At 69.7% G+C, this 57,671-nt stretch carries 49 protein-coding genes, 10 pseudogenes and 1 CRISPR repeat array (1 of these 60 running past the window's edge); of the genes and pseudogenes, 32 read left to right on the plus strand and 27 right to left on the minus strand.

The annotated features are described in order from the left end of the window. Positions 1-152, minus strand: a pseudogene (locus ACH4U8_RS43860) (IS5/IS1182 family transposase); the annotation flags it as partial. A 1,030-nt stretch (positions 153-1,182) separates the two neighbouring features. On the opposite strand from ACH4U8_RS43860, the gene ACH4U8_RS43865 reads away from it, so the two are divergent. Further along, complete coding sequence (locus tag ACH4U8_RS43865) at positions 1,183-1,515, plus strand: hypothetical protein (protein WP_395784111.1); 333 nt, start codon at positions 1,183-1,185, stop codon at positions 1,513-1,515. Between the two features lie 616 nt (positions 1,516-2,131). Next, positions 2,132-3,721, plus strand: a complete 1,590-nt coding sequence (locus tag ACH4U8_RS43870; RefSeq protein WP_395784113.1) for a competence protein CoiA family protein — start codon at positions 2,132-2,134, stop codon at positions 3,719-3,721. A gap of 342 nt (positions 3,722-4,063) precedes the next feature. Here ACH4U8_RS43870 and ACH4U8_RS43875 read toward each other — a convergent pair whose 3' ends face one another. Then, positions 4,064-4,348, minus strand: coding sequence for an integrase core domain-containing protein (locus ACH4U8_RS43875; RefSeq protein WP_395784115.1), 285 nt, complete (start codon positions 4,346-4,348; stop codon positions 4,064-4,066). Between the two features lie 485 nt (positions 4,349-4,833). Here ACH4U8_RS43875 and ltrA point away from each other — a divergent pair, with 485 nt between their 5' ends. Next, positions 4,834-6,111, plus strand: coding sequence for a group II intron reverse transcriptase/maturase (ltrA, locus tag ACH4U8_RS43880; protein ID WP_395784117.1), 1,278 nt, complete (start codon positions 4,834-4,836; stop codon positions 6,109-6,111). Between the two features lie 62 nt (positions 6,112-6,173). Here the strand turns inward: ltrA and ACH4U8_RS43885 are convergent. Continuing rightward, positions 6,174-7,156, minus strand: a pseudogene (locus tag ACH4U8_RS43885) (IS3 family transposase); the annotation flags it as partial. A 124-nt stretch (positions 7,157-7,280) separates the two neighbouring features. Here ACH4U8_RS43885 and ACH4U8_RS43890 point away from each other — a divergent pair. Beyond that, a complete protein-coding gene (locus tag ACH4U8_RS43890) occupies positions 7,281-8,393 on the plus strand; it encodes an IS630 family transposase (protein ID WP_395784227.1) in 1,113 nt (370 codons plus the stop codon). A 494-nt stretch (positions 8,394-8,887) separates the two neighbouring features. Here the strand turns inward: ACH4U8_RS43890 and ACH4U8_RS43895 are convergent, their stop codons facing one another. Beyond that, complete coding sequence (locus tag ACH4U8_RS43895) at positions 8,888-9,508, minus strand: RICIN domain-containing protein (RefSeq protein ID WP_395784119.1); 621 nt, start codon at positions 9,506-9,508, stop codon at positions 8,888-8,890. A gap of 245 nt (positions 9,509-9,753) precedes the next feature. Here ACH4U8_RS43895 and ACH4U8_RS43900 point away from each other — a divergent pair, with 245 nt between their 5' ends. From ACH4U8_RS43900 to ACH4U8_RS43925, 6 genes are all read left to right on the plus strand, one after another. After that, positions 9,754-10,281, plus strand: coding sequence for a transposase (locus ACH4U8_RS43900; RefSeq protein WP_395784121.1), 528 nt, complete (start codon positions 9,754-9,756; stop codon positions 10,279-10,281). Continuing rightward, positions 10,278-10,901, plus strand: coding sequence for a transposase (locus tag ACH4U8_RS43905; protein WP_395784123.1), 624 nt, complete (start codon positions 10,278-10,280; stop codon positions 10,899-10,901). The genes ACH4U8_RS43900 and ACH4U8_RS43905 overlap by 4 nt, the downstream gene beginning before the upstream one ends. A 45-nt stretch (positions 10,902-10,946) precedes the next feature. After that, positions 10,947-11,330, plus strand: coding sequence for a transposase (locus ACH4U8_RS43910; protein WP_395784125.1), 384 nt, complete (start codon positions 10,947-10,949; stop codon positions 11,328-11,330). 23 nt (positions 11,331-11,353) lie between these two features. Then, entirely contained in the window at positions 11,354-11,500 is a 147-nt protein-coding gene (locus ACH4U8_RS43915) for a hypothetical protein (protein ID WP_395784127.1), read from the plus strand. Positions 11,501-11,508: 8 nt separating this feature from the next. Further along, positions 11,509-12,210 (plus strand): IS3 family transposase, encoded by a 702-nt coding sequence (locus ACH4U8_RS43920; RefSeq protein WP_395784229.1) that lies wholly within the window; start codon positions 11,509-11,511, stop codon positions 12,208-12,210. Positions 12,211-12,371: 161 nt separating this feature from the next. Continuing rightward, a complete protein-coding gene (locus tag ACH4U8_RS43925; RefSeq protein ID WP_395784129.1) occupies positions 12,372-13,352 on the plus strand; it encodes a CehA/McbA family metallohydrolase in 981 nt (326 codons plus the stop codon). A gap of 9 nt (positions 13,353-13,361) precedes the next feature. Here the strand turns inward: ACH4U8_RS43925 and ACH4U8_RS43930 are convergent. Continuing rightward, a pseudogene (locus ACH4U8_RS43930) lies at positions 13,362-13,872 on the minus strand (IS5 family transposase); the annotation flags it as partial. A gap of 586 nt (positions 13,873-14,458) precedes the next feature. After that, a CRISPR array of direct repeats spans positions 14,459-14,975; the repeat unit is 29 nt; unit sequence GTCGGCCCCGCGCGAGCGGGGATGGTCCC. A gap of 159 nt (positions 14,976-15,134) precedes the next feature. Between ACH4U8_RS43930 and ACH4U8_RS43935 the strand changes: the two are divergent. The 3 genes from ACH4U8_RS43935 to ACH4U8_RS43945 all read left to right on the plus strand — a co-directional run bounded on the left by ACH4U8_RS43935 (position 15,135) and on the right by ACH4U8_RS43945 (position 17,395). After that, positions 15,135-15,362 (plus strand): hypothetical protein, encoded by a 228-nt coding sequence (locus ACH4U8_RS43935; protein ID WP_395784131.1) that lies wholly within the window; start codon positions 15,135-15,137, stop codon positions 15,360-15,362. Positions 15,363-15,622: 260 nt separating this feature from the next. Further along, positions 15,623-16,024, plus strand: coding sequence for a hypothetical protein (locus ACH4U8_RS43940; protein ID WP_395784133.1), 402 nt, complete (start codon positions 15,623-15,625; stop codon positions 16,022-16,024). 306 nt (positions 16,025-16,330) lie between these two features. After that, positions 16,331-17,395: an IS110 family transposase gene (locus tag ACH4U8_RS43945; RefSeq protein WP_395784135.1), complete on the plus strand. Its 1,065-nt coding sequence runs from the start codon at positions 16,331-16,333 to the stop codon at positions 17,393-17,395. A 155-nt stretch (positions 17,396-17,550) separates the two neighbouring features. Here the strand turns inward: ACH4U8_RS43945 and ACH4U8_RS43950 are convergent, their stop codons facing one another. Then, complete coding sequence (locus tag ACH4U8_RS43950) at positions 17,551-18,048, minus strand: hypothetical protein (RefSeq protein WP_395784137.1); 498 nt, start codon at positions 18,046-18,048, stop codon at positions 17,551-17,553. Between the two features lie 359 nt (positions 18,049-18,407). On the opposite strand from ACH4U8_RS43950, the pseudogene ACH4U8_RS43955 reads away from it, so the two are divergent. The 3 genes and pseudogenes from ACH4U8_RS43955 to ACH4U8_RS43965 form a co-directional block, all read left to right on the plus strand. Next, positions 18,408-18,950, plus strand: a pseudogene (locus tag ACH4U8_RS43955) (pentapeptide repeat-containing protein); the annotation flags it as partial. Between the two features lie 446 nt (positions 18,951-19,396). After that, positions 19,397-20,089, plus strand: coding sequence for a hypothetical protein (locus tag ACH4U8_RS43960; RefSeq protein ID WP_395784237.1), 693 nt, complete (start codon positions 19,397-19,399; stop codon positions 20,087-20,089). A gap of 112 nt (positions 20,090-20,201) precedes the next feature. Further along, complete coding sequence (locus ACH4U8_RS43965; protein ID WP_395784139.1) at positions 20,202-20,915, plus strand: hypothetical protein; 714 nt, start codon at positions 20,202-20,204, stop codon at positions 20,913-20,915. A gap of 241 nt (positions 20,916-21,156) precedes the next feature. Here the strand turns inward: ACH4U8_RS43965 and ACH4U8_RS43970 are convergent, their stop codons facing one another. Next, positions 21,157-23,937, minus strand: coding sequence for a transcriptional regulator (locus ACH4U8_RS43970; RefSeq protein WP_395784141.1), 2,781 nt, complete (start codon positions 23,935-23,937; stop codon positions 21,157-21,159). Between the two features lie 320 nt (positions 23,938-24,257). On the opposite strand from ACH4U8_RS43970, the gene ACH4U8_RS43975 reads away from it, so the two are divergent. The 3 genes from ACH4U8_RS43975 (at position 24,258) to ACH4U8_RS43985 (ending at position 25,612) form a co-directional block, all read left to right on the plus strand. After that, positions 24,258-24,431, plus strand: coding sequence for a hypothetical protein (locus ACH4U8_RS43975; RefSeq protein ID WP_395784143.1), 174 nt, complete (start codon positions 24,258-24,260; stop codon positions 24,429-24,431). A gap of 502 nt (positions 24,432-24,933) precedes the next feature. Next, the gene (locus ACH4U8_RS43980) at positions 24,934-25,227 is read left to right on the plus strand and encodes a hypothetical protein (RefSeq protein ID WP_395784145.1); all 294 of its coding nucleotides are present in this window, start codon (positions 24,934-24,936) and stop codon (positions 25,225-25,227) included. A gap of 25 nt (positions 25,228-25,252) precedes the next feature. Beyond that, a complete protein-coding gene (locus tag ACH4U8_RS43985; protein ID WP_395784147.1) occupies positions 25,253-25,612 on the plus strand; it encodes a hypothetical protein in 360 nt (119 codons plus the stop codon). A 2-nt stretch (positions 25,613-25,614) separates the two neighbouring features. On the opposite strand, the gene ACH4U8_RS43990 is transcribed toward ACH4U8_RS43985, so the two are convergent. From ACH4U8_RS43990 to ACH4U8_RS44000, 3 genes and pseudogenes are all read right to left on the minus strand, one after another. After that, the gene (locus ACH4U8_RS43990; RefSeq protein ID WP_395784149.1) at positions 25,615-27,504 is read right to left on the minus strand and encodes a pentapeptide repeat-containing protein; all 1,890 of its coding nucleotides are present in this window, start codon (positions 27,502-27,504) and stop codon (positions 25,615-25,617) included. A gap of 284 nt (positions 27,505-27,788) precedes the next feature. Beyond that, positions 27,789-28,337 (minus strand): annotated as a pseudogene (locus ACH4U8_RS43995) (pentapeptide repeat-containing protein); the annotation flags it as partial. A 759-nt stretch (positions 28,338-29,096) separates the two neighbouring features. Beyond that, positions 29,097-29,276: pseudogene (locus ACH4U8_RS44000) on the minus strand (helicase associated domain-containing protein); the annotation flags it as partial. A 321-nt stretch (positions 29,277-29,597) separates the two neighbouring features. Here ACH4U8_RS44000 and ACH4U8_RS44005 point away from each other — a divergent pair. The 3 genes from ACH4U8_RS44005 (at position 29,598) to ACH4U8_RS44015 (ending at position 32,430) form a co-directional block, all read left to right on the plus strand. Continuing rightward, entirely contained in the window at positions 29,598-29,906 is a 309-nt protein-coding gene (locus tag ACH4U8_RS44005) for a hypothetical protein (RefSeq protein WP_395784151.1), read from the plus strand. Positions 29,907-30,242: 336 nt separating this feature from the next. Beyond that, the gene (locus ACH4U8_RS44010; protein ID WP_395784153.1) at positions 30,243-32,102 is read left to right on the plus strand and encodes an NACHT domain-containing protein; all 1,860 of its coding nucleotides are present in this window, start codon (positions 30,243-30,245) and stop codon (positions 32,100-32,102) included. Further along, entirely contained in the window at positions 32,020-32,430 is a 411-nt protein-coding gene (locus ACH4U8_RS44015; RefSeq protein WP_395784155.1) for a HEAT repeat domain-containing protein, read from the plus strand. The genes ACH4U8_RS44010 and ACH4U8_RS44015 overlap by 83 nt, the downstream gene beginning before the upstream one ends. Positions 32,431-32,701: 271 nt before the next feature. On the opposite strand, the gene ACH4U8_RS44020 is transcribed toward ACH4U8_RS44015, so the two are convergent. Then, positions 32,702-33,193, minus strand: coding sequence for a helicase associated domain-containing protein (locus tag ACH4U8_RS44020; protein WP_395784157.1), 492 nt, complete (start codon positions 33,191-33,193; stop codon positions 32,702-32,704). 99 nt (positions 33,194-33,292) lie between these two features. Here ACH4U8_RS44020 and ACH4U8_RS44025 point away from each other — a divergent pair, with 99 nt between their 5' ends. After that, positions 33,293-33,472, plus strand: a complete 180-nt coding sequence (locus ACH4U8_RS44025) for a hypothetical protein (RefSeq protein WP_395784159.1) — start codon at positions 33,293-33,295, stop codon at positions 33,470-33,472. Positions 33,473-33,537: 65 nt separating this feature from the next. On the opposite strand, the gene ACH4U8_RS44030 is transcribed toward ACH4U8_RS44025, so the two are convergent. Then, entirely contained in the window at positions 33,538-36,429 is a 2,892-nt protein-coding gene (locus ACH4U8_RS44030) for a tetratricopeptide repeat protein (RefSeq protein ID WP_395784161.1), read from the minus strand. Between the two features lie 188 nt (positions 36,430-36,617). Here ACH4U8_RS44030 and ACH4U8_RS44035 point away from each other — a divergent pair, with 188 nt between their 5' ends. Continuing rightward, positions 36,618-36,776 (plus strand): hypothetical protein, encoded by a 159-nt coding sequence (locus ACH4U8_RS44035; protein WP_395784163.1) that lies wholly within the window; start codon positions 36,618-36,620, stop codon positions 36,774-36,776. A 338-nt stretch (positions 36,777-37,114) separates the two neighbouring features. Here the strand turns inward: ACH4U8_RS44035 and ACH4U8_RS44040 are convergent, their stop codons facing one another. The 4 genes from ACH4U8_RS44040 to ACH4U8_RS44055 all read right to left on the minus strand — a co-directional run bounded on the left by ACH4U8_RS44040 (position 37,115) and on the right by ACH4U8_RS44055 (position 39,794). Beyond that, positions 37,115-38,266 (minus strand): pentapeptide repeat-containing protein, encoded by a 1,152-nt coding sequence (locus ACH4U8_RS44040; RefSeq protein ID WP_395784165.1) that lies wholly within the window; start codon positions 38,264-38,266, stop codon positions 37,115-37,117. Positions 38,267-38,608: 342 nt separating this feature from the next. Then, the gene (locus ACH4U8_RS44045; RefSeq protein WP_395784167.1) at positions 38,609-38,737 is read right to left on the minus strand and encodes a helicase associated domain-containing protein; all 129 of its coding nucleotides are present in this window, start codon (positions 38,735-38,737) and stop codon (positions 38,609-38,611) included. A gap of 194 nt (positions 38,738-38,931) precedes the next feature. Next, entirely contained in the window at positions 38,932-39,246 is a 315-nt protein-coding gene (locus ACH4U8_RS44050) for a hypothetical protein (RefSeq protein WP_395784169.1), read from the minus strand. A 341-nt stretch (positions 39,247-39,587) separates the two neighbouring features. Further along, positions 39,588-39,794, minus strand: coding sequence for a hypothetical protein (locus ACH4U8_RS44055; protein WP_395784171.1), 207 nt, complete (start codon positions 39,792-39,794; stop codon positions 39,588-39,590). A 599-nt stretch (positions 39,795-40,393) separates the two neighbouring features. Here ACH4U8_RS44055 and ACH4U8_RS44060 point away from each other — a divergent pair. Together ACH4U8_RS44060 and ACH4U8_RS44065 are read left to right on the plus strand one after the other, a co-directional pair. Next, positions 40,394-41,314, plus strand: a complete 921-nt coding sequence (locus ACH4U8_RS44060) for a pentalenene synthase (RefSeq protein WP_395784173.1) — start codon at positions 40,394-40,396, stop codon at positions 41,312-41,314. Between the two features lie 827 nt (positions 41,315-42,141). After that, the gene (locus ACH4U8_RS44065) at positions 42,142-43,641 is read left to right on the plus strand and encodes a glycosyltransferase (protein WP_395784175.1); all 1,500 of its coding nucleotides are present in this window, start codon (positions 42,142-42,144) and stop codon (positions 43,639-43,641) included. Between the two features lie 212 nt (positions 43,642-43,853). On the opposite strand, the gene ACH4U8_RS44070 is transcribed toward ACH4U8_RS44065, so the two are convergent. From ACH4U8_RS44070 to ACH4U8_RS44095, 6 genes are all read right to left on the minus strand, one after another. Then, positions 43,854-45,062 (minus strand): SGNH/GDSL hydrolase family protein, encoded by a 1,209-nt coding sequence (locus tag ACH4U8_RS44070; RefSeq protein WP_395784177.1) that lies wholly within the window; start codon positions 45,060-45,062, stop codon positions 43,854-43,856. A gap of 53 nt (positions 45,063-45,115) precedes the next feature. Further along, positions 45,116-45,538 (minus strand): hypothetical protein, encoded by a 423-nt coding sequence (locus ACH4U8_RS44075; RefSeq protein ID WP_395784179.1) that lies wholly within the window; start codon positions 45,536-45,538, stop codon positions 45,116-45,118. A gap of 179 nt (positions 45,539-45,717) precedes the next feature. Beyond that, a complete protein-coding gene (locus ACH4U8_RS44080; protein ID WP_395784181.1) occupies positions 45,718-47,103 on the minus strand; it encodes a hypothetical protein in 1,386 nt (461 codons plus the stop codon). Positions 47,104-47,356: 253 nt separating this feature from the next. After that, positions 47,357-47,605, minus strand: coding sequence for a hypothetical protein (locus ACH4U8_RS44085; RefSeq protein WP_395784183.1), 249 nt, complete (start codon positions 47,603-47,605; stop codon positions 47,357-47,359). A gap of 778 nt (positions 47,606-48,383) precedes the next feature. After that, on the minus strand, positions 48,384-48,650 hold the full coding sequence (locus tag ACH4U8_RS44090; RefSeq protein WP_395784185.1) for a hypothetical protein: 267 nt from the start codon (positions 48,648-48,650) through the stop codon (positions 48,384-48,386). A gap of 370 nt (positions 48,651-49,020) precedes the next feature. Further along, positions 49,021-49,509, minus strand: a complete 489-nt coding sequence (locus tag ACH4U8_RS44095) for an RICIN domain-containing protein (protein ID WP_395784187.1) — start codon at positions 49,507-49,509, stop codon at positions 49,021-49,023. A gap of 784 nt (positions 49,510-50,293) precedes the next feature. On the opposite strand from ACH4U8_RS44095, the gene ACH4U8_RS44100 reads away from it, so the two are divergent. Both ACH4U8_RS44100 and ACH4U8_RS44105 read left to right on the plus strand, forming a co-directional pair. Beyond that, the gene (locus ACH4U8_RS44100) at positions 50,294-50,455 is read left to right on the plus strand and encodes a hypothetical protein (protein ID WP_395784189.1); all 162 of its coding nucleotides are present in this window, start codon (positions 50,294-50,296) and stop codon (positions 50,453-50,455) included. Between the two features lie 45 nt (positions 50,456-50,500). Further along, positions 50,501-50,902 (plus strand): replication-relaxation family protein, encoded by a 402-nt coding sequence (locus ACH4U8_RS44105; RefSeq protein WP_395784191.1) that lies wholly within the window; start codon positions 50,501-50,503, stop codon positions 50,900-50,902. A gap of 175 nt (positions 50,903-51,077) precedes the next feature. Here the strand turns inward: ACH4U8_RS44105 and ACH4U8_RS44110 are convergent. The 4 genes and pseudogenes from ACH4U8_RS44110 to ACH4U8_RS44125 all read right to left on the minus strand — a co-directional run. Beyond that, positions 51,078-51,929 (minus strand): annotated as a pseudogene (locus tag ACH4U8_RS44110) (transposase); the annotation flags it as partial. 101 nt (positions 51,930-52,030) lie between these two features. Continuing rightward, positions 52,031-52,204: pseudogene (locus tag ACH4U8_RS44115) on the minus strand (transposase); the annotation flags it as partial. Then, positions 52,201-52,368 (minus strand): transposase, encoded by a 168-nt coding sequence (locus ACH4U8_RS44120; RefSeq protein ID WP_395784231.1) that lies wholly within the window; start codon positions 52,366-52,368, stop codon positions 52,201-52,203. The gene ACH4U8_RS44120 and the pseudogene ACH4U8_RS44115, both read right to left, overlap by 4 nt. A gap of 222 nt (positions 52,369-52,590) precedes the next feature. Then, complete coding sequence (locus tag ACH4U8_RS44125; protein ID WP_395784193.1) at positions 52,591-52,857, minus strand: hypothetical protein; 267 nt, start codon at positions 52,855-52,857, stop codon at positions 52,591-52,593. Positions 52,858-53,110: 253 nt separating this feature from the next. Between ACH4U8_RS44125 and ACH4U8_RS44130 the strand changes: the two genes are divergently transcribed. From ACH4U8_RS44130 to ACH4U8_RS44140, 3 genes are read left to right on the plus strand one after another with little or no spacing between them, the layout of a single operon-like run. After that, positions 53,111-53,323, plus strand: coding sequence for a hypothetical protein (locus ACH4U8_RS44130; RefSeq protein WP_395784195.1), 213 nt, complete (start codon positions 53,111-53,113; stop codon positions 53,321-53,323). Then, on the plus strand, positions 53,323-54,285 hold the full coding sequence (locus ACH4U8_RS44135; protein ID WP_395784197.1) for a hypothetical protein: 963 nt from the start codon (positions 53,323-53,325) through the stop codon (positions 54,283-54,285). The genes ACH4U8_RS44130 and ACH4U8_RS44135 overlap by 1 nt, the downstream gene beginning before the upstream one ends. A gap of 2 nt (positions 54,286-54,287) precedes the next feature. Then, entirely contained in the window at positions 54,288-55,097 is an 810-nt protein-coding gene (locus ACH4U8_RS44140) for a hypothetical protein (RefSeq protein WP_395784199.1), read from the plus strand. Between the two features lie 90 nt (positions 55,098-55,187). Here the strand turns inward: ACH4U8_RS44140 and ACH4U8_RS44145 are convergent. Next, positions 55,188-56,320, minus strand: a pseudogene (locus ACH4U8_RS44145) (IS256 family transposase). A 328-nt stretch (positions 56,321-56,648) separates the two neighbouring features. On the opposite strand from ACH4U8_RS44145, the pseudogene ACH4U8_RS44150 reads away from it, so the two are divergent. Continuing rightward, positions 56,649-57,671, plus strand: a pseudogene (locus ACH4U8_RS44150) (ISL3 family transposase); it runs 482 nt beyond the window's last position.

The raw sequence follows: 57,671 nt of genomic DNA on the forward strand, positions 1-57,671 counted from the left end.
GACGTCGCCACGAACACGATCCCGGCCAACACCTCACGATCCCCGAACCGCCGCCGGCCACCACCCTGCGGCCGGGTCGGCTTCGACGGCACCACGCGCTCGAACAACTCCCACAACTCGTCCGGCACCAGCCGCTCCACAAGCGTCGTCACACACGCCAGAATAGCGAACACGCCAAATGAAACGACTTCTTAGTGCATCCAGATTCAGGGTCTCGACGATGTCCATCGTGATCCCGCTTGCGTCTTCATGGACGTGACCGCGTGCCACGCGCCAACCCCGGCGGGACAGCTGACCGACTGGGTCGTGTGCGGGGATGCACTCTGCGACCAGGACCCGGATATCGCGGTCAAGCTCGACCGCGATCGCCGGGTTCAGTTCTGTCTGGATGGTCCTGAGCAGGGGTATCAGGGGGCGGTAGGCGATCGGTAGACGGGCCGAGAGGGGGGCGGTGTCTCCCGGCATCCGCAGCAGACCGATGGGGAAGTTTGTGAAAACGGTCAGCTGTGAAGCACGCTCGATGATTCGCATCAACGTGTCGCTCCATAGAGGCTTGGCAGACTCGTCGAGTCGGTCAAGTAGACGTCTGACAGTTGCTCCACTCTGCGTGCCAGCGAAGTGCCGTTCCAGTTCGGCGAGAACGGTGAAAGCCTCCGGAGGGACCGCTGGAAGGACAAAGCCAACACCGCCACGTGCGATGGCGTGATGGGTTGTGACGAATTCGATTGCGGCCCGCTCGATGAATGGATCGGATCGCCGGTGCATCGTCGGTGACCACGTGTGTTCCGACTCGAGGGGCGACAGCAACTGAGGGCGGGCGCGCAGCGCACTGTCGTACGCGATACGGGCGTAGGCAGGGGCAACTCCCGGTAGCGCCAGCGCCACCGGGACGCGGTTCCTCACGTGCTCCTCCCTGATTACTTGGGGTAGCTTTCGCTCGGCGTCCTGATACTCCGTTCCTTCGCGCGCAAGTCGCGCAATAGCGGCCAGAACCGCATGCTCATGAAATGTCCGCGCGACGAGGTTGTCCCGATCCTCCAAGGTTTCGATCGGTGCTTCAGTCGCGTCCCAGTTCATCTGCCGAGCAAGCCATCGACGAGGCAAATCTGTGGACGCCGTATCCAGCCGGTGCGTCAGCTTCGGTTCGCGCCCCAGGTACTCGACGCTGGGCACGAAGTGCTGATGAATCTGCCGCCAGTGCCTAGCGAGACCACGGTTCGGCATCTGGGAATAGCGCACGGGCGGGAGGACGAATCCCAGAGCTTCCGCGCGCTGGCCTGCCTCCACCGCAATGTCGTCAGCACACGCTACAAGTATCGGCTCCCTGCCGGCGATGAACCCCGCACAGTGCTCATGGTCGAAGAATTCAATGGGGATCAGCAGGATGTGGTGCTCAAGGTGGAGCAGTTGGCTCAACTTCAGCGATTTGGCAGAGACGTCAGCCAACTCGGAAAGCGTGTTGGGCAGGTGCATGCAGTACCACAGGCCCGGCAGAGCGGCGGCTGCCGCGTGTGACAGCGCATGCGGTACGGAGGTCGCGGCATCCACTTGCAGTTGCTGATACGCGAACGGAGAGTAGGGTACGCCGCCGAGGTTCTCGCCCTCCTTGAACACCACCGCGTACAGCGGAAAAGGCGGGGGCTCAAGCCCAGCCGCTGACATCCCATTCGGGTTCACTGGCAAGCTCCAATCCACAAGTTCCAGCTGCAGTTGCGGGGCGAACTGGAAATGGGGCGTCGGGTACACAGCGACCGCGCCACCCGCGATCCAGACCAGATGCACAACGACGTCCCAGCCGCATGAGGCGTTGCGATCCCGTCCGTCGCAAGGTGCCCGACTTCAGTCTTTCCTTGAATCCACGAACCGCCGGCCCAGGGACACGGGAGCGACGCTACCGACTCGCTCGCCAAAATACGCGAATCCCCCTGACGACGAGAGAGGTTCGGGCCGGACGACGGCTTGCGGCGACGACACGCACGATGTCGGTGACGGAGGCGATGATGGGGGCAAGGACCGCTGGCGCGTAAGGCGTGGCATCGGATCGCCACCGGTGCGCGGTGACGGCCCGACACCCGGTTCGACGGTGCGGGGGATCACGGTGGCGTTCACGGCGGTTCACCGGGAGTGGGGCGTGCTGGACGCGACCCTGCCCGACCTGGGGTGCGGGCGGCGCTGGGAAGAGGTTCATGTCGCGCGGCCCCGGGCGCCGTTGACGTGCCCGGCGTGCGCGCACGGCTCCCACGCCAAGATCTCCCCACGCGGCCTGCGGTTCTTCGCACACGACCCCGGTGCCCCGTGCTGCCGACTCGCGGAGGAGTCCCTCGAACACCATCTCCTGAAACTGGAGTTGCTCACCGCGGTCCGCGACGCGGGCTGGTTCGCCCGCCTGGAGGTGGCCGCGTCAGACGGCTCCTGGCGCGCCGACGTCCTGGCGACCTCTCCCGACGGCACCCACCGCATGGCCTGGGAGGCCCAACTGTCGCCCATCGGCGTGGACGCCATCCGCGCCAGGACCGCGAAACTGGCCCGCGACGACGTCACCGTCTGCTGGGTCGCACCCGCCCCCAAACCCGGCACACCGCCCGCCCCCTGGCTCGACGCCGTTCCCGCCGTCGAGGCCACCCCCACCGACACCGACACCACCGTGACCTGGACCCTCACCCATGGGCTGCGCCGCTTCGCCATGTGCGTCGACCCGGCGCCGGGCGCGGCACCGCGCCGGTGGTGGGAGCCGGTCGAGGGCGTACCGCTGTCCCGATTCGTGGGCTGGGTCCTGAAGTCGACGGTCACCCGCCACCAAGGACGCGGTTCCCGCCACGCTCCGACGGCGCCGCCCCCGCTCTGGTGGACGGCCCGCCACTACATCACCCTGGAGCGGGAGGCGGCCGAGATCGAGGCCCACGCCGAGGCCGCGGCACGCGATGCGCTCATCGCGCAGGCCGAGGCCCGACAGGCCGAGCTCGACGCCGAATCCGACCGTCACCGCGCGGCCGAGGAGCACGCCCGACGCAGGAAGGCCCTGGCCGACCGGGCCGGGCACTGGCACGCCTGCTCCTCGGCGAGGAGGGAGCAACTCACGGGCGCCGTGCACGCGTGGGCCGAACGCGAGCAACTGCGCGTCCAGGTCGTCTTCGGCGCGGTCGCCCCCCACTGGGCAGGCGGCGTGGCGGTCTTGGACGGTGCGAGCGGCGCCCCGGTGGCCACGCTCACCCCCGCACGGGGGCTCCTCGACGGCCTGGACCCCGCGCTGACCGTCCTGATGGAGACCCGCACCCAACTCCGTGACATCCTCCCCGCCCTGCCCCCGTACGTGCGTGTGGAAAGACTGCAGGTGCCCGGCGAGTCACGGGCGCGGAATCTGGCCGACTTCCTCGTGGCCGGCCCCGCGATCACCGACGAGATGTTCCAACGACCGGACAAGGTGGTTCCCAGGCCGCGGGCGTACGGCGCACGCGTGCCACAGCCGCGCCGCCGTAGTCGGTCCGCGCTCCTGCTGGACGTCACCGCAGCTCTGGAAGCCCTTGCACGCGGCCGGTTCCTCATGGACGGGGCGTTGGTGACCGCGGTGAAACCCGTGATCGACGCGATGGAGTGCGGGCAACTCGATTCCGAGATCACTCGTGACGCGCTCCTGGCCACGGTGAGCGAGAACACCACCCGCATACCCGGCGACGATCGACCCCTGGACGCCATCCTTCGCACCATCCTCGAACGCCCATGACGACGACATGGGCAGGCTCGGCGCCCTGCTTGAACCGGGTCCGATGCGCGGCCGGCTCATGGTTTACGCGTCTGGTGACGGCCGAAACGTTCGCCAGTGAACGACATAGCGATGAGGTGTGCAGCGACTCGCCAGTCAGATTCTTTGGATCGCCGAGGGAAACGCGAACGAGTGGTGAGACGGCCAGCGGGTGTGGTGCCGGACCAGCCTGTGGTCGAACCCGCTTTTCGTCATACGACGACGATCGAGATTCCGTGGCACTCTCCACGAGTACCACATACCGCTCAAGCTGCACGGATTGAGCTTGCTCCGCTTTGACGGACACCGTCGTTGTGGTGGTGGTCAGGCCGCGAGTGCGGCTTCGTATTCGACGGGGCTGCAATAGCCGAGGCTGCTGTGCAGCCTGCGGATGTTGTACCAGGCCTCGATCCACTCGAAGATCGCTGCCCGTGCTGCGGCTCGGTCGGGCCAGGGCCGGTCGGCGGCGAGGTCGCTCTTCAAGGTGGCGAAGAACGACTCGGCGAGTGCGTTGGTGTGTCCTGAAGATGATGGAGGTTCGGTGTAGAAGACCGAGCTTCCATGGTCGTGCTGTTGTGGAGATGAAGGTGGGTCCTTCGGCATCGGCATGCAGGTGCGGGTGTCAAACCACCACGAGCTGCTGCGGTGAATGAGCCGTGGTGGTGAGCGTCGTGGAAAAGTCGCACGAGATGCGGCAGGTGTGGGCCGAGAAGGCGAACGTGAGTGAAACGCTGATGACGTGTCGTTAAGCCAAACGACATCAGAACCAGGGCCTCAATGCTGTCCTGGGATAAGCCAGACGGGAACCTGTCCACTGGTCTGGCGGTGTCCGGCATGAAGGCGGCGCGAGCTCGGTCCGGGCTTCACAACGGAACAGGAGAACTCCTCGGTGCGAAACCGTGATTCGCTGGTTGAGGCGGATGGCGAGAGGGAGAGCCGCAAGCGGCGAAAGCCTGTGAGCGGCAGAGTACCGGTCGCGCGCCAGGAGGGCGGAACGCCCCGTAGTAGCGCTGAAGTTCCTGTAATGGGAGCGGAGCGAAGGGGGCGTGTTGTTGGGTATCGATCGACGATCAACCAGGAATGGGAGGAATCGGATGACCGACACGAGATCGGTAGGCAAACCGTTTGACATCCCGAAGTCTCTGGTGTGGAACGCGTATCAGAGGGTCAAGGCCAACAGAGGAGCGGCCGGTGTGGACGGGCAGTCGCTGACGGAGTTCGCGCAGGATGAGAAGAACAACCTGTACAGACTCTGGAATCGACTCTCGTCGGGAAGCTATTTCCCTCCGCCCGTCCGGGCGGTGGAGATACCGAAACGCGGAGGCGGTGTGCGGACTCTGGGAGTTCCCACCGTCGTCGACAGGATCGCCCAGACAGCGGTGGCGATGGCTCTCGGGCCCGACGTGGAAGGCATCTTCCACAGGGACTCGTACGGTTATCGTCCGGGGCGGTCGGCGTGGGACGCGGTGGAGTCGTGCAAGCAGCGGTGTTGGCGTTACCCGTGGGTGATCGACCTTGATATCCAGGGGTTCTTCGACAACGTACCGCGCGACCCCATTCTCGTTGCGGTCGGCAGACACACCGAACTTCCGTGGGTACTGCTGTATGTGAAACGGTGGCTGGTCGCCCCCGTTCGGCAGGCCGACGGAACGCTCGTCGAGCGGGTCAAAGGAACGCCGCAAGGCTCCGCGATCTCGCCGCTGTTGTCGAATCTGTTTCTGCACTACGCTCTCGACTCCTGGCTGGATCGAGAGTGTCCATCGGTCGGATTCGAGCGGTACTGCGATGACGTCGTGGTGCACTGTGCCAGCGAGAAACAGGCGTTCTACGTCCGTGACTTGATCGAGCGCAGACTACGGCGCTTCGGCCTGAACCTGCATCCGGAGAAGACGCGGATCGTGTACTGCAAGCAGGAAGGCCGTGACCTGCACCATCCGATCACGGAATTCACCTTCCTCGGGTTCACGTTCCGTCGTCGACCCGCCCGACTGCGGGACGGGAGGCTGAAGTCGGGTTTCCTCCCCGCGGTGAGCAAACAGGCCATGAAGTCCATGGCCGAGGTCATCCGAGGGTGGAGGTTGGGTCGCAGGACCACGCTGAGCTTCAAGGAGATCGCCGCGATGATCAATCCCGTCGTGGCCGGATGGATCAACTATTACGGACGCTTCTACAAGTCCAGGCTGATTCGCTTCTTGGAGCAGCAGATCAACCCGTTTCTGGTGAAATGGGCGCGAAGGAAATTCAAACAGTACCGGCGGGCTGCTCGGAGGGTCCGCCGGAAGCTCGCCGAGATTGCATCAATCTATCCCGGCATGTTCGCCCATTGGCGACACGGAGCAATGCCTACCGGTTCAACAACGGGAGCCGTGTGAAGGGAGACTTTCACGCACGGTTCTGAGAGCGGCGGCGGGTGAGATTCCTGCCGCCGACTCACCTCGGCGGAGCTGCCGACCGCGCTCATCGAGCGGGTCACGCCCGCCTCGTGGCAGGCGTCGGCGAACGCCCGAGAGGTGTATTGGGAGCCGTGGTCGCTGTGGAAGATCGCTCCGCGAAGGTCGCCGTTGCGGGTGCGGGCCGCGGCGTGGAGGGCGTCGACGACCAGGTCCGCGCGCATGTGGTCGGCGATCGCCCAGCCGGCGAGGCGCCGCGAACACAGGTCGACGACGGTCGCGAGGTAGAGAGGCTTGCCGCCGGCGACGGGCAGTTAAGTGATGTCGCCGACGTATTTGTGGTTCGGTGTGTCGGCGGTGAAGTCGCGGTGGACGAGGTCGCCCACCGTCGCGGCCGCGGGGTCGGCGATGGTGGTGTGGTGCCTGCGTCGCAGGTGGAGACCGATGATGCGGTGCGCGCGCATGACGCGTTCGACCCGCTTGTGGTTGATTCGAAGTCCGGCGTCACGCAACTCGGCGGTGACGCGCGGGGAGCCGTACGTCTTGTCGGACTCGGTGTGGATGCGGCGGATCCGGGCGGCGAGACGCGCGTCGGAATCCGCGCGGGCGACACGAGCCGAAGCCGCGTTCGCCCATCGGTAGAACCCTGACCTGGAGAGTTCCAGGACCCGGCAGAGCCGCTTGACGCCGTATCGGCGTTGGTGGTCGGCGACGAACCGGAAGCGGTTCACCAGCGCGTCTCGCCCGCGAAATATTTGGCCGCCCGACGCAGGATCTCGCGTTCCTGCCGCAATTCCGCGTTCTCTTTCCGTAGGGCCTCGTTCTCCGCTTCCAACGGCGTGGCCGGGGCCGACCCACCCGCCGGTTTCGGCGTCCCGCCCTTGCCCTTCTTGTCCGCAGAACGGATCCAACTACGCAGTGTCTCGGCATTGACACCCAGATCGGCGGCGATCGTCGCTCCGGGCCGCGAGCGATACATCGCGACCGCGTCCGCCTTGAATTCCGGCGGATAGTGCTTCATCCCCACGGGGACTCCGTTCTCCTGAACCATCAAGATCCAGTGTCTTCGATGTCCACACATCAGGGGGAACGCCCGAAGTCCTACTAGTGTCCTGCGCCGGTAGTTGCTCGTTAGATGTTGTGTGACTTCTGTGGTTGGTGCGTCGGTTCCTCGTCGTGGTCCGAAGTTGGAGCCGTTACTGCTCTCCGATGAGGAGAGGGTGACGTTGGAGCGGTGGACTCGGCGGGCAACGTCGGCTCAGGCGTTGGCACTTCGCTCGCGAATCGTGTTGGCGTGTGCGGGGCCGGAGGCGCCGCCGATCGTCGCGGTCACCCGGGATCTGCGGGTCGCCGCGGACACGGTCCGCAAGTGGCGACGACGTTTCCTCGTCGACCGGCTGGACGGCCTGGTGGACGAACCCCGGCCGGGCCGGCCGCCCACCATCGACGTCGAACGGGTCGAGGCCGTCGTGGTCGCCACCCTGGAGGAGATCCCGAGGAACGCCACCCACTGGTCGCGCAGGTCGATGGCGGACCGCAGCGGCCTGTCGAAGTCCACCGTCGGCCGCATCTGGCGCCGGTTCCAGCTCAAGCCACACCTGACGGACACGTTCAAGCTGTCGACGGATCCGTTGTTCCTGGAGAAGGTCCACGACGTCGTCGGGCTGTACTTCAACCCGCCCGAGGGCGCCGTTGTGCTCTCCGTGGACGAGAAGTCGCCGATCCAGGCGTTGGATCGATCCCAGCCGGTCCTGCCGATGATGCCCGGCATGCCCGAACGGCGCACCCACGACTATCTCCGCAACGGCCTGACCACCCTGTTCGCCGCGTTCGACGTCGCTACCGGGGAGGTCATCACGGCCCTGCATCGCCGGCATCGGGCGGCGGAGTTCAGGAAGTTCCTGATCAGGATCGACAAGGAGGTCCCCGCGCATCTCCAGGTCCATCTGATCTGTGACAACTACGGCACCCACAAGACCCCGGCGATTCGGGCGTGGCTGGCCAAACACCCGCGCTTCCACGTGCATTTCACCCCGACGGGTTCCTCCTGGATCAACCAGGTCGAGCGGTGGTTCGGCTTCCTCACCGACCAGATGATCCGCCGCGGCGCGCACAGGAACGTCCAGGCCCTCGAAGCCGACATCCGAGCCTGGGTCAAGGACTGGAACGAGCATCCCAAGCCGTTCGTCTGGACCAAGACAGCCGAGGAGATTCTCGACTCCCTCGCCCGCTTCTGCCGACGGATCTCCGGCGCAGGACACTAGCCCTCCGGCCCATGACCTGGCTGCCTGCCGACTTCGTGGTCGGTCTCTGTGTGTGCCGGGGCAGACCGGCCTGTACCCGGGGTGTCGTGTCGTCCTGCGGTTTCCCGCCGGGGTGGGTCACGGTTCCGGGTGGGTTGCTCTGTTTGGTCGGGTGGTGTTCGGATCCGGTTGCTCCGTCCCGGCTGCTTTGAAAGATCTTGTCGATTGATTATGTTCGGTCGGTGCCGGGAGGAGTCCGCGGCGGCCGACGCCGAGGCGGCGGCCGAGCAGGGCCAGCGTCGAGCGCGCCGAGGACATCGCCCGCCGTGAGGGGATTGCCCGGCGACACCCGGGGCTGATTCCCGTTCCCGAGCAGCCTGCCGAAGCGCCGTTCTGGCTGCGTCCGTGGGTGCCCCGGGATGTCGGGGAACCCACGGCACACACCACGATGGACGCCCCGATGGGCAAGATCGGTGACGAGATGGGTGCGGACCGGTCGGGCTTCACTGCGGCGATCAGTTGTACCAGGTCCACCACTGGTCGGCGTAGTCGGCGTTGTCGCCGCAGGTGTACGCGCTGACCGGGGCGCTGTTGCCGGTGCCGTTTGGGTAGACACACTTGTTGTATGCGAACTTGATCCGGAACCAGCTTGCTGTGGTGTCGATGATCAGTAGCGCCTCTTGGCCTACCGCATCACTCCGGCACGATTGAGTGGTGACCGTGGCATCGTCGACTTGCAAGCATTGGTTCACAAATTTACCAACTATCTGCCAAGAGTTAGTGAAGTCGAATGGGTGCCACGAGGTCCACCTTTGATCGGTGTAAGCCTGGTTGCACTCGTATTGCATTACCCCGAACAGGTCTGCGGCTGGCAGCGAGACCATGCACTTGCGGCTGAACCAGTTGAGGAGTTGCGCGTTTTCGGCGGGCCCGGGCCAATCGTTCGGTTCCTGAGTCAGGCCGGGCGGCCTGTGCTTGGCGAGGAATTCCTGGAGCAGCCTGGGCTGGTCCTCCGGCGCCCCCGCGACGGGGGGTGCGGATTGGGCTGTTGCGGTGCCGGCCGTGCCGACGAGGACTGCGGCGACCAGGGAGAGCAACAGGAGCATGACATACGGGCGTTGCGTTCTCAATTTCATGGATGCCTTCGCATTGTGACGCCCCGGGGTGAGCGCTCTAGTAGCTTCCAGAATTCGAGTTGGCCAGGGGAAGACGGAAACCGGCCATGATCCATGCGAGAAGGCCCCTGGTGTCCCCTGTGTGAGTGTGCGTCGGGGTGGCGGTGGTTGGTCGTCAGCGGGGTGCGGTGGGCTTGATCCACTTTGACGGACACCCTGGATGAGGGGCTTTGGCCTCTCTGGGGAGGATGTCCATCATGGAGAGCATGGGGAAGAAGAAGCCTCGGCCTCGCCGCTCGTTCACGCCGGAGTTCAAAGCCGAGATCGTCGCGCTGTGCAGGCAGGGCGACAGGTCGGTCGGGCAGGTCGCGAAGGACTTCGACCCGACCGAGACCGCGGTGCGCGACCGGGTGAAGCAGGCCGAGGTCGACACGGGCGAACGCAACGGGACGACCTCGGCCGAGCGGGAGGAACTCACGCGGTTGCGGCGGGAGAACACCCGGCTGCGGCAGGACGTGGAAGTTCTCAAGCGGGCCACGGCTTTCTTCGCGTCAATGCCAAAGTTGAGGACATCGGCCGGGTGGTGGTGCAAGAGTGGCAGCCGCCGGCGGGGTTGGCTCGTTTTTTCGCTGCCCCGTTATGGTGGCTTGTCCTTGATGTGCCGCCCCGCCGGTTCGGCGATCTCTGCGGTGTGGCCTGATAGAAGCGTGCCCGCTTGCCCGATTGAGGCGTGCCCCCGTGGAGAACGACCGCCCTGCCCACGCGTTCGTGCACCCACTGGAGGCGACCTGTGATCGCGGTCGGCATCGACTCCCACAAGAAGACCCACACCCTCGTCGCGGTGGACCAGGTCGGCCGACGCCTGGCCCAGGTCACCGTCGACGCGACGCCCACAGGGCACACGCGAGCCTGCGACTGGCTGAGGCAGTTCGACCGGGCCCTGCTCGCCGTGGAGGACTGCAGGCATCTGACCAGGCGTTTCGAAGCCGACCTGCCGATGGCGGGCCACGCCGTGGTCCGTGTGCACACCCGGCTGATGGCCGGTGCCCGCCGTTCCGCACGCGAGCGCGGCAAGTCCGACCCGATCGACGCCGAGGCCGTCGCCCGCGTCGCACTGCGCGAGCCGAACCCCCCCCAGGGCCGAACTCGACGGCCCGACACGCGAGGTCAAGCTCCGTGTGGACCATCGCAGGACGTTGGTCCGCCGGCGCACGGCCACCGCGAACAAGCTGCGTTGGATGCTGCACGAGCTCGACCCCGAACTGTCCGTTCCCTCCCGGGGCCTGCGTCGGTTGTGTGTCTGGCCGCCCTGGAGGAACAGTTGACGGGCCCGGTCGGCGTGGTGGCCGAGATCGCCCTGGAACTGGTCCAGGACTGCAGACTTCTCACCGTCCGCATCAACCGCATCGAGTAGCAACTCCGTTTGCTGGTACAAGAGTTGGCTCCGAATCTCTTGACCGTGCCTGGGTGCGGCGTGCTGGGCGCGGCGATGATTCTGGGCGAGACTGCAGGCGCCGCCCGGTTCCGGTCCAAGGACGCGTTCGCACGCTTCAACGGCACCGCTCCCATCCCGGTCTGGTCCTCCAACAAGGTTCGGGTCCGGCTCAACCGCGGCGGCAACCGCACCATCAACACCGCCCTGCACATGGCCGCCGTCACCCAGACCCGAGGCGACGGCGAGGGCGCCGTCTACTACGCGAGGCGACTTGCGGCCGGCAAGACCCCCAAGGAAGCCCTTCGACTCCTGCGGCGGCGCATCTCCGACCGGGTCTATCGCGCTCTGTTGACCGACGAGATCGCCCGCTCCCAGCAACACGACATCGAACAACCCTGCGCGGCTTGACATAGAAGCATCAAGGAGACCCGGTGACGGTGCATCCGTTCATCGAGGCGGAGAAGCAGGGCGGCCGCAGCGTCAAACGCGCGTGTGAGCTGCTGCAGGTCTCCCGTTCCGCCTTCTACGACCGCCGCCGCGCGGCCCCGGCCCGCGCAGGACGCGCGACCGAGAACTGACGACACGGATTGCGGAGGCCCACCGCGCCTCGCGCGGCGGCTACGGCGCTCCACGTGTCCATGCCGTCCTGATCCGCGGTGGCGACCGCGTCGGGCGCCGCCGCGTCGCCCGGCTGATGCGCGAGGCCGGGCTCGAGGGCCGTCACCGCAGACGCGGCCGGCGCACCACGGTGCCCGATCCGCACGCGGCCGCCCGCCCGGACCTGGTGGGCCGCGACTTCCGGCCCGGGCCGGCGGCGGCCGGAACGCGGTGGTGCGGGGACATCACCTACCTGGCGACCGATCAGGGATGGCTGTTCGACATCGCCACCCGCAAGGTCGTGGGCTGGGCCACCGCGGACCACCTGCGCACCGAACTGGTCGCCGACGCCCTGCGCGACGCGGTCCACCGGCAGCGTCCGCCGGCCGGGGCGATCTTCCACTCGGATCGCGGATGTCAGTACACCAGCCGCGAATTCGCCCTGCTCGCAAGCGAGTTCGGCATCCGACTGTCGGTCGGGCGCACGGGTCAGTGCTGGGACAACGCGCTCGCCGAGTCGTTCTTCGCCACCCTCAAGAACGACCTCGGGGCCGACCGACGATGGCCCAGCCGTGCCGCCGCTCGTGCCGACGTGTTCGAATACGTCGAGAGCTGGTACAACCTCCGAAGGCTGCACAGCAGCCTCGACTACCGCAGTCCCGTCGAATACGAAGCCGCTCTCGCGGCCTGACCACAACGACGGTGTCCGTCAAAGCGGAGCAAGCTCACTTGCTGATCGTTTCAGAATGCGATCCGACATCTCGGCTGAGATGGCGCTCAGTGGTGCGACGGAACTGGTAGCTCTGGTTGTGCGTTGGCTCGACAGGACTATGGGGGAGAACCTTGTCGAACTTGAGCTTCCCGCCGACGCGGGCGGTCGGGCGCGGGGCGGCTTGGTACCGCGGGGACTGCCATGTCCACTCGGTTCACTCGGACGGGGAACTCACTCCTGAAGAGTTGGCCGTTGGGGGGCGCGCTGCCGGGCTCGACTTCATGGCGACGACGGAGCACAACTCGGCTGCGGAATCCGGTGCGTGGGGGCACCTGGCTACCGATGAATTTTTGATCATTCTTGGTGAGGAAGTGACCACGAAGACCGGGCACTGGCTGGCGCTCGGCATCAAACCCGGCGAGGTCATCGACTGGAACCACCAGGTCGGGGACGGGTTGATCGATCAGTGTCTGGATCAGGTCCATCAAGTCGGAGGGCTGTGCGTGGCCGCACACCCGCATGCGCCCTATCCGTCGGGCGACTTCATGTTTCCCTTCCGGGGCTTCGACGTGGTGGAGGTCTGGAACGGACTGTGGACTTCGGACCGACCTTGGAACGCTGACAACGAGGCAGCCTTGGCGGAGTGGGGGCGGAGCCTCGCAGCGGACATGCACACGGGATCGTGGCGGCCGGCGATGGGCAACAGCGATACGCACTTGGAAGGTCAGATCGGCATCCCGCACACCGTGGTCTATGCCGAGGAGCTGAACACCGAGGCGATCCTGGCCGGAATCCGTGCCGGCCGCAGTTGGATCGCCGAGTCGGCGGACGTGGACGTGACGTTCACTGCCAATGCCGATGGTCACGTTGTCGGGGTGGGAGAACAGCTCACAACTCATGGTGGGCAGGTCGAAGTGCGGGCAGCAGTGCGAGGCGTGCCGGTGGGCACTGTCAGCTTCCACACCGATGGAGGAAAGGTTCACCGGGCGTCTGTCCCCGGCGACGGGGCAGGTGTGGTGCAGTGGGACACGACGGCGGAGGAGTCAATGTTCGTCCGCATCGAGGTCCGCCATCACAACGGGGACGTCGCCGCACTCACCAATCCGATCATCCTCGTCTGACCACTCGCTTCACCGTACGGTGGGCAGGCGTCGGAGGCAGATGAGGCTGCAGCCGGTTCGAGCAGGTCCTGATGGAGGTCGGCGCGCCGTTCGTAGCGGGTCCGGAGCCGTTTGAACCGGTGCAGCCAAGCAAAGGCCCTCTCTACCACCCATCGGACCTTGCCGAGCCCTGAGCCGTGGGCCACGCCACGTCGGGCGATCATCGGTCTGATGCCACGCTTCCACAGCAGGCGGCTGTACTTGTCGAAGTCGTAGCCCCGGTCGGCATACAAGTGCCGCGGCTTGCGGCGAGGTCGCCCTCGCAGCCCCCGGATCGGCGGAACCGCGTCGAGCAGCGGCAGGAACTGGGTGACGTCGTGGCGGTTGCCGCCGGTGAGGGTGACTGCGAGCGGGGTTCCGTGTCGGTCGACTATCAGGTGGTGCTTGGAACCAGGACGGGCGCGGTCGACCGGCGAAGGGCCGACGTGATCCCCCCTTTGAGGGCCCGGACATGCGAGCCGTCAACAGCGCAGTGATCCACGGATCAGCGCGAGGCCGGGGTCGTCGGCGGGGCCGAGGCGTTCGTCGCGCAGGTGGGTGTTCAGGTCGTGGGGGAGGGTTTCGTGGGCGCGGGGTGCGTGGGGGTCGCGGGGGATGTTCCCGCGGCCCGCAGCTTCTCGTCCTGGAGGGCGAGGTCGGCCCCGCAGACGCGGGGATGTTCCCCGCGCGGTAGCGTTGGACCTCGGTGGCGCGGAGTCGGCCCCGCAGACGCGGGGATGTTCCCTCGACCTGGACGAGGACGACAACGGCGACCTGGTCGGCCCCGCAGACGCGGGGATGCTCCGGCGGAAGGCCCGGATTCAGGCGGGCGACGTCCTGTTCTCGGATCGCCGCTTGGTCGGCCCTGTCGGTGGGTCGCTTGTGATCCATCCGGCTACCGGTCGTGGCGTGGCCGGGTCTCGGCCGCCGTTGCCGCAGGGGTCCGCGGGAAGTGCCGATGAAAGGACCGTCGGGTGAACTACCTTGAAGCCGAGGAAGATTCACTTCACGACAGGGCAGCAGCAGGTGGCAAGATGCAACCGAGCGAAAACGGTGTTACCCGTCGGTAGAACCCCAGTTCATCCAGTGTCGGCCCCGCGCGAGCGGGGATGGTCCCGCCCCGGAGTACGCCCGGACCGTCACCGCGGCGTCGGCCCCGCGCGAGCGGGGATGGTCCCGCGGGGGGCGACGGTGCCACGATCAACATCGCGTCGGCCCCGCGCGAGCGGGGATGGTCCCCGGCCGGCGTGGGCCGGCTCGCGCGCCAAAAGGTCGGCCCCGCGCGAGCGGGGATGGTCCGCTGGTGACGTCGGCCGCGTCGAGCGACCACCGGTCGGCCCCGCGCGAGCGGGGATGGTCCCCCGCAGCCCGATCGTGCGTCTGCCGTGGATGAGTCGGCCCCGCGCGAGCGGGGATGGTCCCCCGCTCGACGCGACCACCCGCGCTGCGGCGGCGTCGGCCCCGCGCGAGCGGGGATGGTCCCGCCGGGTGGTCCAAGTTGTGCACCACGTTGAGGTCGGCCCCGCGCGAGCGGGGATGGTCCCCTCGGCCGGGCACAACTGCGCCATGTAGCCGGGTCGGCCCCGCATCCGCGGGGATGGTCCCGGCGGCGCCGGCGGTGGCCGCAGGCATCCGGAGTCGGCCCCGCGAATGGTCCGGACCGGCCGCGTGTACCAGGGCCGCGCGTGGAGTCGGCCCCGCGAACGCGGGGATGGTTCCTGGGCTACCAGCCCTACGGGGCGCTGCCGGCGGTCGACACTTCGCGTGGTCACGGATAACCCCGACCCGACACTCACCGGCCCGCTCCACGACCGGTTCACCGCCAAACGGGCCGAGAAGGCCACCCGCGTCGTCGTGAACTCGGTGGTGTTCCGATCCAGCGGGCAGAACCTCACCAAACGCGGGGCCTACATCGAGATGGTCAGCCGCTTCCTCGAACCCGTCCTCCTCGCCCTCGCCATCCTCGCCATCCGAGGACGCGTCAAACGATGATTCGGCTGACACATCTCGCGGCCAAGTTCGCTGACACTCTCACTGCCAACGACAGTGCGAATGGCGGAGTTCTGTCAGTGCGTCGGCAGAGTTCGTGTCAGTAGGTGTCGGCGAGGTTCTTGCGGTTGGCACCGACGACGTATCGGGCGTCTCGTCGACGAGGCTTGCTGTACGCGACGCCGGGCGCGAGCGCGTCGCCTCGCCAAATACCTAGGGTGGAGATCCGACGCACCCGGCCTGAGCCCGAAGGAATGACGCCCGTGATCGTTGTGTCCGATCCGAATTTCGACGAGGTGGTGCTCACCGGATCGGTGGACGACCTGACCGGCCTGGCGGACATGGTGGCCCGAGGCAAGGGATTCCTCGGGTCCTCACTCGCGGCACCGCAGGACGGCGACTCCCTGGCCGGAGTCGAAGTCGCCGACGTATCCCGCCCGGGGGTGTATGTCCGTCTCGACGCCCCACGCGGGATCCTCGTGATCGACGGCGATCCCGCCGCCAGGGCCCTGTTCTCGGCCCAACTCCACTCCATGACCGCCGCCATGACCGCCGTGGACGGTGGCGGTCACCGTCACATCGACCACTTTCCCGGGCATCCCTACCTCGTCGAGGGTTCCCACCCTCTGGTGATCGGCATCGACCGCAACGAGCCGACAAGATGAGCAGGACCGCGACAGACGGGCCGATGTCCGCAGCCGACGACACGCCACCGACAACAACCTCGCCGTCGCACTGACAGTGATGATGGGTGAGGCACCGTTCGGGGGCTTGACTCGCGCACTGACTGACGCTTCGGCTGTCCTGCAAATGAATCGTCAGCCCTCCGGACGGTGTCGTAGCACACGTGGTCGGTGGGGCTTCCGTGACCTCATAGGAGCCCGACTCGCGGTCTCGTCACTGTCTTGTCCTGTCGCCCCACCGCCACGTGCGACCTCTCGTCGGTTCACGGAAGGGACGGCGGAACACGGATGACGAACGAGATCACGGTGGTCGGCGGAGTCGACACCCACACCGATGTCCACCAGGCCGCCGTGGTGGACTCCATCGGCCGCCACCTCGCCACGAAGGCGTTTCCCACGCACCCCGCCGGCTGTCTGCGACTGCTGGAGTGGCTGCGCTCACAAGGCGAGTTGACGGCCGTCGGGGTCGAGGGCACCGGCGCCTACGGCGCCGAACTCGCACGCGTCCTGAAGGCGAACCGGATCACCGTCGTCGAGGTCGACCGCCCCGACCGCAGGGCCCGCCGCACCCACGGCAAGTCCGACCCGGTCGACGCCTACGCCGCCGCCGCCGCGGTCCTGTCCGGACGCGCCGCCGGCGTCCCCAAGACCCGCAACGGCATCGTCGAGGCCATCCGCTCCCTGCGCGTGGTCCGCCGCTCCGCGGTCAAGTCCCGCACACAGACGACGAATCAGATCCACAACCTTGTCGTCACCGCGCCCGGAGACGTGCGCGAACAACTCCGCGGACTGCCCAGGAAAGAGCTGATCGACCGACTCGCCCGCTCACGCCCCACGGGCCTGGTCGCAGATCCCGCCCACGCGGTGCGCGTCGCGCTGCGACGGCTCGCCCGCCGCCACCGACACCTCACCGCAGAGTTCACCGAGGCCGACGCCGAACTGCGACCGCTGGTCGGACGAGGGGCCCCGGAACTCGTTGCGCTGCCGGGGATCGGCACCGAGACCGCCGCCCAACTCCCGATCACCACCGGCGACAACCCCGACCGCCTCGGGTCCGAGGCGTCGTTCGCCCACCTGTGCGCGGCGGCTCCGATACCCGCGAGCTCCGGCCGCACCCACCGCCACCGACTCAACCGCGGCGGCGACCGACAGGCCAACAACGCACTTCACATGATCGCGATCGTGCGCATGCGACACGACACCCGAACGCAGGAGTACGTCGCCCGACGCGTCACCGAAGGCCTCTCCAAGAAGGACATCCTGCGCTGCCTCAAACGCTTCATCGCCCGCGAGGTCTACAAGCACCTCACGCGTCAACACACCACACCGAAAACGCTCCCGCAGACCGCTTGACGATCTATAGGAGCTTCACTTTCTCCGCGTCCGACACCGTGGTCGTCGAAGCCACCGTCGAGCAAGACCCGCAGGAGCGCGTCGGCTTCGTCGATCCGCAAGGACATGTCCTGGGCCTGGTAGGGCTCGCCGGCTGCTTGGGCTTGCCGTCCGGGTCAGTGTGTGAACCGCGGGTCCGACGCGTCGTACTGGTATCCCCGGGACAGGACCCCTGCGGCCTCGGCCTCGCCGTGCGCCTCGGCCCACGTGCGGATCAGCTGCGTCGCGGCGCCGTGACACTCGGCAACCTCGCGTAGCGGCACGACGGCCTCGGCGACCACCTCGCCTTCCGGCATGCCCTCGTCGTTGGCGGCCCAGGCGTTGCCGTCATCCACTGCGGCGACCCTGACCCGGCGCGGTGTTCCGGGGGCGTCCGGCAGCGGGATCAGTTTGACGAAGTAGGAGCCCTCGAAGAAGTAGAAGTCCCAGACTTTGCCGTCGAGCGCTGCGGCAACCGCAGCCCCCATCGAGCCGAGCACGGAGAGAACCGCGTCTGTCCAGCCCGAGTTCGGGAATTCCCGGCCGTCCAGCGTCAGCCACACCGGGCCATCGACGAAGAGGGGATCGCGGGAGTCAATCTTGAGCCTGCCCGGAATGAGCTGCACGTCGAACAACAGCCATCGCTCCCGTGGACGCGAAACCGCACCGGTTGCGGCTCCTGTTTCAGCCTAGTTCGATGATCTTCAGCGATGCACCGCGTGGTGCTCGCAGTTCCTCATCAGCGGCCGAGTCGTCGTGAGACACCGGGCGGCCAGGTTTCGCCAACCATCGAGGGCAACCCACTGAAAGCCACACCTGGTGTCTCTGGGCCTCCAGACCTTACGACTGACCTTGATCAACCCGCGCAACAACGTAGGACCCACTGACACATTTCGCGGCCAGACTCCATGACAAGTTCACGGCCAACGACAGGGGTTGCACAGGCGGATGCCTGCCCGCAACCGTGAACTCACGCTGGGTCGTCCCCGGTGGCATGACGTCGCCTCCCGCACCTTCGCTCACACCCCCGTCATGGCCGCACTGCGCGGAAGGCGCGACCACGAACGACCCTGTGGGCTGCCGGGGCGTACGCGTCATCGGACACGCCCTCTGTCTGGCCCACCTCGCCCCCACCGCCCGAACCGCATACCTGGCAACCCTGACCCCCGGCTCCGACATCGACCACCGCGGCACCACCTTCGACAGCCCTCTCCTGACCGCACTCCTCAGCGCACTCCGCGACCCCACCGCAACCCATCTCGGCAAGGCCAGCTTCACGGGCGCGACGTTCACCGCCGACGCCAGCTTCCGGGACGCGACGTTCACCGCCGACGCCAACTTCCGGGATGCGACGTTCACCGCCTACGCCAACTTCCAGGACGCGACGTTCACCGCCAAGGCCAGCTTCCTGGGCGCGACGTTCACCGCCAACGCCAACTTCCAGAACGCGACGTTCACCGCCAACGCCAACTTCCTGGGCGCGACGTTCACCGCCAAGGCCAGCTTCCTGGGCGCGACGTTCACCGCCAACGCCTACTTCAACGGTGCCGTGGTCGGTGGCGATGCCAGGTTCGCCGGTGTGAGATTCGAGTCCCTGGCGGTGTTGGGACCGTTGTGGTGTTGGGGCGTGTTGGACCTGTCGGGCGCGGTGTTCGATGTGCCGGTTGTGATCGAGGCCGCGACCGCCGCGATGCTGTGTGTACGGACCCGGTGGGAGGCGACCGCGACGCTGCGGCTGTGGCACGGTGACCTCGACATGAGCGGCGCGGTCCTGAACTTTCCCCTGGCCGTGGTCTCGGCGGCCGCAGACACCGACCCGGTGCGGGTGCGGACCGTGAGCGGGGTCGATGCGGCCCACTTGGTCCTCGCCGACACCGACCTCACCGACTGCCGGTTCCTCGGCGCCTTCCACCTCGACCAACTACGCCTGGAGGGCAACACCCGGTTCGCTCACACGCCCCCGGATTCGACCTGCTCCGCGGTATGCCCCTGCGCTGGACGGACCGCCTGGCCCTCGCCGAGGAACACCACTGGCGGGCACTGCCCACGCATCGTCCACGGCTGCGCGCCGGGTGGACACCCGCCCCGCCGGCGCCCTCCGATCCCCCGCCCACCGTGCCCGGGCCGGCCGCGCTCGCCGCGCTGTACCGCCAACTCCGCAAGGCCTTCGAGGACGGCAAGGACGAACCCGGCGCCGCCGACTTCTACATGGGCGAGATGGAGATGCGCCGCCTGGACCGACGCCCCGGCCGCAGCCACGCCGAACGCCGACTCCTCACCGCCTACTGGGCCCTGTCCGGCTACGGCCTACGAGCCTCCCGAGCCCTCGTCTGGCTCGGCATCGCCATGACCACCACCGTCATCTTGATGATGCTCTGGGGGTTACCCACCAGCGACCCGAAATCCAAGGTGACGGGCACGCTGCCCGCCGCAGGACAGGCGGTGAACCTGACCGTCGACAACGGCGACCCCACCCTCACCGGCACCACCCACGACCACCTGACCGGCAAACGCGCCGAGAAGGCCACCCGAGTCGTCCTGAACTCCGTGGTCTTCCGCTCCTCCGGCCAGAACCTGACCACCGCAGGGGCCTACATCGAGATGGTGTCCCGCTTCCTCGAACCCGTCCTCCTCGCCCTCGCCCTCCTCGCCATCCGAGGACGCGTCAAGCGATGACCGGGCTGACACATGTCGCGACCAAGTTCGCTGACACTCTCGCTGCCAACGACAAACGGACCCTGGCCCGGGAGTTGGGCCTGGAGGACCCGGAGGTCGAGGGAGAGTGAACGTGCGCGGGAAGGGCGTGGAACGGACGATCGAGGACGTCCTGGCGACGGCCCGTGTCCTGGTCTGCGAGTACGAGGACCTCGACCTGGTCGCCGAGCGGGAGGCCCTCGCCCGCGACCTGGACGACGACCGCGCCGCCGACCCGCCCTCCACCGCGGCGGGACCGGGCCTGCCTCGGCACGAACGCGCCGCCCGCCAACTCGCCGTCACCGACGTCCTGGTGCTGACCTCGCCCGGGGCCGCGGCCCGCCTCGGCCGCCTGGTCAACGACCGTCGGCTGATCGACCCGCGCGGCGCGCTGGTGTTCGCCTGCCTGCTGCACGTGTCCGGCCGGGACGAGGGGGCGATGTTCTGGTGGCGGTTCGCCGCCGGCGGCGGCAGCCACCACGCCGCGTGGTGTCTGTACCTGAAACACCGCAGCCGCGGCGAGGCCCGCGACGCCGACTACTGGCTCGACCAGGCCCGGGTGCTGTCCGCCCTCACCCGGGCCACCCCACCCCCGCCGTTCACCCCCGCCGAGGACGACCGCCCGCTCCTGCCGGCCGACGCGCGCGAGAGCATCAGGGCCCAGTGCGAGCGGGGCGACCGACCCCGCCTGCCCCATCGCCTGGAGACGGTGATGCGCCGGCTGCGTGTCGAAAACGACGCCGACTACCCGAGCGTCCCCCAGCCCTGCGGTGGCCTGCCCGACGCCCTTACCGCCGCGCCCTGCTGACACTTCCCTCTCTGCGGGCGACCGGATGGGCGGGGGGTGATGGCGCGGCGGCGCCATGTCGGTGGGGGCGATGACGACGCATGGATGGCCGGCGGCCGGACCCTCGCAGCGCGGGGGCAAGGTTCCCGCGAACGCCGTCGGCAGGGCGCGGCCCTTGGTCTCGGCGCTGCGCTTTCCCACCGGACACGTCCTTCTCTCGCGACTCCGCCGAGGAGGACGGGGCAATCGTGTCGCCGTGTCTTCAGTCGTCGGGTGGTAGGTCGTCTGCATCGAAGCCGCGCTGCGACCACACTCGCAAGAGCGCGACGCGGTCGTGGTCGCCCGCCGTTTGCCGCAACTGAGCCAAGGTCATCAGTACATGCCTGTCTCCGGCGTCGACCGCTTCGCGGGCCAGGTGATCCGCGCTCTCGTGGTCGCCCGCTTCCTCTCGTGACTTTGCCAGGGATGACAGGGCATAGGAATGTCCTTTGCCGGCGGCTTCGCGGGCCAGGCGTTCGGCGCCCTCATGGTCACCTGCCTCCTCTCGCGACTTTGCCAGGGATGACAGGACGTAGGAATGTCCTTTGTTGGCGGCTTGGCGGGCCAGGTGTTCGGCGGTTTCTCGATCGCCCGCCTGTTCGCGCAGCAGGGCCAGCCCTTTCAGTGCCTCAACGTTTCCCATGTCGGCGGCTTGGCGGTACAGGCGCTCGGCGCCTTCGTGGTCGCCCACTTGCTCGCGCAGCTCGGCCAGCCACGTCAGCGCCTCAAGGTTCCTGACGTCGGCGACTTTGCGGTACAGGCGCTCGGCGCTTTCGTGGTCGCCTGTCGCCTCCCACATCGTGGCCAGCCACGTCAGCGCCCCGAGGTGCCCGGTGTCGGCGGCTTCGCAGGCCAAGTGTTCCGCGCTCTCACGGTCGCCTGCCTTCTCCCGCAGAGCGGCCAGCCGTGCCAGCGCGTCGAAGCTTCCCGCGTCGGCGGCTCGGCGGGCCAGGTGCTCGGCGGTTTCTCGATCGCCCGCCTGTTCGCGCAGCAGGGCCAGCCCTGTCAGGGCTTCACGGCTTCCCGTGTCGGCGGCTTGGCGGTACAGCTGTTCGGCGCCCCCGGGGTCGCCTGCTTGTCTGCGCAGCGCGGCCAACCGCATCAGTGCTCCAACGTCCCCGGCGTCTGCGGCTTCGCGGTACAGGCCTTCGCTCCCGTCAAGGTCACCTGCCTGCTCCCGTAGCAGGGCCAGGCCCGTAAGTACCTCTGGGTGACCGATGCCAACGGCCCTGCGGGCCAAGGTTTCAGCACCTTGGTGATCGTCTGCCTGTTCTCGTAGTTCGGTCAACCATGGCAAGAAAGCTCCGGCATCGGGGACTTCGCAAGCCAGGCGTTCGGCGGCCTTGTGATCGCCCGCTCTCTCTCGAGCTGTGGCAGCCCATATCAGGGCGTTGCGGGAGCCGGCGGCGGTGGCTTCGCGGGCCAGGCGTTCAGCGTTCGCCAAATCCCCTGCGTCCGCCAGCACCAGAACCAACCGTTCCAGTGCCTCAATGTCTCCGGCGGCGACAGCTTGACGGTAGAGCCGCTCGGCGCTCTCAAGGTCTCCTGCCTCGTGTCGCGAATAGGCCAGCGCGCCCCGTCCGCGTGGATCGCCGGCATTCGCTGCCTTCGCGTAGAGGCGTTCGGCGTGGCGTATCCGTAGCCGTGCGCGTGCGGCGCGACCCAGGGTGAGGTCGTCGTCGGTGGTGTGTGCGTGGTCGTGTGCGGCTGTCCAGAAGGAGGCGCCGGGACACAGGGCGCCGCGTGTGTGGCGTGCGTGTTGTTCGAGGTAGTCGGCGAGGCGATAGGTGGGTCCGTCGCCCGTGGGCGGGTTGTGGCTGCGTCGTCGTGGTCGGATGCGGGTCAGGGGTGCGGTGGCGCCGTGGACGCGGGTGGTGGCGTAGGCGAGGGCTTGTTCGAACCAGTCGTCGGTGAGCGTGTCCGATTCGTGGTCGGTGAGGTAGGCGTCGGCGGCGTCCTCGAGGAACGCCTGTCGTAGAACGGGCCCGTGGCCCAGGCGCCGGGCGTCCATGGCGGCCTCGAGTACCGCCCGCGCGTGGGCCGGGGCGAGGTCGAGGCGTTTGAGCAGTGCGAGGGCGCCCGCCAGGAACTGGGCCACGCGCCCGTCGTTCCCATTGGCGAGGGCGTGTGCCAACCGCGGATCCTCGCTCGCTTTGGCGCGCAAGGTCTCCAGGTCGCTGCCAGTGAATGTCTCGGGTACGCGCAGATCGGTACCGGTGAGCAGTGCCCGTGCCTGCGTGTGCGGATCCGGGCGGTCGGCGGAGGGCTGACTGGTGAGGGTGGTCCAGTGGGGGTCGGGCCACAGCGTCGCCAGTACCAGCACGGGTCCGCGAGAGGGGTCGCGCAGGAGTTCGCGTAGTTCGGCCGCGACGCGTTCGCCAGCCCCGGCCGGTTCCAGGTAGAACTGGGCCTCGTTGAGCCACACGACCGTGCGCGGCCCCACCGCGGACAGTTCGGCCAGGGCGGCCTCGGGCCGTCCGGGGGCGATGGGGTGCCACAACCGCCACCCGTCCGTCACACCCCGCAACGCCTCCCAGCAGGCGCGGGTCTTGCCGGTGGAGGACCCGGCCACCAACGTGACCATCACACTCTCCCCACCCGCCGCGCGCTCCACCGCCGCGCGCAGCACCGTGTCGTGGGCGCGGGGTACGTACACCGGCAACACCGGCAGCCCGGCCCGCGCGTGTTCGGGGGCGTCGATCGCGCGGTGCACCTCCAACGCGAACGCGTCCGTGAACTCCCGGACCGGCCGGCCCACGAAACCCTCGCCCGCGACCGCGTGTTCGGTGGGCCGCGAAGCGTGGGGTCGCCCGGCGGGGCGGCGTCCGCGCCCGGCCTCGCCGCGCAGGCGTTCCCACGCCGCGACCGGCGTCGGTACATAGGCGCGATCCCGCCGGGTGGCCTCGTGCCCGAGCCAGGTCACCAGGAACGCGAATCGCACCGGGTCGCCCGGCACGGTCCGTCCGGTGAACCAGTCGCCGAGGGAGGTAGTGCTCAACGCCACCGCCGGTTGTTGCCCGGCGCCCTGACGGACGAGTCTCGCGTACGTGGGCGACCCGGCCCGTTCCCACAACTCCCTCAGTGAACAAGCCAGTTCCGCTGCCTTGCCGCCCGCATCTTGCGCCACGAACCCCGACCCCGACCCTCTCGACTCGTCCGGTCCGGATCCGGTCCGGACACCGACCGGAAAACCCGCGCCCCCGGAGCCAGCAGCCTAAAGACACACGACCGGCCCGGGAACGGTCGCCGGAAAAACCTCCGCCGGCGCCCGATGAGGCGAGACGAACCCGCCCGGGGTTCGCACACTCACTCGGGGAGACCACCGTGAACGACGATCCGACCACCTGCCCCGGCCCCGACCCGACTCCCGGCCGTGCGGCTCGCGGCCGCCTGGCCCGTGCCGCCCACTCCCTTGCCGCGAGCGCGTTGCGGGGTCTGGCCACCGGCACGGGTACCGCCGCCGGCACGTGGCTCGTGTGGTGGATCACCCACCGCTGACGTTTCGGCCGACCGGGGCGCGACGGCCGGCGTCGTCGACGCGCCCGGATCCCCCGGTGTGCCGTTGCCCGCCGGTCGCGGACGGGCGCCGGTGTCGTGCCGACCGGCGACCGGCCCGGCGCTCTCGGGGCCGGGCCGTCCGGTGCGGCGCCACGAACGTGCGCGGTCGTATACGGAGTTGGTCGTCGGTGGCCCCGATCCGCTTTCCGATGGCGCTGCGGCCGTTCCCGCATGTCCGGATCGGCCCGGTGGTTCGTGTCCCGGCATGACCTTCGAGACCGTCAGCTCACGAACCCGCGTGACCCTTCCCGAGTCGACGCTGGTCAGAGCACTACCCATAATCGAATGTATGTGCGAAGACGACCCGGGCGCCCCTACGGCGAAGGAACCCCGCCCCGGTGCCGCCGCTGCGCCGAGGCCCCGCGGCCGGGCCGGTGTCGCGCCGCCGGGGTGGCCTCGGGGTGTCCGCCCGCCCGGTGTCGACGGGTGGGAGGAGACGGCCGTGGTGTGGCTGTTCGACCTGTGCCCGCCCGGCTACCGGGGCCACGAGGTGTTGCGCAAGTACCCGTTGATCCTGGCCCGGATGGCCCGACAGCACGTGTCGGCCGCGTTGGCGGCGGCCCGGCACGGGTACGGCACCGCCCGCGCCGAGACCGGCCGTACCCTCCCGGACGCGGACCTGGAGAGCACGCTGCGCATGTACGAGTACGAGGGTGCGCGGGCCGCCGCGACCGACCGCGCGGTGCGCCTGGTCGAGGACGCCCTCGGCGGGGACCGGTGGGAACCCCGGTTGTGACCGTGCCGGTCGGTAGCGTGGGCCGGTGGACACCACGGGGCGGGACACGGACCGGGCACGGTGGGACCGCGCAATGCACCACGCGCGCGACCTGGTCGCGTGGCACCAGGAGCACACCCTGGGCATCGACGCCCAAGCGTGGCTGCGGATCGTGTACGAGCGTCCGGCGGCCGAGCTGGACCGGGCCCGCGACCGAACCGCGGTCGCGCTGGTGCCGGCCTGCGCCGCGCGGGATCACGGTGTAGCGGTGGACGATCTGCTCGTGGGTGACACCATCGGCTACTGGATATGGCCGCCCGGCCACGCCGGCCGCCTGCTCGCCGAGGCGCTGCTGTTGTCGGACGCGAAAACGTCAGTGGTTCTCGCCACGGGTAAATGTCAGTGATTTCAGCGTTTGACGCGTCCTCGGATGGCGAGAGCTGAGAGGCCGAGGAGGACGGGTTCGAGGAGGCGGGAGGTCATCTCGATGTAGGTGCCCGCGGTGGTGAGGTTTTGGCCGCTGGATCGGAACACCACGGAGTTGAGGACGACGCGGGTGGCCTTCTCGGCGCGTTTGCCGGTGAGTCGTGTGTGGGGCGTGCCGGTCAGGACGGGGTCGGGGTTGTCGGTCGTGAGCGTGATGTTCTGCCCGGTCAGGGTGCCGGTCGTCCGTGGTTCGGGGTCGCTGGTGGGCAGTCCCCAGAGCATCGTCGCGAGGACGGTGGCGGTCATGGCGAGGAGAAGCCAGCTCAGGGCGCGGGTGGCGCGGAGGCCGTAGCCGGACAGGGCCCAGTAGGCCGTGATCAGGGCGCGTTCGGCGCGGGGTGTGTCGTGGTGGTCGTGGCGGCGCATGGACATCTCGCCGTAGTAGAAGTCGGCTGCACCCGGTTCGTTCTTGCCGTCCTCGAACGCTTTGCGCAGGTCACGGTAGACGGGGGCGAGATCGTCGGGTCCGGGGATGCCGTTGGGGTGGTGGTACGGGCTCGGGGTCCATTCGCGGGCGGTGAGTGCGGCCCGGTTGGCGGGAGGGGTGCGGGTGGCGCGCCAGTGGTGTTCCTCGGCCAGGACCCGGCGACCGGTCCACCTCCACGGCACGCCGAATCGCCAGTGCGCGCCGATGGGGGGCCGGGCGAAGATCGTGCGACCGGTGAGACGGAGCTGGTCGAGGTGGAAGGCACCGGTGAACTCACACTCGGTGAGGTCGGTGTCGGTCAGGACCAGGTGCGCGGCGTCGATCCCGCGTAGGGAGAGCACACGCACGCCCGGGTCGTCCGTGTTCCACGGGGCCTCGGACACGGGGGCGACGGGGGTGCCGAGAGGTGCGTGGTGGGTGCTGATCGCAACGGGTTGAGTGACCACCGCGTCCGTCAGGTCCACGCTCGCGTACCGCAGTCGCAGCGCCGCCGTCGACTCCCAGCGGGTACGTACGCACACCACCGACGTCGCGGCGACGGAGATGGTCACCGGCGCGGTGAACACGGCGTTCGACAGGTCCAGGCACCCTCGGCACGCGAACGGCCCCAGTGCGGCGGCGGTGGTGAAGGCGGCACCGACGAAGCCGGCGTCGGTGGAGAAGACGGCGCCGTCGAACCGGGCCTCGTTTGCGAACGTCGCGCGCAGGAAGGAGGCGTCGATGGTGAACGCGGTGTCGGCGAACCAGGCGTCGCCGGCGAATGTCGCGCTGCCGAACCGGGCGGCGGCGGTGAACACGGTCTGGGAGAACCCGGCGAAGGTCGCGAACGTCGCCCCGACGAATCGTGCCTCGGCGGTGAAAACGGCTCGCGTGAACTGGCTACTGCCGAACGTGGCACCGGTGAAATGAGCGTCGCCCGTGAACGTCGCGCGGTCGAACCGGGCGTTGGTGAGGGTGGCGTTGTCGAACCAGGCGGCGGCCGTGAAGATGGCGCTTTCGAAGGAGGCGTCGGCCGTGAATGTGGCACCGGCGAACTCGGCGTCGGCCGTGAACGTCGCGCCGACGAACCGGGCGTCGGCCGTGAACGTCGCGCCGTTGAACCGACCCCTTCCGGTGAACGACGCGCCGTCGAAGCGTGCGTCGGTGGCGAACGTCGCCTCGTCGAACCGGGCGGTCCCGAACTCGGGTTGGGTCGCGGGCGGACTTCGGAGGACGTCGAGGAGTTCGTCCAGCAGCGAAGTCGTGAAGGTCGTGCCGCGGTGGTCGACGTGGGCACCCGGGTGCAGGCTCGCGAGGTACCCGGCCCGCTCGGCCGGGTCGAGGTGGGCCAGGCACCGGGTGTGCCCGGTGACGTGTATGCCCCGGCATCCGACGGGGTCGTTCACGGTCGCGCCTTCCGCACAGTGCGGCCACGGCGGGGGAGTGGGCGAGGGCGGGGGAGGCGACGTCATGCCATCGAGGACGACCCTGTGTGAACCTTCGGTTGCGGAACGATCAACCGGACTCGGCTACCTGATGCTCCGTCGGAAACGACGACATTTCCCGTGGCGAACGCGCTGACACTTGCTGTCCAAAACCACTGACATCCATCGCGATGTCCAACCACATCACCGGTGTTGTTGGACGCGAATTTGTCAGTGGATCTGGCCACCACCAAATGTCAGTGGTTTCAGCGTGTGACGCGGCCTCGGATGGCGAGGGCTGCGAGGCCGAGGAGGACGGGTTCGAGGAAGTGTGACGTCATCTCGATGTAGGTGCCCGCGGTGGTGAGGTTCTGTCCGCTGGAGCGGAAGACCACCGAGTTCAGGACGACTCGGGTCGCCTTTTCGGTACGTTCGCCGGTCAATCGTTCGTGGGGTGAGCCAGTCAGGATCGGGTCGGGGTTGTCGGTGACGAGGTCTACGCGTTGGCCGGGTTGTGCCTGGATCCCGACGGTGTGGGGCTTGGGGTCGTCGGTGGGCAGGCCCCAGAGCATCATCGCGAGGACGGTGGCGGTCATGGCGAGCAGGAGCCAGGTCAGGGCGCGGGAGGCGCGCAGGCCGTAGCCGGACAGGGCCCAGTAGGCGGTGAGCAGTCCGCGTTCGGCGCGGTTGCGGCCGGGGCGTCGGTCGAGGCGGCGCATCTCCATCTCGCCCATGTAGAAGTCGGCGGCGCCGGGTTCGTCCTTGCCGTCTTCGAAGGCCTTGCGGAGTTGGCGGTACAGCGCAGCGAGCGCGGCCGTACGTGTTGCCCACCGTATTGCCGTACGTATTGCCCTACGTGTTGCCTAAGCGTCCGGCCGCCCGGGATCGTTTCCCCTGGTCACAGCCCCCGAACAGCCGGGGGCGGATGCGGACTTCTTCCCTGGGCGACCCCTCGGCCGGGCCGTCCCGCTCGAACACCACCCACACCCGGCGCCCGGTACCACCGACCCGAGCACCCTCCGAGCACCCCGGGCCCGGCCCGGCCGGGTGCCGCCACCGGCATGTTTGCGCGATCGGCGGTCGCGCGTCGAGGGGGCCGGCTACGGTCGGGGCCATGACCGACACACCCCCGCCCGACACCCCGACCCGGCGCTGGTACGGCAGCGACCCCGGCTACCCCGAACCCGACCACCCCGGCATCGAGTTGACCGGCGGCCCACTCGACGGCGAGTGGCTGGTCCTGGTCGACGACCACGACCCGCCCTACCCGAACGGGGTCGCCCTGGAGGCCGACGGCTGCGCGTGGCGATACGGGCGCAGCCACTACGAGCACGCGGATCCCCCGGACGGCCCCCGAGTGACGCCCACACGAGCCGAACCGCCCCGACCGATGGCCCGTCGTACCGGGCGTCGCCTGCCCCGTCGCCTGCCCCGTCGCGCCGAGAAACGACGGGCCCGCGACCGCGTCCGGGCCGGTCGGCGGCGGATGTGCACCCCTGCGGATGCGCAGCCTGTATATGGGGTTCATCGTGAGCAACCCCAATCCACCCACCGGCCGGCCCGGCCGCCCCCACTCACGTCCAGCGCATCCCCAACACGTCCAGCTCGGCGATGCGTTCAGCCGGGAGTTTCGCTCGCCTGCTCCTGGTCGTGGTCACCCACACCCCCAACCTGACGTCCTCCGGCCACCCGTCGAACGCCACCACGGACTCCACGTGGGCGCGCGGCACCTCCAAATGCCCCACCCGGGCCCGGTACGCCGCCGCGACGCTACGTGGAGCCCGCGGCCGGCAGGGGACCGCCGATCAACGGGGGAGAACCATTGGGGGGATCGAGATGAGCGCATGGGAGGCCGGGTCGTCCGGTGTCGGATCTGCGGTCGCGCGGGCGAACCTCGCACGGCGGCCCTACGATCACCGGTTACGGGATATCGGGTGGGTCCTCAAGTCCTCCGGCACGACAACGGTGTCGGCGGCCGGTGGACGCCCCGGATTCCGCGGTGTCGGCCCCGCGCTCGCGGGGCCGCCCCGACATGCTTCGTGTCGGGGGTGTCGGTCTTGCCCGGGGGGCAGTGGATGAGTCCGGTCGTACAGCGTCTTCTGGGTGCCGCGGGGACGGTGGTGGTCGCCGCCGTGGTGAACCTGGCCACCGGGTTCCTCACCGACCACCGGTCGACGGCCTGGTGGGTCTCCGCGGCCGTGCTGCTCGTGGTGGGCGTCGGGGTGCAGTGGTGCCTCCCGGTGCCGACCGCGCGGCCCCGGCGCCAGTCGGCCGAGGACAACACGGTCGGCGGCTCGTTCACCCAGACGTCCGCGGGACCCGCCGAGCAGGAAGCGCACCGGAACGCGATCACGGGCGACTTCGAGCAGCGCCAGGATGGGTGAGCCGCGGAAAGGCCTTCGGCGCCTGTTCGGCCGGCGCCCCGCGCGGCGACCCGAGATCGTCCAGGACGCGCACGGCAACACCGCCGCCGGGAGCCTCCAGCAGAACATCGGCGGGACCAACGTCGGCGGTGACCAGCACAACGTCACCGCGAACACCGTCCTGGGGAACCTCAACGTCTTCCAGGCCGGAGCGAGGGACGACACCGGCGCCGGCGAGTCGCAGGACGCGGCCTTCGCACGGGAGCGGCGAGAGTACCTGCATCGCGTGTGCGACCGGTACCGGCGGGTGGACCTGGAAATCCTCACCCCCTCGACGCGCAGGACGAACACCCGGAGATGCTCCTACGCGAAGTGTTCGTCCCCCAGAACGTCCGGGAGAACCCCCCTCCCTTCGAACTCCTCGACCTCCCCCGCGAGGTCCTGCGACGCCTCGCCGACGGCGAACACATACCCGCTCTGCCGGACCGCCTGGACCGCGAACGCCTGGAACAGGCCCGCCGCGCCTACCGCGACCGCCCCGCGCACCCGGTCCTGGACGCGCTCGCCCGCACGGACCGAGCCGTGATCCTCGGCGACCCCGGAGCCGGCAAATCCACCCTCGCCCGCTACGCGATGCTCGCCCTGGCCACGGCCGAACTCGAACCCCACACCGACACCACCACCCTGCCCGCCGACTGGAAGGGCCGGCTGCCACTCCTGGTCGAACTGCGCTCCTACGCCGACCCGATGTGGCGCGGCCGCGGCTTCCTCGACCTGATCGACGAACTCGGGCGCGAACACAACCTGGGCCTGCCCAAGACCCGACTGAAAGCCTTCCTCGACGACGGCGGACGGGCACTGGTCGTCTTCGACGGCCTCGACGAGATCTTCGACCCCGACACCAGAGCCGACGTCGTCGCCCGCATCGAGGGATTCGCCTCCCTGTATCGAGGCGTCCGCACGATCGTCACCTCTCGCGTCATCGGCTACCGCCGAACCGCGCTCGACGCCGCCGGGTTCACCACCCACATGCTCCAGGACCTCGAACCCGCCCAGATCGAAGCGTTCGCCACCGCCTGGTACGACCGCAGCTGCAAAGGCGACCCCCAAGCGGGCACGCGGATGCGCGCCCGCCTCCTGGAAGCCATCGCCGACTCCAACGCCGTCGCCGAACTCGCCGGCAACCCGATGCTCCTGACCATCCTGGCCATCATCGCCCGCCGACGCGAACTACCCCGAGACCGACGAACCGTCTACCGACACGCCGTCACCGTCCTGATCGAACACTGGGACGTCAACAAACACCTCGGACACACCGAGAACACCGGACTACCCCGCCCCGAACCCGACGACAAACTCGCCATGCTCCACCGCGTCGCCCGCCGCATGCAGGACGGCCCCGCCGGACTCGCCGGCAACCACCTCGCCGCCAAAGACCTGATCGAAGAACTCACCACCTACTTCACCGACGAACTCAAATACCCCCACGACCGCGCTCACACCGCCGCCCGCGCCATCCTCAACCAATTCCAACACCGCAACTTCATCCTCTCCAGCTTCGGCGCCGGCCTCTACGGCTTCGTCCACCGCGCCTTCCTCGAATACCTCGCCGCCGACGACATCAACGAACAACTCACCAACCGCGACCTCGAAGAACCCCAACTCCTCGCCCTCTTCGCCACCCACGCCCACGACCCCGCCTGGAGAGAAACACTCCTCCTCCTCGTCGGCATGATCCCCAACAAATTCGCCGCCGCCGTCACCCAACTCCGCGACGCCACCCCCACCTGGCAACTCCACCCCCGCCTGCCGACCACATCCCTCCCTCGCCCTGAGCGCCGTCGGCGAGATCCGCCACCGTCCCACCCTCACAAGCCTGGCCCCCGACACCACCCGCCTCCTCATCCGACTGCTCACCGAAGCGGCGAGAAGAGAAAGAACCTACGACCGGGGCCTCATCGAAGCGCTGCTGTCTCGGGCACTGCCCGCACTCGAACAACCACCCGCATGGCTGGACGCCCCCCGGTATCAGGCCTGGCACCAGGCTTCCGGATACGCCCTCCGACAGGCCCCCGCCACCCGCCACACCGCCGCGCGGCTCCACCTCGCCACTCGAAACCAGACCCCGACCTCCTTGCATCACTACGCCACTTCCGACACCAGCCCAATTCTTCGTCAGGTTGCGGTCGAGGCGATTGCGGACGGGTGGCCGGATGATTCGGGGACGCTCGCGTTGCTTCGCGACCTCGCCACCACCGACACCGACGGTGACGTTCGGATGGTCGCGGTCGGGGCGATCGCGGGTGGGTGGCCGGATGATCCGGGGGCGCTCGCGTTGCTTCGCGACCTCGCCACCACCGACACCGACGCTGGTGTTCGGCAGGTCGCGGTCGGGGCGATCGCGGGTGGGTGGCCGGATGATTCGGGGGCGCTCGCGTTGCTTCGCGACCTCGCCACCACCGACACCGACGGTGACGTTCGGCAGGTCGCGGTCCACGCCATCGCGCGACACCACCCCAAGGATCGCAAACAGGCCTCTGATTGAGGGGTGTCTTCGCGTACGTGCTCATAAGTGCGGGAGACTGCCAGGGTTGGTTGCTGCTGCGGGTGGCGGCGCAGATCGGTAGTGCAACGAGCCCCGGCCTACAGATGGCCCGTCGTACCGGTGTCGCCTGCCTCCTCGCCCTGAGAAGCGACAGGTAGGCGGCGATGTCCGGGCCGGTCGGCGGCGGATGTGCACCCCCACCGGCGCGCAGGCTGTATATGGGGTTCTTCGTGAGCAACCCCAATTCACCCACCGGTGGCCCGGCCCCGCCCTATGTCCAGCGCATCCCCAACACGTCCAGCGCCGCGATGCGTTCGGCAGGCAGCTTCGCCCGCCTGTTCCTGGTGGTGGTGATCCATACTCCGAGCCGTACGTCCTCGGGCCACCCGTCGGCGGCCACCACCGACTCGACGTGGGCGCGCGGCACCTCCAGGTGCCCCACCCGGTTCCGGTAGGCCGCCGCCGCGCTCATCGCGATCGTCCACGCCTGCTCGCGCGTGCGCCGCGGCCGAGGCCCGTCCGGCACCGCCGCCGCGGTGTCGACCGTCGCGGGTGGGGTGAGCCCGAGCGCCACCAGATGCTCGCGCTGCGGCTCGTTCAGCCCGTCCCACCCCGACCGCTGCCGAGCCACCCACCGCCCGATCGTCGTACCGCGGTGCACTACGTCCAGGCCGACATCGTCCAGCCGGGCCCCGTCGCCGAGTTCGGCCAGATACTCGGCTGCGTGATGATCTGCGGAGGTTCGTCGGTGGTCGTTCGTCATTCGAGTGTCAGTGTGTTCCTGCCGGTTCCATCCGGATTCGCGCTGTCGATCACTGGCGGGTTCGCACTGACGGATTTGACGAACCGGCAGGTCGGATTCGTGCCGATTACCAGGTACAGCACCGCGCGGGCCGAGATCGGCCCGACGCTCCCGGCCGCCGACGTCGACGCGATGCTGCGCGTCTACGAGTACGAGGGATCGCGCGCCGCCGTGACCGAACACGCGGTGCGTCTGGTCGAGGAAGCCCTGGGCGGGGGGCGGTGGGAACCGCGCCTGTGATGGCGGCGGTTGTCTACCGTGTTGCCGTTCGTATTGCCACGCCCGAGGGTCTTGGACGGTTTCTCTCACATCTCGTCGGTTGCATCGAAGCCACGCTGCGACCACACCCGCATGCGTTGGACGCCGTCGCGGTTGCCCGCCGTTTGCCGCAAGTGAGCCAAGGTCATCAGCACATGCCTGTCTCCGGCCTCGATCGCTTCGCGGGCCAGGCGCTCCGCGCCCATGTGGTCGCCCGCCTTTTCTCGTGACTTTGCCAGGGATGACAGGGCGTAGGGATGTCCTTTGCCGGCGGCTTGGCGGGCCAGGTGTTCGGCGCCCCCGTGGTCGCCGGCCTGCTCGCGTGACTTTGCCAGGGATGACAGGGCGTAGGGATGTCCTTTGCCGGCGGCTTGGCGGGCCAGGTGTTCGGCGCCCTCGTGGTCGCCCGCTTGCTCGCGCAGCATGGCCAGCCCTGCGAGAGCCTCAAGGCTTCCCGCGTCGGCGGCTTCGCGGTACAGGTGTTCGGCGCCCTCATGGTCGCCCGCCTGCTCGCGCAGCGCGGCCAGCCACGTCAGTGCCTCAAGGTTCCTGGTGTCGGCGGCTTCGCGGTACAGGCGCTCGGCGCGTTCATGGTCGCCCGTCTTCTCCTGCGGCGCGCCCAGCCACGGCAGTTCCCCAAGGCTCCCGATGCCGGCGGCTTCGCAGGCCAAGCGTTCCGCGCCCTCTTGGTCGCCTGCCTCATCCCGCAGCGCGGCCAGCCGTGTCAGTGCGTGAGTGTTTCCCGCGTCGGCGGCTTGGCGGGCCAGGCGCTCGGCACCCTCGCGATCGCCCGCCTGCTCGCGTAGGGCGGCCAGCCCTGCGAGAGCCTCAAGGCTTCCCGCGTCGGCGGCTTCGCGGTACAGGTGTTCGGCGCCCTCGTGGTCGCCCGCCTGCTCGCGCAGCGCGGCCAGCCGCATCAGTGCCCCAAGGTCCCCGGTGTCGGCGGCTTCGCGGTACAGGTGCTCGGCGCCCTCGTGGTCGCCCGCCTGCTCGCGCAGCAGGGCCAGGTTCGTAAGTACTTCCGGGTGACCGATGCCAACGGCCCTGCGGGCCAAATCTTCGGCACCCTGATGATCGCCTGCCTTTTCCCGTAGTTCGGCCAACCATGACAGCACGTAGAAGTGTTTAGCATTGGCGGCTTCGCAAGCCAGGCGTTCGGCGGCTTCGCGATCGCCCGCCCTCTCTCGAGCTGTGGCTGCCCACATCAGCGCGTTGGGGGAGCCGGCGTCGGTCGCTTCGCGGGCCAGGCGTTCAGCGCTCGCCGAATCCCCGGCATCCGCCAGCACCAGAACCAGCCGTTCCAATGCCTCAACGTCTCCGGTGTCGGCCGCTGGGCGGTAGAGGCGCTCGGCGCTCTCAAGGTCTCCCGCCTCGTGTCGCGAATGGGCCAGTGAGCCCTGTCCGCGTGGATCGCCGGCGTTCGCCGCCTTCGCGAAGAGGCGTTCGGCGTGGCGTAGCCGTAGCCGCGCGTATGCGGCGTGACCGAGGCTGAGGTCGTCGTCGGTGGTGTGGGCGTGGTCGTGGGCGGCGTTCCAGAAGGGGGTGCCGGGGCACTGGGCACCGCGTGTGAGGCGTGCGTGTTGTTCGAGGTAGTCGGCGAGGCGGTAGGTGGGTCCGTCACCGTCGGCATCGCGGGCGCGTCTCCGGGGGCGGATGCGGGTCAGGGGCGCGGTCGCGCCGTGGACCCGTTCGGTGGTGTAGGCGAGGGCTTGTTCGAACCAGTCGTCGTCGAGGGTGTCGGATTCGTGGTCGGTGAGGTAGGCGTCGGCGGCGTCCTCGAGGAACGCCTGTCGCAGGACGGGTCCGTGGCCGAGGCGTCGGGCGTCCATCGCCGCTTCGAGTACCGCCCGGGCGGCGGCCGGCGCCAACTCGAGGCGTTTGAGCAGCGCGAGCGCCCCCGCCAGATACTGCGTGACCCGCCCGTCGTCACCGGCCACCAGGGCGTTTACCAACCGCGGATCCTCCACGGCGCGTTCTCGGACGGCGTCCAGGTCGGTGCCGGTGAACGCCTCCGGAACCCGCAGATCGGTACCCGTCAGCAGGGCCCGGGCCTGGGCGTGCGAATCCGGCGTCCCGGCCGCGGGGGTGGCGGTCAGAGTCGTCCAGTGGGGGTCGGACCACAGCGTCGCCAGCACCAGCACGGGCCTGCGGGTCGGATCACGCAGGAGTTCGCGCAGCTCCGCCGCGACGCGCTCGCCGACCCCGGCCGGTTCCAGATAGAACTGGGCCTCGTTCAGCCACACGACGGTCCGCGGCCCGACGGCGGACAAGTCCGCGAGGGCGGCCTCGGGGCGTCCCGGAGCGATCGGGTGCCACAACCGCCACCCGTCCGGCACCGCGCACAGCGCTTCCCAGCAGGCGCGGGTCTTGCCGGTGGAGGACCCGGCCACCAACGTGACCATCACGCTCTCCCCGCCCGCCGCACGTTCTACTGCCGCGCACAACTCGTGATCGTGAGCGCGCGGGACGTACACCGGCAGCACCGGCAGCCCGGCCTGCGCGTGTTCGGGGGCGTCGATCGCGCGGTGCACCTCCAACGCGAACGGATCCGTGAACTCGCGAACCGGCCGCCCGACGAAAGCACCCCCACCATCCGTGGGTTCGCGGGGCGCGCGGGGCCATCCAGCGGGGCGGCGTTCACGCTCGGCAGCCGTGCGCAGGCCTTCCCACCCTGCGGCCGGCGTCGCGACATGGGAGTGATCGATACGGGTTGCCTCCCGCTCCAGCCAGGTCACCAGGAACGCGAACCGCACCGGATCGGCCGGTACCCCGCGCCCGTTGAACCAGTCGCTGAGCACCGTCGTTCTCAACACCACCGCGGGTCGTTCCCCGGCGCCTCGGCGAACGAGTGTCGCGTACGTGGGCGACCCGGCCCGCTCCCACAACTCGCGCAGCGACCGCGCCAGTTCCGCCGCCTTGCCGCCCGCATCCCCCATCACGAACCCGACCTTCCCGACCCGTCCGGTCCGGATCCGGTCCGGACGACCACCGGATAACCCACGCCCCCGGACCCAGCAGCCTAGAGACGGACGACCGGCCCCGGGGTGGTCGCCGGAAAAACGTCCGTGGGCGCTCGATGGGACGACACGAACCCGCCCGGGGTTCGCACCCACTCGGGGAGAGCACTGTGAACGACGACCAGCCGGCCGACAACGCGACCACCGCGAGCCGAGGCTGCCTCACGCGTGTCGCCCGATCCCTCGCCGCAAGCACCGCGCGGGGACTGGCCGCCGGCGCCGGCACCGCCACCGGCACCTGGATCGTGTGGTGGATCATCCACCACTGACCGTCGCAACGCTCGGCGCCGTTGCGGAAGCCGCGGTCGGTATCCGCTGTTGTTCGTGCCGGGCGCGGGCGGGGCCGGTGTCGTGCCGGCCGGCGCCGCCCGCGACCCGCCCGGCCGGCCTCGGGGGATGGGCCGATCCGGTGCGGCCCGCCCGGCGACGGGGAACGCGCCGGTGGCCACCGGGCCCAACGACCGACCCGTCCCCGAGGTGACGCGTCGCATGAGTGGGTGCCCTCTCCCAACCCGGCGCCGCGCAAGCAGGAGCAGCCGGCCCACCCGACCGATTGCCCGTCGTTCCGATCGATGCGGCCAGGGGTTCTCCCGGCCGCCGGGTGGGATCAGATCGCGCTGATCAGGGGCGTGGACGCTGGTTCCGGTGCCGTAGTGGTTGAGCGGGGCATCGGGCGTGTGTCGGTCAGGTTCGCGTTGCGCAGGTTCACGTTGCGCAGGTCCGCGCCAAACAGGACCGCGTGGGTCAGGTCGGCGTCGGTCAGGTTCGCCCCGGACAGATTCGCGTTGGACAGGTTCGCGCTGACCAGGAGCGCATCGAGCAGGTTCGCCCCGGACAGGTTCGCGGTGAGCAAGAACGCATCGGTCAGGTTCGCATCCCATAGGTTCGCGCCAGACAGGTCCGCACCAATCAGCATCGCGCCGGACAGGTCCGCCTCGATCAGGCTCGCCCCGATCACAGTCGCGCTGAACAGGTTCGCGCGGGTCAGGTTCGCGCGGGCCAGAAATGCGTGGGACAGCTGCGCTTCGGACAGGCGCGCTTTGGTCAGGTTTGCGCTGGCCAGGTTCGCGCTCGATAGGTTCGTGCCGCGCAGGTCCGCGCCGATCAAATTCACGCCGCGCAGGTCCATGCCCCGCAGGTCCACGCCGGCCAGGTCCACGCCGCGCAGGTCCACGCCGCGCAGGTCCACGCCGGCCAGGTGCGCGCCGCGCAGGTGGAGGCCGGACAGGTCCACCAGGGAACCGGTGGGCCTGATGAGTGTGAGGGTGGTCAGGGCCGTCTGCACGTCCGGGTCGGGGTGATCGGGCGCGCCGGTCGCTCCGACGGCGGGGGCGCGGTCGCGCAGGAACGCGACGAGGATCCGCACGACATGATCGGTCTGTTCCGGGGCGTCCTGGACGATCTGCTCCAACGCGAACACCCCACCCGACCGCACATACCGGTGATCGGACCCCAACCGCTCCAACGCGTTGGTAAACCGCTCGGTCACCTGACCACGACGATTCAAGCGGAAGTTGCGGGCCGTGTAGAACAACGCGAACCCCGCGCCCAGCGCGGCCAACCCCTGGATGAGCGCCAACCGGAACTGCCCCTCGGCCTGCGCACGCGTCCCCGCGTCCAGCCGATCCCACTCCGGACGCGACATCGGCACTACCGCGTGCAACACCGCCGCCCCCCACACCACGGCCACCACCGCAACCGCCGCCGTCCCGCCGGCCACGCCGATCCACACCCGCCGATCCCACCCACGAAGCTTCATCCCCACATGGAACAGCGCGACCGAACCGCCCGGCATGCAGAACAAGGAGATCGCCCCGATTCCGAGGGGACTCCCCAGCAACCAGCCCGGGACCGGGCGCCCCCTCACACCCACCCGACCCGCACCGAGGCCCACGTTCGGCCCGATCCCGGCGGACCGATTACCCGTCGCCTGCCCCGTCGCCTGGGGTGTCGCCTGCCCCGTCGCACTTGGAAACGACGGGGCCCACGCGTGTGTTCGGGCCGGTCGGGGGCCGATGTGCACCCTCGAAAATGCGCAGGCTGTATATGGGGTTCATCGTGAGCAACCCCGATCCATCCCGCCGGCGGCCCGGCCCCCGCCCTACGTCCAGCGCATCCCCAACACGTCCAACACCGCGACCCGTTCGGCCGACAGCTTCGCCCGTCTGTTCCTGGTCGTCGTCACCCACACCCCGAGTCGTACGTCCTCGGGCCGCCCGTCGAACGCCACCACGACTCCACGTGGGCGCGCGCGGGACCTCCGGGTGCGCCGGCCCCCGCACGCGGATGGGCCGGCCCGGGGAGCCGGCCCGGCCCGTCCGCTTTCGGGCCCGGTGGCCGGGCCGGGCGTCGTGGCGCCACCCGCGGACGGGGATGCTCGCGTCGAGGGCGTTGTCCTGGTCGCCCGGCCGCGGGGGTCGTGGGTTACTCCGGGAAGTAGGCGCTCGCGCCGAATTCGAAGACCTCGGTCTCTCCGGGCGGCACCACGCCGATGACGTTCCCGGTGCAGTTGGGCTGGTCGAAGACCAGCGCGGGCGCGGGGGTGTTGTTGGTGACGGCGAAGGGCCACCGGGTGGCGTTGACGCAGCCCTTCGCCCGGGCCGGGGCGGCCGGGGCGGTGTCGGCGTGCGCGGGGGTGTCGTGCCGGGAGGGTTGGGCCGAGGCCGTGGGGGCCGTGGTGCCCGCGGCCAACAGGGCCGCGCCGAGGGTGGTCGCGATGAACATGCCGATGCGTCGCACGGGGGATACCGCCTTCGCGAAGGGGTTGTCGGGGGACGACCGGCACGGTCCCCCGCGACACCCGGCCACACACGCCGCGCGCCCGGACGACACCCGTACGCCACACGAATCGCACACCGTCGACGCGAGGCCCGGCGTGCCGGCCCGGTGCCGGTCCGGGCGCTCCGGGGTGCGGTCCCGGGGTTCGGCTGGACGGGCGCGTGGGCGCGTGGGCGCGGTGCGTGGTGGTTCGGCGGCCCGCAGCGAAGGCGGGCTTCGTGGTGGGGATTCCTCCGCCGGTCGGCGTCGACGCGGCCCTGGGGTGGGGTCGGCGGACACTCCCTTGCCCGGGAGGGGTGGTTTCAGCAGTACAGGTCGCTCAGGCACAGGCCGCGGGAGTCGTCGGAGGAGACGTCGACGGAGCCGGTGTTCGACCAGTTGCCGGGGCCCTGGGGGGCGGGCCTGGTGACCTGCACGTGCCAGTCGTCGTCGGCGTGTGCGATGCCGGCGGGTGCGAGGGTGCCGACGGCGGCGAGCGACAGGGCCGCGACGGCGGTGCGAATGCGCATGGACGTCTCCTTGCGGATGGGGAGGCGGTGGTGTGGCCATCGTCGCCGTCGCGGCGTCACGGGGCGTGCGACGCGCCCGGTCCGCCGGGCGGGATCACCCGTCCGGGTGCTGCCGCGCCTCCGCCGGGCCGGGGCCGCTGCCGAGGCCGGGCCGATGCGGGGAGGCTTCGTGCGGGGGCGGGCCGTGTCGTTCGTTGCCCGGGGGCGTTGTCCCGTGCATGAGTGGTGAGGAGTATCCGGGGGCGGTCGTCGATACGCGGGGGTGGGCGGCCTCGGTGGCGGGTTTCGTCCTCGGCGAGCCGGTCGAGGACGTGGTCGCGGTGGGCGCGATCCGGCGGGAGGCCGAGCGTGTGTGCGTGGTCGCGGCGGACGTGCTCGCGGGTTTGGGACGGCTCGATCGCGTTGCCGGGGGCGGGGCCGGGGGTAGCGGAGCGGCGGTTGGGTCCGCCGTGGCCGGCGACCCGCGGGCGGAGGCGGCGCAAGGCCGGGCCCGGGCTGCGGGGTGGAGGACGACGTGGGGTCCGGTGGGCCTGGGTACCTCGGCCGCCAGGCCGGCCGGTGCCCGTCGCCCGGTTCCGGGCCTGGGATGTCCGTGGCCGGTGCGGACGAGCCCGCATCTGGAGCGGGCCCGTGAGCACACCGCCGACTGGATGTACCGGTTCGGTCTTGTGGAGGATCCGCGGGCCAACGCGCGGCAGTTGCGCGAGTGGAGGATCGGAGAGCTCGCCGGGATGTGCTTTCCCGATGCGACCGCGGAGGGCCTGGATTTGGCCTGTGATCTGATGGGCTGGTACTTCGCGCCGTTCGACGACCTGTTCGACGGCGAGTTGGGCCGCGATCCGGTCGGGGCGGGTCGGCTCCTGGGCGAGATGACCGCGATCGTGGACCGGCCGCTGCCGGTGGCCGGCCCGGGGCAGCCCCCGGTGGTGCGTGCCTTCGCCGACCTCTTCCGCCGCAGCGTCGCGGGCATGTCCCTCGCCTGGCGACGGCGGGCGGCACGGAACTGGAAGGACTATCTCGCCGGGCAGTTCGCCGAGGTCGTCGACCGCCGCGGCGGCCCGATGCCGGATCCGACGAGTTGTCTGCACCGGCGGGTGAGAACGACATCGACGCAGGTGGTCTGCGACCTCGCCGAGCGGGTCGAGGGCTACGAGGTGGACAACCTGGTCGCGCACATGCCGGGTCTTTCCGAACTGCGGCTGATCGCCGCCGAGATCGTCGCGATCGACAACGACGTGGTGTCGGCGGACCGCGAGAAGGCACGCGGCGACCTCCACAACAATCTGCTGCTGGTCCTGGAAACCACCCGGGGCCTCACCCGGCACGCGGCGTTGCAGCGGCTCGCGGGCATGCTGCGAGAGCGATACGAGCGGTTCGAACGCCTGGAACGCCACACCGCCGACCCGGGCCCGACGCCGGGCCCACCGACATCGAACCTCCGACGCAACGTGGCCGGGCTCCGGGACATCGTTGCCGGGACCTGCGTGTGGGAGAACACCACCGGCCGCGGCCGCACGTGAGGGCCCGCCCGGGCCGCCGGGCGGATGTGCACCCGCTCCGGGGGCGGCACGCGCGCTCGTGTGCGCGGGGGTTCGCGATGCCCGGTCGTTGCGCGTACGTCGGCGACCCGGGGCCGAGAGTCCGCCCCGGGTGGACGTGCCGGTCGAGGTCGTGCACGCAGGCCCGGCCCGACGAGGAACGGCACATCCTCCGATTCCGCCGAAAGCGCGGCCGGATCGGCCTCACCCGGCCCGGCGCCCCGAACCGCTCCGGCTGGCCTTTTCTCAAAACTCAGCGACATCACTCTTCCGTGGAACCAAGCGATCTCACCACAGAGCAACAAACGTGCTTGGAACTCGTGTATAGAGCCAAGCATCCCGACGAACGTCGCGATCGGGTCTCCCTTCGCCGCTCGGGCGTCCCGTCATTCCTCGAATTCGCTCGGCTGCCACTGGTTGGGGTCCAGACCCATCGGGTGCTCCTTTTCCACGGTTGTCCGACGTGAACCGGGCCGGGACTCGACGGCCGATGGCCCCGACCGGACCGACGACGGTCTCGGTGATGACGCCCCCCGAGGCCGGGACGAGCTGGGTCGCGGGCGGTGGAGGGCGCGACGTTGAAACCGGCCCGGCCCGGGTCGGTGCCCCGGGACGCTGTGGGTGGAGTCCGTCGTCGCAGTTCGCAGTGTCCGGAGTGATGGTTTGATTCCCGGCGACCTGGGCGACGAGCCGATGTGGCGGCGACGGCAGTGATGTGTGGGCATCTTCGTTCTTCGACGAACCGTCGAAGAGGAGACTCCACGTCCTGCCACGCGTCATGTCCGTACGGTTCGGAAAGGGCTCAGTCGATGGCGTGCATCCTGATCGTGGCCGACAGCAGTGGTTCCGCCAAGGGTGGTGTCCCCGCGTTCAATCAACGCTTCGCCGTCGCTGCGGCAAGGAACCACGAGACGTACCTGCTCATTCCGGCGCAGGACAACACGCAGGAGCCGCAGGCGGTCGCGAAGGATCATCCGGGAGTGCGGGTGGCCGTGATTCCCAATCCCCATACACGCAAGCAGATGGAGACCGGCGAGGAGTTGCTCCCGCTGCTCCTGAACGAGTTCGTCGTAGCGACCGATCCGGACATGGTCGGTTCCGTCCCGACCCTGTGCGCGGACGCCCAGGGAAACATCGTCTCGGGTTACCTGCCGAAGGGCCGTTCCCTGGCGCAGGGCCCCCAGGTCGTGATCGGGCATTCGCGATTCTCGGGTCTCGCTCCCGGGAGCATCGTCAAGGGACCCCGCACCACGTACGAGGAGGCGCACGTCGAGCCGCACGCGTGGTATCCGGACGCGAAGTACGCGCATCTGGTCCACATGGAGGTCGAGAGGCTCGGGCTGGTCAAGGAGGAGCCGGCGGGCAAACGGTGGTTGAAGATCCTGTTCGAGACGATCGCGTTGATGGATGCCGACACCGTGGCGTGCGTGGGGGGTTGCTCGTTCGAGTGGGTGTGGGGGTTTCGCGAGGCCGGCCGCAGGTCCCTGCCCGGGCGGGGGATCCGGGCGCGACTGCACGAACTCGTCCCTGGGGCGCGGCTCTCGCCGAAGCCGGAGCCTCTGCCGCCCTCGCAGACGCTGCGTCTGTTGCTGGTGGGCAGGGCCGGCGACAAGACCAAGGACGCGGAGGGCGCCGTGCAGATGGTCAGGAAGATGGCGCCGGCGCAACCGTTGGTGCCGCAGATGCCGTATCCGGCGCGCTTGACGGTGCTGGGCATGCCGGTGGAGGCGGTGGACACGTGGCAGGTGTGCGTGAACGTGTTGACGGATCTGCCGGAGAACACCCCTGCGGACAATCGGATGGCGAGCATCGAACCGTTCGGGCCGCCGTCGAGGGTGGTCGAGGAGATCGACAAGGCGGACATGGTCCTGTCGTGCTCCTTCAGCGAGGCGTTCAGTCTGGTGTGCCTCGAGGGGCTACAGCGGGGCAAGCCGGTCGTGACGTCGTACAACAACGGATTCGCTCGGTTTCTGCTGGACGCGGATCGGGTTCCCCCGGGGGTCGGTGAACCGTTCGTGGTGCGGGATCAGGACGTCACCGGCGCGGATCGCATCGCCTTGTGGGCCACCCGCCTGCGCGATGCGCGTGAGGACCTCGCCGATCTCGACGCGAAGGTCGACACTCTGCGGGACATTCTGGGTCGCTACACGTGGGAGCACTGTGTCGACGCGTTGGTCGAGGCGGCCGAACACGCAGACTACGACTCCAAGCAGATCGCGGACGGGAAGATCATGCCGGTCCTCGAGGTCGCGTCGACGGACGTCGCGCCGAGCGAAGTCGATGAGTGGGCCGCGTGGTGGAGCCTGTGAGTCCCGGCCGCCCCGAGCCGTCGGGGGATTGTCCGTGGGGATCGCGTGGGGCATCTTCACGGTGAGGGCCTCGTGGGCCCGAGCCCGTCGGGGAGGCGACGCCGTCCTCGTCGTCGGGTCGGGGTGTGTCGGCGTGCCGAGGTCCCGGGGCGGAGGGTGATTGCGCGCGTTCGCGGGCCCGGGGCCGGGGGGCCCGGGTGGCGATGGCGTGGTCACGTGGGGGGAGGGCAGGCGTGGACGCGGTCCGGGGTGTCGGCCATGGTCCTCAGGCAGGCGCCGAGGGCCTGTTGGCCGAGGGCGTTGGGGTGGATCGTCTCCTGTTCCTGTCCTTGGGGGCGGAAGTAGCCGCCGTAGAAGCGGACCCATTCGCTTCGTGCCGGGGCCAGGGGTTGGTCGAGGGTGTAGCCGGGTTCGGACTGTTGGACGGTGGCGGCGCAGACCTCGTGGCCGGCGAGTGCGTCGCGCAGGTCGAGGAAGTCGACGTCTGCGTCGGGTCCGTCGCTCTCCTGGGCGGCGATGTCGCGCAGGGTCTGGTTGAGGGCGGGGACGAGTTCGTCGTGGGCCCAGGTGGCGTCGTCGTCGTAGAAGGGACATCCGCCGCTTCGGTAGCGGGAGTAGTCGGTTTCGGCGTAGCGGAAGGCTCCCCCGGTGGGGATGACGAGGGGGTAGGACTGCAGGACGAGTCGGTAGTCGTCCCCGGTGTATCCGGCTCTGGCCATGGTGGCGCGGATGGCCTTGAGTGTGCCGCGGACGGCCTCGCGCATGGCGGCGAGGCGTTCGGGGATCTGTGGGCGCGTCTTCTCGTTGCAGTGCCAGCCGGCGGGGCGGGGGGTGATGAACCCCAGCATGCAGTTCTTGACGATCTCCCGGAACTGGATGTCGTTGCCCCCGACGGACAGGGCGACGAGGCGGACGGTGTGGGCTCGGGCTTCGATGTAGAGGTCGTCGATCTGGGCGTTCTGCCGTTTGAAGCCGGGGCGGACGACGGCGTCGGTGGTGGCTCCGGAGCAGGCGAAGTTGTAGCGGTTGGCGGCGGGGATGTCCTGGGCTCCGGTCTTGAGGCGTACGCGGTCGACGTGGGTGATCTCGGATCGCACGGATCGGTTGCAGCCGACCTTCTCCTGTGGGTCGTAGGTGTCTCCGTAGACCCTGGCCGTGTCGTATTCCCCGCAGTGGGTCTCCTTGGTGTTGCAGGTCGAGGGGACGGCGGCGAGGTCGGTGCCGTAGGCGGTGCCGTCGGGGGTGTTGCCGTTGCCGCGCCAGCGGCCCGCCTCGCCGGAGATGTAGCTGTCGCCGAGGGCGACGACGGCGTTGGTGCCCGCGGGCGGATCCACGTGCCGGTGGCGGCCCTGGGCGGTGGGGGTGGCGAGGAGGATCGCGACGGTGGCGAGGGTCGCGGTGGCCGTGGCGCTGCGGCGCATGGGGCATCCGTTCCGGGGTGGGGGAGGCCGAGGTGGCGCGTGCGATCGGGGGGTCAGGTGCGGATGGGGTGCAGGGCGACGGAGCATCCGGTGGAGTGGGAGAACTCCACGTGCAGCTTCCTGGGTCCGCCGTCGAGGGTCAGTGTGACGGTGCCGTCGTCGTCCGGGGTGAGGGAGCAGAAGAAGTCGTCCTTGCAGGCCTGCACCTCTTCGTCGCGGGCGATCAGTTTGACCCACCAGTAGTCGTAGGAGTCGGGGTGGGTGACGCCGCGGGCGTCGTAGGTGATGGCGAGCGCGCCCTCGGCGGTGCTGCCGGGGGCGACGCTGTTCCAGGTCTTCTCGTCCTGTCGGCGGGGGTCGTTGCCCCGGCGGTGGCGCACGGTGACCGACGACAGTTCGATGCCCCAGTCGTTGAGGAGCCGGACGGAGCCGGCGCGGGGCGTGGTCGGGGCGGAGGGGAGCGGGGAGGTTTCCATGAAAGCATCCAACTGGATGGGAGCTTCGTGGTCTCGCCCGGCGGGCGAGGCGCGGCGTCGAACCACCCGTTCGGCCCGCCGGGTTTCGCGGGGTCGGTGCGGTGGCGGGCCCTGTCGTCCCACGGCGGTCGCGGCGCAACGGGCCGCGAGGGTGGGGCCCGTCCCGCGTCCCGGTCGGGTCAGGTCCGCTTCGGAGGGCAGAACGGGACGATCTGGTGCGTCCATCCGATGATCTGCAGGCCCTTCTGACTCAGGGTGCTGCCGTCGAAGTCCGCCCGGTGGTGGCTCGACTTCGAGTCGTGGCCGTAGCTCGCGCCGCCGAGCCGGAACGGCCCCCATCCGTACTCCGCGCCTCCGCGGGTGGAGGACGAGGCGTGACTGGTGTCGGACTTGGCCCACTTGGCGGTGATGCTCAGATCGCGCACGCACAGAAAGGACGTGGAGATCATCGGAAGGGCCGTGTCCTGCTGCCGGCGGCCGCCGTCCGAGATCCGGCCCTCCTTGTAGGCGTCGGTGCTCCAGGAGGGCATGCCCAGGAGCGTGGTGTCCAGCCACGGTCGCGACAGCGTGCACAGGCAGTACCGGAACGAGACCTTGAGGCTGCTCGTCTCGTCGCTGAGATGATCGTGGTTCTCCGTGTGGCTTCCGTCCACGCCCCCGCCCCAGCCCCACAGGCCGTTGCCGACGCCCGCGTCCCCCGAATAGCTCGTCGACTCCTGCGAGGAGTTCGTCTCCTGGGTCCCCTGCTCGATGGTCAACAGGGGCCAGTCCTGGGCCGCGTCCGCGTCCGTCCAGTTCGTCGGGTACACGGCGCTGCGGTATGTCGTGGTGCCGTCGCCGGTGAGGTCGACGCCGTACGCCTGATACAGCTTGTTGGCGTCGGCGAACGCCGACGCCACCTGCTTGTGGCCGGTGGTCTCCAGCACCGCCAGAGCACTCTCGATCTCGTCGGCGTCGGCCCCGCGCCAGTCCTCCCACGCCGCGTCCACCGGAGCGCGCAGGGTCGGACCCAACTCCGGCCACGTGTCCCGGCCCTGCTCGGTCTCCTGGGCCTTGATGTAGCTGAACGTGTAGGCGCTTCGGGCCGTGAGGTACTTCTGACGCAGATTCTGATACTCGCGAAAGCCCACACTCTCCACGTGTTTCGGTGTCTTCTTCCCGGTCTCCGGGTCGACCTCGTTGACGTCGCGGTACAGCAGCTTGTCTGCGGCCTCCCTCGCCTTCTTCTCGTCCGGGTTCTCCGACTGCCCGTCGACGTTCGCCTGGAGCACCTGGCCGTAGACCTGATGGAGGAGGTTCGTCTGCAACTGCGTGGAGGGGCTGGTCACGTGACACTCGTCGGCGAGCCGTGCCAGGGCCACGGCCGCAGGCCGGCTGCCCTTGATATTGCCGGGGGCCCAGGGGTTCGCGTAGTCCTGCGGGTCGATGAACCGGCCGGACGGCTGCAGGGACAGATAGATCTGGGGCGCGGGCGGCGCCTGGTCGGTGATGTCGCCGGCGCCCGTCAGGGCGTTGAAGAGCGAGTTGTACACGGTCAGGGCCATGCGCCTGTTGGTCTCGGTCACGGTGTCCTCCCGGGTGGGTCTCCGGCCGGCCCGCGGGCGCGAGCGCGTGCCGCAACCCGGGCTCCCACCGGCGACGGGCATCGAAACCGACCGGGGCACACGTTCAGCCGTTCGCCCTCGCCGCTCGACGAGGACCAAGGGCAGCCCCGACGGGTGGGCATGGGTCGGCGTCCGGCGATCACCTCGGGAGCGATGATGGCGAGTCGGGATCTGCGTTCGCTGTTCGGCACGAGCGACAGCGGGTTGGCCCCGGCTAGGCTAGGTGTTGGAGCAGGCCGTCAAGGAGCGGATGCCCGAGCGCACCCTGCTGGGGATCGTGGCCCGCACCGCGTACTGGATCGAGCCGCGGTCCGCCAGCAGCATTGGCGCAGACCTGGGCCTCCAGCGTGCGGGAGTGGTAGGCGATGACCGTGTCCAGGTCGTCGTCGGCCGCGGCGCCCAGGACGGCGGTCTGCAACGCGACCAGGCGTGGCCCGGTACCGTTCGACCTCGTCGATGTCACGTCGGCCGAGGCCTCGGCAGGTTGCTGCCGGTGGCTGCCGCGAGTTCCTGGACCTCTGGGTCGGTGATTTCCACAACCACCACCCTCGGCCTCGCGATCAGGCCCATACGGGCTGCCGCGGCGAGTTCGAGGCGGTGGATCACGGGTCCGAAGATCGCCTCGTCGAGGGCCCCGCGTGGGTGATGACCGGAGCCGGGCGCCCGGAGGTCCGTGTCCGGCCAGCCCGTCGACCCGACGGCGCCAGGAGCGGTGCGATCTGCGGTGCCGGCTCCCGCTTCGACCCGAATGCCCTGGCCGCGCCCGCACCCGCCTGCTGTGGATCGGCGACTGTGCCTACTTCCTTCACCGTCGACACCGCCCGGGACCGGCGGGCCGACATCAGCGGCGACCACGCCCCGTCCCGCCGCCGAGTACACGAACGGAAGGCGGCCGGGCCCACCCCGGTCCGACGGAGCGGCCGGGCTCCGCGAGGCCTTCGTGCCGGGCCCGGGAGACGGGGAGGTCGACCTCGACCTGCACTGGCCGGTGGCCGAAGTCCATGGCACCGCACCTGCGCGACCGGGAGATGAGCCTGCGCGATATCGCCGCCCGACACGACGCGCACACGGCGTCGGTAACGCACGACTCCTATCACGACAGGTCAGGGGCTACTTCGCTGTTCCTCGGCGAGTACCACCCGGCCCCCGGGACCGCGGCCGGTCGACGTTGGCGAGCGGACGCCGGCATCGACGCTCATGCCCCCGGGGTCGGCCCGGGGGCGTCGGGGATCGGTGTCGGGTCACCCGGCCTCGAACTTGACGGACGACACCTCGCCCCGGTCCGGGAGTTGCTCCGTCGATCCCGGAGAGACGGTTCCCACGGGATCGGACGAGCAATCGTGGGTGCCGTAGAGGGAGGCGTCGTAGGCGGAGTCGTTCCGGACGGACACGGCCGAGAACGGATTCGCCAACGGTACGCACGCGTCACCGATCGGGACGGGCACCTTGAAGCCCTCGCCCTTGGGGTCGTACAGGGTGAGCGTGCCGGTGTTCAGGGGCTGCTTCATCTCGACTTCTCCCTTGCTTCTGCCGGGACCGCCGGGCGGGGGACGGGGCGGTCGCGGAGCCCGGCGTTCGCGACGATCCGGGTGGCCCCGTGTTGTCGGTCGGTGTTCCGGGCCCTTGTCTCCACGGTGGCCCTCTGCACCCGGTCTCACCTCCCGGGCCGGCCCGGCCGCGCACCGCAGACCACGCCGGGCAGCAGGCGCTCTGCCCGAATTCGGCGTCCGGGTGTCACGGCGCTGACGCGACCCCACCCGATCGTGCCCCGGGGCGACGAGCGCGTGCGCGACTTCCGCGTGCGGCCGTCCGGCGGAGGGTCCGCCCCGAGGTGCGGAGATCACACGCCGGATCGCCGAGGGCCGTTCTGCGGGTGTGTCACCTCGTCCAGTTCTGGTTCTGTTGGCCGTTGCAGGCCCATTGTTGGACTTTCGCGCCGTTCTTGTCGGCGTCGGGCAGGTACACGTCCAGGCATTTCCCGGAGGCGCCGTTGCGCAGTGTTCCCTTGGCCGTGTCGTACGTCCAGTTCTGGTTCTGTTGGCCGTTGCAGGCCCATTGTTGGACCTTCGCGCCGTCCTTGTCGGCGTCGGGCAGGTACACGTCCAGGCATTTCCCGGAGGCGCCGTTGCGCAGTGTTCCCTTGGCCGTGTCGTACGTCCAGTTCTGGTTCTGTTGGCCGTTGCAGGCCCATTGTTGGACCTTCGCGCCGTCCTTGTCGGCGTCGGGCAGATACACGTCGAGACACTTCCCGGACGCGCCGTTGCGGAAGGTGCTCGTGGTCGCCGCGAGCACGTCCCCGGCGCCCGCCAGCGCGAGCGCCGCCGCGACGCCGACCGTCACCGCCCGCACGAGCCCTCTCTTCCCCACGCTCCGCGCCTGTCGGGGGCCACGACGGGGGAAGGGCTCGGATCCCCCGTCGCGATGGCGGCGGGGACGGGGGTGGGGATGGGGGCTGGTCGCATGGTCGCTCCTTCGTCCGTAGGGCGAATGCCCTGTCATAGAGTTACTGAATCTACACATATAGTAATTATGGTTCGCGTGACCCTGCTTCGCGCGCCTTTGCCCGGCACGCTCTCGCAGAGGCGGCCCTCGAACAGGGGCTTCGGGGTCGAGTGGTCGAAGAGTCAGGAAGTACCGGCGAGAACGATCACGGACGGCCGGGAGTCGGCCCCGAGTCCTTGGCCGCCGTCTGTTCGTCGTGCTCGCGCAGCGATCCCGCATGGGCGGCGGGTGAGGCGGGGGTCGGGGGCGGGGCCGGATCGTGCGGCTGGCCGGGGCCGACTCGTCGAAGTGCTCTCCCGGCACCAGCGGGATCACACCCCGACCGGCGATGGACTCGGACCCGTGATCCCCCGACTTCGCGCCATCGGGCGAACACCCATGAGACACGCGAGGTGATCACTGCGCGCGCGAAGCCCGAATTCTCCGTCGCGATCGACGGGTCGCCACCCGACCCGCGTGTCGTCCCACCGGACGCGGCGCCACCGGGCATGCACCGCGATCCCGGGTCCGAAAGGTCGGCCACACGAGTGAGGATCGACGGAGGGCCGGTCGCGTCACCATGATTCCAACGTCAGGGTTGGTCACAATGAGCACTGCCCCGGGCCCGGACGGTGCCCGGGGCTTTCGTGATTCCCCACATGGAGGTCCTATGCGCATCCGCACGGCCCTGGCCGCCCTCTCCCTCGCCGCCCTCGGAATCCTCGGCTCCGCCGGGGCGGCACACGCCGACGGCGACACCCACATCGTCTTCACCAACTCCTGCGGAGGCGGCCCGGACGTGGGCTCCATCTGCTTCTTCGGCCAGCAGTGATACCGGCCGACCGAAGGCCGGCCGGGGTCGTCGGCCTTCGGCCGGGTGGCCCCACCGCGGCCGCCCGACGAGCGCGACCTACCCCAGGTCGGCATCCACTCCCACCGCCCACGCCCCGACGCCGTCCTGACCTGGCGAGAGGGAACCCCTCGATCCCTCCTCGCCCTCGAATACGACACCGGCACCGAACGCCTGGCCCGCCTCGTCGAGAAGATCGACCGCTACGCGACCCTCTCCACCCTCGTCCGGCACGACAGGGGCAGCTACGAATTCGACGACCTGTTCAACCCCCACGACCCCAACGCCCCCCTCAAACCCCGAGAGCCCCGCGATTCCCACGACCCGCCGCGCGACCGAGGCCCGCGCTGCGCTGCGCCGCGCCCCGACCACCGTCCCGACCGTGGACACCGGGCACTTTCCCGACCGAGGCCCTGTGGCAGCCGCTGAACGCGCAACCACCCCGCGTGCGTCTGGCCCAGCTGGTTCGCGGCCGCGACCACGTCGGCCGCACCCGGCCCGCCGCGCCACCGGCGGCAAACGCCTGGTCCCAGGACGACGAGGCCGAACCCCGGTAGAGGCGCGCCCGCACCATCAGGGCGTGTCCGCTCGTTCAGCTTGTGCTTTATGGTCTGACCTGGTCGCGTTCGATGATGCTCTCGGGGCGTTTCACGGTTTTGCCCACGTCGTAGCGGGTGGCGGGCCGCTGGTTCTTCGAGCCGAGCGGCCGGCCCGGGCCCGGCCGGGTCGGTTTCGGCACTCGGGCCGGACAGGGCAGGGTTGGGCGGAGGTTCCTGAACCCCCGGCGGACTCGGGCCGGGGTGAGCCTGTTCGGTGCCGCCGGTCGTTCCCAGGGTCGGCGGACGTCCTCGGTGAGTGGTCGGGCGAGGCGGAGCTGGGTGTGCGCGGTGATGATCAGCCACGTCCAGCGGTCGGCGGCTTCCGGGGTGCGGAGCTTCGGCCGGGTCCAGCCGAGCGTCTGCTTGATCATCCGGAACGCGTGCTCCAAGTCGAAGCGTCGAAGGAACGCCTGCCACCGCAGGTCGACGGCGTCGGCGGTCATGCCGGTGGCGGAGGACCACAGCCACAGCGGCAGCGGGTCTCCGCCGCCGGGCAGCCGGTCGACCTCCAGGCGAATCAACGTGCCTTCGATCAAAGGGAGTTCGCCGTCGTGGTCGATCCACGCGGATCGGGTGGTGAGCCGGGGGTGGATGCGGTCCCAGGCCATCGCCCACGCGGTGCCGTACCGGTCGGTGACCTGTGTGGTGGTCTCGTTCGGTTCACCCCAGGTCTCCGGCTTGGCGAAGCGGAACTCCTTGCCGTGCTTGGGCGGGCGCCCGCCCAGGGGCGGTGAGAACCACGGCCGGGGCACGGGCTTGCGCATGACCCGGTCCGAGCGGAGTCGGCCGAGCACCTCCACCGGCAGGCCGTCCAGCAGGTGGGCCATGCGCGGGGCGTCGTAGCCGGCGTGGAAGACGCCGGCGGACTGCACCGTGCGAATTCGCAAGCACCGCAGCGGCAGTCCATGTCCACGCCGACCGCGACGAACACAGGCCGATTGACCACGGATCCGGAACGGATCCGGACCCACAACGCGTCGATGTGGAGGATCGGCCAGACCGGGTCCAGGGGCCGGTTCTGCCACGCGGCGCGTTCGTCGGGGACGGCGTCGGTCACCCGGGAGATCAGGTCCGGGCTCACCTGGACGCCGTAGACGCCGGCGAGGTGGGAACGGATGTCGCGCACGCTCATCCCGCGCGGGCGTAGAGCGAGAGGATCCGCTCGTCGGACCCCGCCAACCGGCGCGCGTGCCGGGGCACCAGTGCCGGTTCGAAGTCGCCGTTGCGATCGCGCGGGACCGCGATCGTGACCTCGCCCGCGTCGGTGAGTGCGGCCGGGCCGGTTGTCCCGGCAATGTGTGCACAGTCGTACCGGCCGGGGCGGTCCGGCCGCGGGGCGCAGGGTCACGGTCGGCCCGCCGCCGGTCGGGGTGCGCCGGTCGCACAGGTGGCAGACGGCGATGGCGAGGAGCGGTCGGGGCGAAAAGGTGGTCACGCCCGTTCAACGACGCCACCGGTCCCCAGTCGCGACCCGCGCCGCCAGCCGGGCGGGCGGGTGCCGGGCACGGGGGATGGTGGTCATCGGCGCTCCGGCGTCGATCCGGTGCGACGGGCCTGGGCGGTGGTGCCGGACACGATGGTCTCCACCGCGGTGGCGACGTCGCACAGCACCACCAGGGTGATGGCCGGGTCGTCGCCGTCGACCAGGGCGATACCGGCGAGGTGATCCAGGATCCGGGAGGCGTGCGCGGCCACCACCGCGTCCGGGTCCGACGGCGCCGGGTGCCCCGCCGGCCCGGCCGGGACCGGTTGGGGCGAGGGGATCGGTGTCTCGTACGCGTCCAACGCCGGCCCGGGATTGCCCTCCCGGGGGCCGTGACCAGGGGAACGGTCTCGTGCGGTCGGGTGCGTAGGCAATACGTGCCGCTGCGTCGTGCCGTGGGGCGTGTGCCCCGACCACGGTGCGCAGCTTTACCCATTCCCGTCCCGCCCACGGAATCGAGTGGCACCGGCGTATTCCGAATGGTGACGGTCTCTCACAGAATGTGAAGGGACGCCCGCTCGTCGAGCGGGCGGCCACAGACATGGGGAGGAATCCATGGGGCGACCGTTGATCCTCGGGCGCAGGGCCGCCGCGATGCCCGCGGACACCGCGCCGGCTCCACCGGAGTACCGCTACGACCCGGCCGTCGGCGCGAACGTCGTCGCGGACGGCCGTCTGCTGGTGGAGGCGGTGGATCCGGTGGTGGTGGCGAACTACACCAGCACGCAGGACCAGGGCGGGGTGCGCCGCAAGGACGACCCCAAGTAGTGCGCCCGCCCGCCCGGGTGGTCGTCGTCGCGGCCGAGGACGATTTCACCGCCGACCTGGTCGTGAGCCGGCTCGACCGCGACGCGTTCGTGCGCCTGGACCCCGGCCGGCTGCGCGAGGGCGCCACCGCCACCGGCCGGTTCACCGCTGGCACCTGGACCACCTTGATCGACGACGGCCACCGCACCGCGACCGTGGGTCCCGGCTGCGCGGTGTACTGGCGCAAGCCCACCCGCCCCGACACCCACACCGACATCGACGATCGGTGGCGCGCCCACGAGAACACCACCGCGCTGCTCGGGCTGCTCCGCGCCCACCCGCTGCTGTGGGTCAACGACCCGACCGTGGTCGACGCGTCCGAGCACAAACCCACCCAGTTCGCCTCCGCCGCCCGGCGCGGCCTGTCCGTGCCCGACACGTTGTTCACCAGCGACCCCGCCACGGCCCGCGCGTTCGTGGCCGAACACCACGACAGGGTCGTGGTCAAGGCGCTGACCCAGCGACACACCACGTTCGTCCCCACCACCCGCATCCGCCCCTCGGACGACCTGACCGAGATCGCCGGCACCGTGCACTACCTCCAGGCCCTGGTCGAGAACCGCCTGTTCGACGCCCGCGTGACCGTCGTCGGCGACCGGGTGTTCGCCGCGTCGATCACCACCGACGACGCCCTCGACTGGCGTACCGTCCCGCCCGCCGACTGCCGCCACGCCCCGGTCACGCCACCCGCCGACGTCGAACGCGCCTGCGTGGAACACGTACGCGAACTCGACCTGCGCTACGCCGCGCTGGACTTCGTCGTCACCATCGACGGCTGGACCTACCTGGAGACCAACTGCGCCGGCGAGTTCGGCTGGATCGAGGCCCTGACTGACCTGCCCATCGCCGCCGCGATCGCCCGCGTCCTCACCGGCGACGCCCCCGACACCCGGCACACGGCCCACGCACGGGCGAGGATGTGACGATGGACCCGCTGCTGGACGCCGCCGTACGCGCTCTCGGCGTCACCGACGAACCGCGTCCGTTGACCGCGCACCACGACACCGCCTGGCGGGCCGGCCCCTGGAAGATCAAGACCGCGACCGAGCCGGCCACCGCCGCCCCGCTGCTCCACGAGGTCCGCGCGGTCCGGCTGCTGCACGCGGGCGGCCTGCACCCGGCGGGCGGCAGGTACGGGTACGTCGGCGAAGACCTGTGGACCGCCGTGGAGTTCCTTCCGGGCGTCGACCTGTGGCAATGGTGCGCCCCCGGCCGCACCGCCCGACCGGGCCCGGGCTTCGCTCCGCGTCTGCTCGATGTCGCGCACCGGGCGTTCGCCGCGCTGGACCGGCTGAACGCCGCCGGATGGCGCCACGGCGACATCCAACCCTGGAACATCCTGATCACCCCGGCCGACGACGTCGCGTTCATCGACCACGAATACGCCCACCACCGCGACCTGCTGCCGCTCGCGGGCCCGTACCGGGGCGGGATGGACCACGCCACCGTCCCCGACGTCGCCCGCCGACTCCTGGCCACCGCCCCCGACACCCACATCCACCTCACCCCCGCCGACGAACACCACGCCCTCGCCGCGGCCCTGCGCTGGGCCTGGACCGGCGCCACGCCCGAGACCCCGCGCGACGTCGGCCCCGGCATCAGCCTCGAAGACCTCCTCGAGGACATCGCCACCGGCCGCCACCACATCCCCCTGACCCGGGCCCGCCCCTGGCCCGCCCCGGAACTCGAAGCCCTCATCGCCGGCGATCGAGCCCGCCTGATCAACCGCCGATGAGGGAGTATCAGGATTTAGGTGTACGGGGTCTCGTTTGAGTGAGTCTGGGTTTCGACTCGGTTTCGTTCGTTCGGTCGTCGCCGGTTCGGCTCAGGTGCGTCCGGCGGTGACGCGGCCGTCGAAGGCGAGGTCGAAGGCGTTCAGCGCGGCTTTCCACTTGTTGGACCAGCGCACGCGTCCCTTGCCGGTGGGGTCGAGGGCGAGGGTGGCGAGGTAGAGGCGTTTGAGGGCGGCCTGTTCGTTGGGGAAGTGCCCGGAGGCGTTGGCCGCGCGGCGGTAGCGGGCGTTGATCGACTCGATCGCGTTGGTGGTGCAGATGATGGTGCGGATCTCGCGGTCGAACGCGAGGAAGGGCACCATCTCGGCCCAACTGCGTTCCCACAACCGCACGATCGCCGGATACGAGGCCTCCCACGTCGCGGCGAACTCGGCGAGACGTTCGTGCGCCGCGCCCTCGGTCGCCGCCGTGTAGACGGGCTTGAGGTCTCGCGAGATCGCGGACCAGTCCTTCTTCGACGCGTAGCGGAACGAGTTCGCAGGAGGTGGACGATGCAGGTCTGGACCACGGTGGCGGGCCACACCGACGCGACGGCGTCGGGCAGGCCGTTCAGCCCGTCGCAGACCAGGACGCAGCAGTCCTTGACGCCCCGGTTCTTGAGTTCGCCCAGGACCTGGCCCCAGTACTTGGCACCTTCGCCGCCATCGCCGATCCACAACCCGAGAATGTCGCGGTAGCCGTCGACGGTGACGCCCAGAGCCACGTAGACGGGGCGGTTGGCGACCTGGCCGTCGCGGATCTTCACGTGGATCGCGTCCACGAAGACCACCGGGTAGACCGGGTCGAGCGGGCGGGTGCGCCACTCGTTCATCCCGCCCAACACCTGGTCGGTGATGGTGGAGACGGTCTCCTTCGAGGTGGTGATGTCGTAGACCTCGGCCAGGTGCGCGACGATCTCGCCGCCGGTCAGGCCCTTCGCCGTCAACGAGATCACCATCTCGTCCAACGCGCCGGTGCGGCGGGAGTGGACCGGGACCAGGCCCGGGCGGAACGTCCCCGCCCGATCCCGCGGCACGTCCAGGGTGACCGGTCCGACCTCGGTGTTCACCGTCTTGCGACGGGTGCCGTTGCGGGCGTTCCCGCCGCGACGTGCGCTCGCCGCACCGGTCCGGGCCTGCTCGACACGGAGATGCTCGTCCATCTCCGCGTCGAGTGCGTCCTCCATCAGGTGCTTCGCGAGTGCCTGCAACAGGCCACCCTCGCCGAGCAGACGCACCCCGCCGGCCCTGGCCTGCTCGGCCGCCTTCTCCGCGAGTTCGGCCACGGCCGCCGTCAACGTAGTGTCCACGCCCTGCCCGGTAGCCGGCGCGGACGTCCCCAAAACGCCCTCCACCACACTCGACCCGATCGTCGTAATCGCCACATCGGTCATCGGATACTCCCATTGCTCAGGGTGTACACCGAGTCCTTGGGTCTGCCTCACATCCGGTGGTGACGGACAGTGAGTCCGTGATCATGTGCGGATGTTGAGTGCGAACGAGCTTGTGGGCGTGGTGTTTTCTGGGCTTGCGCCGCTGGTGGTCGAGGAGGTTGCGGACGAGGACGGGGTCATCCGAGTTCGGGCACGGACGCCTGGCGGTCCGGTGGATTGCCCGGATTGCGGCGGTCGGACCGGTCGGGTGCACGCCTTCCATGAACGCACGGTGACGGACGTGCCGGTCGACGCCCGCCGGGTGGTCGTTCTGGCGCGGCTCCGCCGCCTGGTCTGCCCCACCCCGGCCTGCCCCCGCATCACGTTTCGTGAGCAGATTCCCGGTGTGCTGGAGCGCTACCAGCGGCGGACGGTGCGCCTGCTGGCCCAAGTCCGGGCCGTGGTGCGGGAACTCGCGGGCCGCGCCAGCGCACGGACACTGGACGCGCTCGGCGCCGGGCTGTCACGGAGCACCGCCCTGCGTGTCCTGACCGGGATCCCGCTGCCGGCCCGCCGGGTGCCGCGGGTCCTGGGCGTCGACGACTTCGCGCTCAAGCGCCGCCACCGCTACGCGACCGTCCTGACCGATGCCGAGACCGGCGAACGCATCGACGTCCTGCCCGGCCGCGGCGTCGACGCGCTCGAAGCGTGGCTGCGACGGCACCCAGGCGTCAAAGTCGTCTGCCGGGACGGCTCGGGCGCCTACGCCGAAGCAATACGCCGCGCGCTGCCCGACGCAGTGCAGGTCAGCGACCGATGGCATTTATGGAGCAACCTGTGCGACAAAACACTCGCCGAGGTCCGCTCGCACAGCGCCTGCTGGGCCACAGTCAACCCGCCCCGGCCCGGCGGGGCCGCCGAGCAGACCACCCGCGAGCGCTGGCACCAGGTCCACGACCTGCTCGGCAAAGGCGTCGGCCTCCTCGAATGCGCCCGACGGCTGAACGTGTCCCTGAACACCGTCAAGCGATACGCACGCACCCGCGAACCCGACGCCCTGCGCCGGGCCCGCGCTACCGGCCGACGCTGGTCGACCCCTACCGCGACCACCTGCGCGCACGCCGGGCCGGCGACCCCGCAGTCCCCGTCCAACAGCTCTTCCGCG

Origin of the sequence: Embleya sp. NPDC020886, from assembly GCF_044333915.1 — a bacterium.
Classification (GTDB): domain Bacteria; phylum Actinomycetota; class Actinomycetes; order Streptomycetales; family Streptomycetaceae; genus Embleya.

Bases quoted from the DNA above. Each gene is read 5' to 3' on its own strand.
- ACH4U8_RS44090 (WP_395784185.1), bottom strand. From the start codon at position 48,650: ATGAAGCAGCCCCTGAACACCGGCACGCTCACCCTGTACGACCCCAAG.
- ACH4U8_RS44040 (WP_395784165.1), bottom strand. From the start codon at position 38,266: ATGAAGCTTCGTGGGTGGGATCGGCGGGTGTGGATCGGCGTGGCCGGC.
- ACH4U8_RS43865 (WP_395784111.1), top strand. From the start codon at position 1,183: ATGAATCTGCCGCCAGTGCCTAGCGAGACCACGGTTCGGCATCTGGGA.
- ACH4U8_RS44055 (WP_395784171.1), bottom strand. From the start codon at position 39,794: ATGCGCATTCGCACCGCCGTCGCGGCCCTGTCGCTCGCCGCCGTCGGC.
- ACH4U8_RS44065 (WP_395784175.1), top strand. From the start codon at position 42,142: ATGGCGTGCATCCTGATCGTGGCCGACAGCAGTGGTTCCGCCAAGGGT.
- ACH4U8_RS44020 (WP_395784157.1), bottom strand. From the start codon at position 33,193: ATGACGAACGACCACCGACGAACCTCCGCAGATCATCACGCAGCCGAG.
- ACH4U8_RS44070 (WP_395784177.1), bottom strand. From the start codon at position 45,062: ATGCGCCGCAGCGCCACGGCCACCGCGACCCTCGCCACCGTCGCGATC.
- ACH4U8_RS44075 (WP_395784179.1), bottom strand. From the start codon at position 45,538: ATGGAAACCTCCCCGCTCCCCTCCGCCCCGACCACGCCCCGCGCCGGC.
- ACH4U8_RS43895 (WP_395784119.1), bottom strand. From the start codon at position 9,508: ATGAAATTGAGAACGCAACGCCCGTATGTCATGCTCCTGTTGCTCTCC.
- ACH4U8_RS44140 (WP_395784199.1), top strand. From the start codon at position 54,288: ATGGACCCGCTGCTGGACGCCGCCGTACGCGCTCTCGGCGTCACCGAC.
- ltrA (WP_395784117.1), top strand. From the start codon at position 4,834: ATGACCGACACGAGATCGGTAGGCAAACCGTTTGACATCCCGAAGTCT.
- ACH4U8_RS43960 (WP_395784237.1), top strand. From the start codon at position 19,397: ATGCCCCTGCGCTGGACGGACCGCCTGGCCCTCGCCGAGGAACACCAC.
- ACH4U8_RS44010 (WP_395784153.1), top strand. From the start codon at position 30,243: ATGCTCCTACGCGAAGTGTTCGTCCCCCAGAACGTCCGGGAGAACCCC.
- ACH4U8_RS43900 (WP_395784121.1), top strand. From the start codon at position 9,754: ATGGGGAAGAAGAAGCCTCGGCCTCGCCGCTCGTTCACGCCGGAGTTC.
- ACH4U8_RS43945 (WP_395784135.1), top strand. From the start codon at position 16,331: ATGACGAACGAGATCACGGTGGTCGGCGGAGTCGACACCCACACCGAT.
- ACH4U8_RS44005 (WP_395784151.1), top strand. From the start codon at position 29,598: ATGAGTCCGGTCGTACAGCGTCTTCTGGGTGCCGCGGGGACGGTGGTG.
- ACH4U8_RS43875 (WP_395784115.1), bottom strand. From the start codon at position 4,348: ATGCCGATGCCGAAGGACCCACCTTCATCTCCACAACAGCACGACCAT.
- ACH4U8_RS44130 (WP_395784195.1), top strand. From the start codon at position 53,111: ATGGGGCGACCGTTGATCCTCGGGCGCAGGGCCGCCGCGATGCCCGCG.
- ACH4U8_RS44100 (WP_395784189.1), top strand. From the start codon at position 50,294: ATGCGCATCCGCACGGCCCTGGCCGCCCTCTCCCTCGCCGCCCTCGGA.